The organism is Dactylosporangium sp. NPDC051087, assembly GCF_055586325.1.
On sequence record NZ_JBVJIJ010000013.1, the window covers coordinates 57,672 to 112,190 of the forward strand.

Sequence of the window (54,519 nt, forward strand, 5' to 3'; positions counted from 1 at the left end):
CACGGTGCGCCGCGGCGACCCGGAGCGGCTCGACCTCGCCGGGCGCATCGCCGCGACCCGCCCCAGCCGGTACTGCCCGTCCGACCGGCTCGCCGGCTTCGCCGCGCGGTTCGCGGGGGCCGAGCCGGCCGACGCCGTCGCGGAGATCGTCGGCCACGTGCGGCGGCACACGCGGTACGCGGCGGGCACGTCGACCGGCACCACCGACGCCGCCGACACGCTGCTGTCCGGCGCCGGTGTCTGCCGCGACTTCGCCCACCTGGTCACCGCCCTGGCCAGGGCGGTGGACATCCCGGCCCGCACCGCCGCCGTCTACGCGCCGGGCCTGTCCCCGATGGACTTCCACGCCGTCGCCGAGGTCGCCGTCGGCGACGAGTGGCGGGTCGTCGACGCGACCGGCCTCGCCCCGCGGCAGAGCCTGATCCGGATCGCCACCGGCGCCGACGCCGCGGAGACCGCCTTCGCCACCGTCCTGACCGGCGCCGCCGACCTCACGTCGATCGAGGTCCGCGCCGTCACCACCGGCGACCTGCCCACCGACGACGGCCACAGCACCGTGCACCTGCCCTGACGGCCGCCGGCACCCCCGGCGCCTGGTCGAACGGCGCCGGGGGTGCCGGGGGTGGGGTGTGTCAGAAGCCGAGCTTGCCCGCGCCCGCCTTCGCGGTGACGAGGGCGGGGACCGCCGTGGCCGGGTCGGGGGCGGCGGCGCGCAGGGTGGGCACCCACGTCGAGGCCGGCAGGTCCGGGTCGTGCGTGGCGTTGTACTCCGCGACCAGGCTCACCTGCGACACCGGGCCCGTGCCGACGCGGGTCGCCGTGCCGAGCTCGGTGATGGCGCCCGGGGCGGTGCCGCGCCAGTCGTAGACGACGGAGGACAGCGGGATGTCGGCGCTGCGCAGCAGGAAGTTGTTCTCCGCGTACAGCGACGCGTAGACGCCGACGCCCCACGAGTAGCTGTAGGAGTCCTCGTCGGTGGCGTAGAAGTAGTTGGAGTACACGTCGACCTGGCCGAAGCGGACCCGCGGCACCCGCTGGCCCACGTTGGCGAAGCGGTTGTGGTGGATGGTGACGCGCAGCTTGCCGACGTCGGCGCCGACGGTGTTCGACGAGCCGATGAGCATCGTCTTGTCGTGGTCGAGGAAGCTGTTCCAGGAGACGGTGACGAGGTCCGCGGCGCGGATCACGTCGAGGGCGCCGTCGTGCACCTGGTACGGGCGGCCGAAGTACAGCGGCTGCGTGTCGTCGGTGTTGTTGCCGTCGCTGAAGGTGTTGTGGTCCGCCCACACGTGGGTGGCGCCGGTGACGGTCACCGTGTCGTAGAGGGAGTTCCAGTTGCCGAGCGCGCCGTCGGTCGGGTCCCAGGCGGGGAAGCAGTCGTGGGCGTCCTCGAGGCGCAGGTTGCGCAGGATGACGTTGTCGACCTTGTCGATGAGCAGGTTGGCGCCGCTGATCTTCGAGCCGCCGAGGCCGATGATCGTGGTGTTGCCGCCGACCTTGATGTTGACCAGCGCGCCCTGGTTCTTCGCCGAGCGGACCCGGGCGTCCTCCAGGGGGCCGGACGGCTTGGTGGCGCGGCCCCAGGCCGCCGGGTCGTAGGCGGCCAGGAACGCGTCGAGGCTGTACGCGGGGTCGGCGTAGTCGGCGCAGGTGCGCCCGGCGTTCGCGTCGATCCCGCCGGACACGAAGACGATCTTCGGGGTGTCGCCGGCGACGGCCGCGGCGAGCTCGTCACGGGTCCGGACGGTGAGGACGTTGTCCGCGGTGGCGGCGGAGCCGCCGGTGGTGCCGGTCGTGTCCGAGGCCCAGCCGTCCCCGGCGGGCAGCGCCTGGCGGGCCAGGGCGAGAGCGGCCGGTGGCGTGCCGGCCGCGGACGCGTTGACGGCCGCGCCCGCGAGCAGGGCCGCGCCGGCGACAGCGGCGGCCACGACAGTGGTCTTGCGCATACGGACTCCAGGAAAAGAGACGAGGAAAGCGCATTCCTAAGGCGTCAACGTCCCACCCGGCGCGGAGCGGAGTCAATGCTCTGCGTTTGCAGGAATGTTGCAGAGATCAGGACGGCGGGATGACCCAGTCGGGATGCGTCTGCGCGAACGCGTCGAGCCGGTCGGCGCGCGCCGCCTCGAACAGCGTCAGCGACACGGGGTCGAGCTGTTCGTAGGCCGTGCCGTTGCGGTTCGCGGCGTTGAACCTCCCGCCGTTGGTCCGCAGCATCGTCACCGCGTCCGGCCGCAGCCCGCGCAGCTGCAGCAGCCAGTCGCCGACGGACCGGCCGTTGCCGTCGAACGTCAGCGACTCGCCGACCGCCGTCAGCGCCCGGTTCAGCGCCAGGGGGTTGGTCAGCACGCCGGCCGAGGTGACCCGGTGCGCCAGGGCGGTGATCAGCTGCTGCTGGTGCCGCTGCCGGCCGTAGTCGCCGTCGGGGAGGAGCTCGCGCTGCCGCACGTAGTCCAGGGCCTCCCACCCGGCGAAGTGCCGGCAGCCCACCTCGTACACCTGCGGCGTGACACCGGCGATGCGCTCCGGCCGGAACGTCGGGGGGATGAGCCGGTACGGCGCGGTCTGCCGGCCGCCGGTGTCCCACCCGATGTGCACGGACACGGTCCGGGCGTCGACGCACAGGTCGACGCCGCCGACCGCGTCGACGACCCGGCGCAGCCCGGCGAAGTCGATGATCGCGCCCGCGTCGAACGCGAGGCCGGTGAGGCGCCGCACGGTCGTGGCGAGCAGCGCGAACCCGCCGGCCCGCCCGCCGTCCCGCGAGCCCTCGGCGAACGCGGCGTTGAGCTTGCCGGTGCCGTGCCCGGGGATCTCCACCCGGGTGTCCCGCGGCAGCGACACCAGCCAGGCCCGGTCGCCGCCCGCCGACACGTGCACGACGATGATCGAGTCGGCCCGCGCGCCGGCCTGGTCCTCACCGGGCCGCGCGTCGATCCCGACCAGCAGGATGTTGCGCCCCGGCTGGTCGTGGGCGGGGAAGGGCGACGGGCGCGCGGAGCCGCCGATCCGGGGCGCAGACTCGATGGTGATCTCCCGCGGCGGCCGGTCCCGCGCCGCGTCGCCGAGCAGCTCCATCTGGTCGACGGTGCCCTCGTAGTGCCGCCACGCGGCGGTACCGCCGCCGCCGAGCACGACCAGGGTGGCGGCCGTGACCAGGAGCCCACGCCACGTCACACCGTCCCGATCGGCCGCGCGGCGGCGCAGATTAGGACTCCTCAGCCGTCCTCAGGAGTCGCGGTAGCCGTACCGGTGCCGCAGCGGCACCGTGACCGCCCCGGTGAGCCGCCGGTGGCGCGGCGCCATCCCGGTCGTCCACTCGTCGTCCAGGCGCAGCCGGACCGGCCCCGACCGGAACCGGACCGGGTTGCCGGACACCTGGTGGGTGCGCCGCACGAACAGCTCACCGCGGTCGCCGACGGGGACCGCGGCCGCCGGGACGCCGCTGAGCCGGGTCACGGCGCGCAGCGTCGCGTCCGGCGCGCCGATCAGGTCCTCGTAGCGGAACCGCAGGTACGGCAGGCCCGCCCGGCGGGCGATCCGCTCCGTCGCGAGGTTCCACGCCGACCAGTACACCGCCGTGCACGCCGGGTGCATCCGGGGCATCAGCTCGCCGTTCGGGGCGTCCGGGTCCTCCTTGTGCCGCTGCCACGAGTACGCCACGGCGCGCGGGTCCCGCACGATGTGCGCCACCCGCACGTCCAGGCCGGGCGCCTGCAGCAGCGCGGTCAGGTAGGACGGGAACTTCGAGGAGTCCACGACGACGTCGGCGCCGCCGACCTTCGCCACGGCCCGGTACAGGTCGGCCAGGACCGCGTAGTACCAGCGCAGCTTCCCGGCGTTCGGCGGGTTCGTGGGACGCAGCAGCAACCCCGGCAGGTGCCGGGTGCGGAAGCGGCGGGACGCCTCGTCCAGCTCGCGCAGCTCGTCGTCGTCGGGGATGCGGCCGAACGCCTCGCGCAGCACCTCGACCCAGAACTCGCAGGAGCGCAGCGGCGTACCGCAGCTGCACCGCCGGTTCTGCAGCAGACCGCGCTCCCACAGGAACTTGATCTCGCCGACGCCGACGAGGCCCGGCACCTGGTCGAGCATCCCCTCGGCGAGGGTGCTGCCGCTGCGCCCCCACCCGGCGAGGTACAGCACGCGGGTGGGCGGCGGTGAGTCGGTGTGCACCTTCGTCCAACGTTTCGCCGATCCAGCTGGTTACGACCAGGTTGGCCCGGTTTTGGCCGATGTGTTTGATCGGCGCGGCAGGAGGGGTACCACGGCGGCATGCGACGCGGCCTGGTCATCGTCGCCGTGGTCCTCGCGCTGGTCCTGGGCTACGGCTCGTACGCGTCCACCCAGCCGCCGGACCGGCACGACTACCGCACCACCGCCGTGGCGGCCGCGCAGTCCGCGCACGACGCCCTGCGCACCGCGTACCTCGCCGGCACCGCCCTGCGCGAGGGGAAGTCCACCACGCTCTACGTGGGTGTCCTGCTGGACAGCGGCATCGAGCGGACCGCGGCGCTCGTCGACGAGCTCGCCCGGCTGTCACCGCCCGACGCGGACATGCGCGAGCTGCGCGACGAGCTGACCCCGATGCTCACCGAGACCGTGCGGCGTCTCGGCGACACGGCCGCCGAACCCACCGACGTCGGCGCGCTGCCACCGCTCGCCGACCGCCTGGAGGACGTCCTGGACCGGTACGCGTGAAGAAGTTCTTCGCGATCACGCTGGGCATCCTCACCGCCATCGGCGGTTTCGTCGACATCGGCGACATGGTCGCGAACTCCCAGGCCGGGTCCCGCTTCGGGATGTCCCTCGCCTGGGTCGTGCTCGTCGGTGTCGTCGGCATCTGCGTGTACGCCGAGATGGCCGGCCGGGTCGCGGCGGTCAGCGGACGCCCCGTCTTCGACCTGGTCCGGGAGCGTCTCGGCCCGCGGGTCGGGCTGCTCAACCTCGCCGGCTCGTACCTCGTCACCGTCCTCACGCTCGGCGCGGAGATCGGCGGCGTCGCCCTGGCGGCCGAGCTCGCCACCAGCGTGCACTACCTGCTCATCGTGCCCGTCGCGGCGTTCGTGTGCTGGGTCGTGCTGTGGCGGGTCAAGTTCGAGACCATGGAACGGGTGTTCGGCCTGCTCGGTCTCACGCTCGTGGTGTTCGTCGTCGCGCTGCTGAAGCTGCCGACGGACTGGGCGCAGCTGTGGGAGCAGGCCCGCACCCCGGCACCGTCCGGCGAGGAGAACTGGGGCACCTACGCGTTCGCCGGGGTCGCCCTGTTCGCCGCCGCGATGACACCGTACGAGGTGTTCTTCTTCTCCTCCGGCGGCGTCGAGGAGCGCTGGAGCGTCAAGGACCTCAACGTCTCCCGCGCCAACGTGTTCGTCGGGTTCCCCCTCGGCGGGCTGCTGTCCCTCGCGCTGATGGCGACCGCGGCCGTCGTCTTCAACCCCCTCGGCGTGCGGATCGAGGATCTCGGGCAGACCGCGCTGCCCGTCGTCCTCGCCTTCGGCAAGCTCGGCCTCGCCGTGGTGATCCTCGGGTTCTTCGCCGCCACGTTCGGCGCGGCGCTGGAGACCGGGCTGTCCGCCGGGTACACCGTCGCGCAGTACTTCGGCTGGTCGTGGGGCAAGCGGCTCAAGCCCCGCGACGCGGCCCGCTTCCACGTCGTGGTCCTCGTCAGCGTCCTGCTCGGCACCGCCGCGCTGGCCACCACGATCGACCCGGTCCTGCTCACCGAGACGACGCTGGTGCTCAGCGCGATCGTCCTGCCGCTGACCTACCTGCCGATCCTCGTCGTCGCCAACGACCGGCAGTACATGGGCGGCCACGCCAACGGCAGGCTCGGCAACACCCTCGGGGTCCTCTATCTGCTGATCATCCTGGGGGTCGCCGCCGCCGCGGTCCCGCTCACGATCATGACCGGAATGGGAGGCTGACCGTGCTGCTGGTCGGGTTCGAGCTCCTCGACCGCCAGATCGTCGACCTGGCCGGGGAGCCCGTCGGGAAGGTCGACGACGTCGAGCTGTCGATGGTGGACGGTGTACCGCACGTCGCCGCGCTCCTGTCGGGGCCGCAGGCGCTGGGCCGGCGGCTGGGCGGCCGGCTCGGCCGGTGGATCAGCGGCGTCGCCGGCCGCGTGCACCCCTCGGAGAACCCCGACCCGCTGCGGATCCCGTGGGACCTCGTCGCCTCCCACGACAGTGCCGTCAAGCTCACCGTCCACCGCGAGCTGCTCGCCGAGCCGTTGCTGGAGCAGTGGCTGCGCGACCACGTGGTGGGACGCATCCCGGGGTCCTCCGATGCGGGCGAGTGACCTCATCGGCCGCCGGATCGCCGGCGTCCCCGGCCGGGTCGCCGACCTGGAGGTCGAGGGCACCGAGGTCGTCGCGGTGATCGTCGTGCGCGGCGCCTGGGGACGGCTGCTCGGGTACGAGCGCGACACCGTGCGCGGCCCCTGGATCCTGGAAACCATCGCCCGTGCCGTGCTGAGGCGCGACAGTCGGCGGGTAGCCTGGTCCGACGCGCGCTTCGAACCGTGATCACGGGGTAGTGACCACCGGTCGGCGCGAGATCGTCTTTGACTGGAGAGGTTCAGATGTCCGACCTTGCTCAGATCGGCGTGACCGGTCTCGCGGTGATGGGACGTAACCTGGCCCGGAACCTGGCCCGCAACGGATACGCCGTCGCCGTGCACAACCGTTCCTACGAGCGCACCCGCAAGCTCGTCGACGAGTTCGGGCACGAGGGCACGTTCGTGCCGAGCGAGTCGATGGCCGACTTCGTCGCGTCCCTGGCCCGTCCCCGCGCCGTCATCATCATGGTGAAGGCCGGCGGCCCCACCGACGCCGTCATCGACGAGCTGATCCCGCTCCTGGAGCCCGGCGACATGATCGTCGACGCGGGCAACGCCCACTTCGCCGACACCCGCCGCCGCGAGCAGGCGCTGCGCGCCCACGACCTGCACTTCGTCGGCACCGGCGTGTCCGGTGGTGAGGAGGGCGCCCTCCTCGGCCCGTCGATCATGCCGGGCGGCTCGCCCGAGTCGTACCAGACGCTCGGCCCGATGTTCGAGAAGATCGCCGCCGTCGTCGACGGGACGCCGTGCTGCGTGCACATCGGCCCCGACGGCGCCGGGCACTTCGTGAAGATGGTCCACAACGGCATCGAGTACGCCGACATGCAGCTCATCGCCGAGGCGTACGACCTGCTGCGGGCCGGCATCGGCGCCACCCCGGCGGAGATCGCCGACATCTTCCGCACCTGGAACACCGGCGACCTCGAGTCGTTCCTCATCGAGATCACCGCCGACGTCCTCGGCCACGTCGACGCCGACACCGGCAAGGCGTTCGTCGACATCGTCCTGGACCAGGCGGAGCAGAAGGGCACCGGCCGCTGGACCGTGCAGAGCGCGCTGGACCTGGGCGTGCCGATCACCGGTATCGCCGAGGCCACCTTCGCCCGCTCCCTGTCCGGCCACGCCGAGCAGCGCGCCGCGGCCCGTGAGGCGTTCCCCTCGGACTCGGGCGGCCTGACGGTGCAGGACCGGGACCAGTTCATCGAGGACGTGCGGCTCGCCCTCTACGCCTCGAAGATCGTCGCCTACGCGCAGGGCTTCGACCACATCGAGGCCGGCAGCGCCGAGTTCGGCTGGGACATCGACCGTGGCGCGGTCTCCACGATCTGGCGCGGCGGCTGCATCATCCGCGCCCGCTTCCTCAACCGCATCCGCGAGGCCTACGACGAGAACCCGTCGCTGAAGAGCCTCATGGTCGCCCCGTACTTCGCCGACGCCGTCAACTCCGGCGTCCCGTCCTGGCGCCGGGTCGTGGTCGCCGCCGCCCAGGCGGGCATCCCGACCCCGGCGTTCTCCTCGTCCCTGGCGTACTTCGACGGCCTGCGCGCCGAACGCCTGCCGGCCGCGCTCATCCAGGGCCTGCGGGACAACTTCGGCGCCCACACGTACCGCCGCACCGACCGCGACGGCTCGTTCCACACCCAGTGGGCCGGCGACAAGAAGGAGCACACCGCCTGACCCGATCTCCCGTGATCCGGAAGACCTATTGCCGCTGCAGCGACAAAAACTCTTCCGGATCATGGGAGCGGACGGCGGCCACCACGGCACCGGCCAGGGCGGCCGCCGCCGTCAGCGCGAACGCGGCCGCGAACGACCCGCCGCCGCCCAGGACCAGCGTCAGCACGGCGACGGTGACCGCCCCGGCGAGGTACTGCGACGTGGTCAGCACCGACCCGGCCGCCGACCGGTGCTCCGCCGGCACGTCCCGCCCGCCCAGGACGAACATCGCCGTGTAGATCATGCCGTGGGCGAAGCCGCTGAGCAGGAGCCCCGGCAGCAGCCCGGCGGCGTAGGAGCCCTCGGCGGCCAGGGCCAGCCAGCCCAGCCCGAGTGCCGCCAGGGCGAAGCCGGCGGACAGCACCGCGGGGGAGCCGAAGCGGCGCACCGCCCGGTCCGTGACCGCGCTGCCCACCGTGACCAGGCCCGCCAGGGGCAGGAACGCCAGTCCCGCGAGGAGCGGGGAGTAGCCGCGCGAGGACTGCAGCAGCAGGGTCACCACGTAGAACTCCGAGCCGACGCTGGCCATGTACAGCGCGGTCGCCGCCGCGCCCACCCGCAGGCTCCGGATGCCGCGCAGCGACGGCTCGACCAGCGGTGTCCGCGACAGCCGTTCGTGAGCGGCGAAACCGGCCGTGAGCAGGACCGCGGCGCCGAGGACCGCGAGGGTGACCGGCGCGGTCCAGCCGGCCGTGCCCGCGAGGGTGAGCGCCAGGACCGCCCCGAGAGCCGCGCCGGTGCCGAGCAGCGCGCCCGGCAGCGGGACCCGGGCGCCGCCCCGCGCCGCCGACCGCAGCCAGATCAGGCCGCCCACGGCGCACAGCAGCGTGACGGGCACGTTGACGTAGAACGTCCAGCGCCACGACGAGCGGGTCAGGACGCCGCCAAGGACGACTCCGGCGGCGAGCCCGGACGCGCCGACGGCGCCCCAGACGGCCACGGCCCGCGACCCGGCGGACAGGAGCAGGCCCAGGATCGCCGGCTGCAGCAGCGCCGCCGCCGCGCCCTGGGCGAAGCGGGACGCGAGCAGCACCTCGCCGGACGAGGCGAGCCCACCGGCGACCGACGCCACCCCGAACGCGACCGTCGCCGCCACGTAGAGCCGCCCGGCGCCGACCCGGTCGGCGAGCCGCCCGCCGAGGAGCAGGAACCCGGCGAACGGCACCGCGTAGGCGCTCACCACCCACTGCGCCGCGGCGAGGGACAGGCCCAGGTCGGCGGCGATCCCCGGCATCGCCACGTAGACGATCGAGTAGTCCAGCGCGAGGAGGAACTGGGCGAGCGACAGCAGGAGCAGTGGCATGACCGGATCCTCTGAGGTTCACACTGATGTGAAGGTCAAGGAGGAGTGAGCATGCGCATAGGTGAGTTGTCCCGCCGGACGGGTACCCCCGCCCGTCTGCTGCGCTACTACGAGGAGCAGGGCCTGCTCACGCCGGCGCGGCGGGACAACGGGTACCGCGACTACGCCGAGCACCTCGTCGACCGGGTGCAGCAGATCCGCGGGCTGCTCGACGCCGGACTGCCCACCCGGGTGATCCGGGAGGTGCTGCCGTGCACCGACAACCCGTGCACGATCACGGTCTCCGACGCCAGCGAGGAGCTCATCGCCCTGCTCGCGGCCGAGCGGGACCGGATGGACGCGCGGATCGCGTGCCTGGCGCGCAACCGCGACGCCATCGCCGCATACCTGCGGAAGGTGGAGGACAACCTTTCCGCCGACCGGCGTCGTTGACCGCCCGGGAGGGCACCTGGTGGAGGACTTCGAGACGTACGTGAGCGCGGCGTGGCCCCGGCTGCTGCGCTCGGCGTGGCTGCTGACCCACGACTGGCACCGCGCGGAGGACCTCGTGCAGACGGTCCTCGCCCGGGCGTACGGGCGCTGGCCGCGGATCAGGGACGGTGCGCCGGACGCGTACCTGCGCGCGATGCTGGCCACGACGTACCTGAGCTGGTGGCGCCGCAAGTGGCGGGGTGAGGTGCCGACGGAGTCGCTGCCGGAACGGCCGGCGGGCGGGGGTGAGCTCGAGGGGGTCGAGCTGCGCCACCTGCTCGCCGGTGCCCTCGCCCGGCTGCCGAGACAGCAGCGGGCGGTGCTGATGCTGCGCTTCCACGGCGACTTCACCGAGGCCGACACCGCGCGGGCCCTCGGCCTGAAGCTCGGCACCGTCAAGTCCCACACGTCGCGGGCCCTGGCCGCCCTGCGCACCGATCCGCAGCTGCTGGCGCTGCTGCGGGAAGGGGTGACCCGATGAGCGTCCAGCGGAGCGGCTCGGGCCGCTCATCATGTAGCGGTTCTGGCTCGGGCCGACGCCGGAGCGCAGCGGAGGTGGCGGCATGAGCGTCCAGCGGAGCGGCTCGGGCCGCTCATCATGTGACAGGTCGGGCTCAGGCCGACGCCGGAGCGCAGCGGAGGTGGCGGCATGAGCGACGAGCAGGTCGCCGACCTCCTGGAGCGGGCGGTCGCCGAGGTACCACCGGCGCTGCTGGCACCGCCGCACGCCGAGATCCGCCGCCGGGTCCGCCGCCGCCGCGCCACCGGCTGGGGGGTGACGGCCGCCGTGGTGCTGGTCGCCGGGCTGCTGGTCGCGCCGCAGGGAGGCGCACCGGCGGAGACGCCGGGCGCGCGGCCGACCCCGACGTGGGTGCCGCAGGTCCCCTGGGACGTCGCGCGGATCGACCGGACCGGCACCCGGATCACCGTGTACGCCTCGCCGCTGCGCGGCAAGTGCGTCGAGCGCGACCCCGCCGACGACCGCGTCGAATGGTCCGCCAACGTGCTCACGCTGCACCTCGCCGGGGTGTACACCGGCTGCGGCGACGACAGCGTGGCCACGGCCCGGACGTTCGTGCTGCCCCAGGCGCTCGGCGGCCGGGGGGTCGTGGACGGCCGTGAGCCGGGGGAGCGGCGGATGCTCGTCCGCGAGGCGGACCTGCCCGACCTGCAGGCCGGCGGCTGGAGCGAGCTCCCGGCGGTCCATCCCGGCGCCGGGGTGCTGGTCTGGCCGTTCACCCGGCCCGGCGGCCCGGACCTGAAGATCAGCGCCTACCGCCTCACGTCTGGCACCAACCTGGCGCAACCCGACCGCACGCTGGCCCTCGGCCGCCGGACCGCGGCCGTCTACGACCGGCCCGGCGAGCGCTCGGCCGGGTGGTGGTCCGACGACCACCAGACCTGGTTCGTCATCACCTTCGCCGATGCCTCGATCGGAAAATCGGAGTTCGACGCGGCACTGCGTGGTATGACCTGGGCGTGAGCACACCCCTGACCGAGCCCGTCATCGAAGTGGCGACCCCCGCGCACCGTGCCGCGGTGGTCGCCACCGTCGTCGCCGCGTTCGCCGCCGACCCCGCGTTCCGGTTCTTCTGCCCCGACGACGCCACGTTCCCCGCGGAGGCGGCGGCGATCGCCGGCGACCTCTTCGACCTGCGCGTCGGTCACGGCACCGTCTGGGTCGCCGACGGCGGCGCGGCCGTCGCCATGTGGGACGGGCCGGACGCGCCGCCGTCCGGGCACACGCCGACCGGGCGGTTCGCCGTGTACGAGCACGCCGTCGCCGCCCTCATGCCGAAGCATCCCCGCTGGTACCTCGGCGTCCTGGCCTCGCACCCGGCGCACCGCGGCCGGCGCCTCGGCCGGGCCGCGATGGCGCCCGCCCTGGCGATCGCCGCCTCCGCCGGGCTGCCCGCCGTGCTGGAGACCTCCAACCCCGGCAACGTCGAGGTGTACCGCGGCGCCGGGTTCGACGTCGTCGAGCACCTCGTCGTCGACGGCACCCTGCCGGTGTGGATCATGCGTCGCCCGTAACACTGCGCTGACCTGGGGAGAGCGCTCCCTGCGCGACGAATATCAGGCTTCGTCACTGCTCCACGGAGCGTCGAACGCCCGTGAGCTGCTGGTAGTCGATGTTTGGAGAGCGCTCTCCCATTCTGCCGGAAGCATTGACACGATTCGACCGAGGGTTCACAGTGACCGGATGAGAGAGCGCTCTCTCATCCCTCCGCAACACACTGGTCACCCGAGCGACATGAATGGAGCTCCTATGCCTTGGTCGGCACCCGCCCCCGGCCATCGACGTCTCTCACGATTTACGACCGGCCGGCGCACCCTGCGCGCCGGCGCCATCGCCACCGCGGTGGCCGCGATGCTGTGCACCTACATCGTCGTGGTCGTCACCCGGGCCGACGCCGCCGAGACCCTGCTGTCGCAGGGCAAGCCCACCACCGCGTCGTCCGTCGAGAACGCCGGCACCCCCGCCACCAGCGCCACCGACGGTAACGGTGGCACCCGCTGGTCCAGCGCCTACAGCGACCCGCAGTGGATCCAGGTCGACCTGGGCGCCACGCAGACCCTCACCCGCGTCGCCCTGAACTGGGAAGCGGCGTACGCGACGGCGTACCAGATCCAGACCTCCGCCAACGGGTCGACCTGGACGAACGTCTACAGCACCACCACCTCGACCGGCGGCAACCAGAGCCTGCCCGTCAGCGGCGTCGCCCGCTACGTGCGGGTCTACACCACCGCCCGCGCCACGCAGTACGGCGTGTCGCTGTGGGAGTTCCAGGTCTACGGCGGCTCCACCACGCCCGGCCAGTGCAGCACCGCCAATGCCGCCCTGGGCAAGCCCGCCACCGCGTCGTCGACGGAGAACGCCGGCACCCCCGCGTCGTCCGCCTTCGACGGCAACCTCGGCACCCGCTGGTCCAGCGCCGCCGGCGACCCGCAGTGGGTCCAGGTCGACCTCGGCTCCACGCAGGCGATCTGTGGCGTGACCCTGAACTGGGAGGCCGCGTACGCGACCGCGTACACGATCCAGGTCTCGACCAACGGCACCACGTGGACGACGATCCACACCGCGACCGGCTCGACCGGCGGCGTGCAGACGCTCGTGCTCAGCGGCTCCGGCCGCTACGTGCGGATGAACGGCACCGCCCGGGCCACCCAGTGGGGCTACTCGCTGTGGGAGTTCCAGGTCCGCGTCAACGGTGTGCCGTCGACGTCCAACGACGTGCCCGGCAGCCCGAGCAACAGCCCGAGCCAGCCGAGCAACAGCCCGAGCCAGCCGAGCAACAGCCCGAGCCAGCCCGGCAACAACGTGCTGCTGTCGTACAAGAAGCCGGCCGTCGCGTCGACCTCGCAGAACGACAGCAACTGCAACCCGTGCACGCCGGACAAGGCGTTCGACAACGACCCGGCGAGCCGCTGGGCGACCAGCCCGACGAACGGCTGGGTCGACCCGGGCTGGATCTACGTCGACCTCGGCGCGACCGCGCAGATCAAGCAGGTCGTGCTGCAGTGGGACCCGGCGTACGCCGTGTCGTACCAGATCCAGACCTCTGGTGACGCGGTCAACTGGACGCCGATCTACACCACCACGACCGGCAAGGGCTTCCGCGAGACGCTCACGGTCAACGGCTCCGGCCGCTACGTGCGGATGTACGGCACGCAGCGCTCCAACGGCTACGGCTACTCGCTGTGGGAGTTCAAGGTCTACGGCACCGGCGGCCAGCCGGTCCAGCCGCCGGCGAACCCGGCCGACCCGATCTTCCCGGCGACCAACCTGGTGTGGTCGGACGAGTTCAACACCGGCACCAACGTCGACACGTCCAAGTGGACGATCGACCCGGGCACCGGCCAGAACGGTGAGATCCAGTACTACACGAACCTGGAGAACACCTCCATCCAGGGCGGCTCGCTGGTCATCGAGGCCCGCAAGCAGACCCTCGGCGGCCGCGACTACACCTCGGGCCGCATCAACACCAGCAACAAGTTCTCCACCCAGTACGGCCGCGTCGAGGCCCGGATCAAGGTCCCGAAGGGCAACGGCCTCTGGCCCGCGTTCTGGATGATGGGCACCGACTTCCTGACCGGCCGCCCCTGGCCGTACAACGGCGAGATCGACATCATGGAGATCCTCGGCCGCAACACCAACGAGATCTACTCGACCCTGCACGCGCCGGCCTACAACGGCGGCGGCGGCTACGGCCAGAAGATCTCCACGGTCGACCTGTCGCTGGACTACCACGTCTACTCGACCGAGTGGGACAGCAAGAAGATGACGTTCCGCGTCGACAACCAGGTCATCCTGGTCGCCAACAAGGACACCGTCGAGACGACCCGCGGCCCGTGGGTCTACGACCACCAGTTCTACCTGATCCTCAACCTGGCGGTCGGCGGCGACTTCCCTGGTCCGATCGACGCGACCACGCCGTTCCCGTCCCGGATGTACGTCGACTACGTGCGGGTCTACAAGTGAGCGCCCGGGTCCTGGGGAGGCGCTCGATCCGTCGCCTGACGATCGGGCTGGCGCTCACCGCACTGGTCGGTACGTACGCCGCCACCCGCGGCATCGCTGATGCCGCCGAGACGCCGATCTCACAGGGGAAGCCGGTCACGGCCTCCTCGGCGGAGAACGGGGGGTCGGCCGCGGCCAACGCGGTCGACGGCAACGGGGGCACTCGGTGGTCGAGCGCGTTCAGTGACCCGCAGTGGCTGCAGGTCGACCTGGGCGCGCCGGCCACGATCACCAAGGTGGTGCTGAACTGGGAGGCCGCGTACGCCCGCGACTTCACCATCCAGACGTCGGCCAACGGCACCTCGTGGACGACGATCAACACCACGACCAACGGCACCGGTGGGGTGCAGACGCTCAACGTGTCCGGTTCCGGCCGGTACGTGAAGCTCAACACCACCCGCCGGGCCACGCAGTACGGCGTGTCGCTGTGGGAGTTCCAGGTGTTCGGGACCGGTGGGTCGACGCCCACCAACAACCCGACCACCATCCCGCCGGGCGCCGTCCGGGTGGCGGAGTTCCTCGCCGACTGCCCGTTCAGTCACCGGCTGCCGGACGACCCGATCGTCTTCCCCGGCCTGCCCGGCGCGTCGCACATGCACAGCTTCTTCGGCAGCACCGTCACCAACGGCAACTCGACGGTCAACGACCTCGCCAACGGCCCGAGCAACTGCAACCCGGCCGTCGACAAGTCCTCGTACTGGGTGCCCACCCTGTACCAGGACGGGGTCGCGAAGGAGCCGGTGATCACCACCTTCTACTACCTCGGTGAAGGCGTCAGCGACGCCGTGCGGGAGCAGACCCAGCCGCTGCCCTTCGGGCTGCGGATCGTCGCCGGCAACGCGAAGGCGACGGCACCCGACGCGACCACCATCTCCCGCTGGTCCTGCCTGCACCACAACGAGTCCGGCGCGGGGAAGGACTTCATCAACTGCCCGGCCGACTCGATGCTGGAGTCGTACCTCGACTTCCCGCAGTGCTGGAACGGGCGTGACCTGGACTCGGCCGACCACAAGAGCCACATGGCCTACCCCGTCAACGGCGGCTGCCCGTCCACCCACCCGGTGGCGGTGCCCAAGTTGCGGCAGGTCCTGCGGTACCCGGTGAACGGTGACCCGGCGCGCATCCGGCTCAGCTCGGGTGCCGGGTTCACCATGCACGGCGACTTCTTCAACGCCTGGCCGCAGGCCGAGATGGAGCGCCGGGTCGCGTACTGCATCCGCCTGAAAGTCAAGTGCGGCGCCGACGGGCGCGCGTAGTTAATCAGGAACCGGCCGTGGATGGACGTGCCTGTGCTGCCGTCCATCCACGGCTCCCTTTTCTCACCGCGCGGGGGCACGATCTACCGTGAGACTCATGACGGGCAGCGAGACGCGACCACCGACCCTCGAGCAGGTCGCCAACTACGCCGGGGTGTCCCGCGCCACGGTCTCCCGCGTGATCAACGGGGTGCAGACCGTCGACCCCGAGCTGCGGCGCACCGTCGAGCGGGCGATCGCCGCGACGGGCTACGTGCCGAACCTCGCGGCCCGCTCCCTCGTGACCCGGCGCACCGACTCGATCGCCCTCGTGGTGTCCGAGCCGGAGAACCGCGGCTACGAGACGCCGTTCCTCACCCGGACGTTCACCGACCCGTACCTGGGCCGGGTCACCGCGGGCGCGCAGGAGGTTCTCCGCCCGCTCGGCATCCACCTGGTCATCTTCCTGGCCGACCCGCCCGCGCGTGAGCACGTCATGCGCTACCTGCGCCAGGGCCACGTCGACGGCGCCCTGCTCATCTCCAGCCACGTCGACGACCCGTTACCCGGCCAGCTCGTCGACCTCGGCGTCCCCTGCGTCCTGTCCTGCCGCCCGGGCCAGCCCGTGCACACCAGCTACGTCGACGTCGACCAGCGCGCCGGCGTCCGCATGGCCGTCGACCGTCTCGCCGCCCTCGGCCGCCGCTGCATCGCCACCATCACCGGCCCCCTCGACATGCCCGCCGCCCAGGACCGCCTCGCCGGCTTCCGTGCGGCGGTCGCCGCCAACGGCCAGGCCGAGGCCCCCTACGTCGAGGGCGACTTCACCCGCGGCGGCGGCGAACGCGCGGCCCGTGCCCTGCTCGCCTCCCACCCGGAGGTCGACGGCATCTTCGTCGCCAACGACCTGATGGCCGACGGCGCGCTGCGCGTCATCCAGGAGGCGGGCCGCACCGTCCCGGGCGACGTGGCCGTGATCGGCTTCGACGACAGCACCGCCGCCCTGGAGTGCCACCCCCAGCTGAGCACCGTCCGCCAGCCGGTCGAGGAGATGGCCGGCGAGATGGCCCAGCTCCTGCTCACCCGCATCCGCGAACCCGGCCGCTCCCCACGCTCCGTCATCTTCAACCCGGAGCTCATCCTCCGCGCCTCCGCCTGACCGCCTTCGACAGGCTGCCCCGATGAGCTCCACTGTCCTGGGCCGGCCGACGTGCGGGTGCACCGGCGACGTCGTGCAGCGTCTGTGACGGGCCGGTCCGCGAGCTGCGTCAGGTCTGGATCACGCGGTACGTCGGCGCCGACGCGCTGCCGCTGCTGGTCAACGCGTGCTCCGCGGACGGCGTGGCGGCGCTGTCTCCGCCGGCCCCGCGGTACTACCCGGTCCCGCACCTGGGCGTCCCGGCCTCGTCCAGCCGTCGCCGTTGTGGTCGTGACGGCCGCGGGTCACTTCGGGGGCAGGGTGTGGGCGAAGGCGGTGGCCCGGTCGATCCAGTCGTCGAGGTCGGGGTCGTCGAGGACGTCGCCGGAGACGACGAGCCAGCCGCGCATCGGGCGGCCCGTGCCGTCGAAGGGGCGGACGCCGGGGCGGTCCAGTGCGGTTGCGGCGGCGTCGGGGTCCAGGCGGACGAGCAGGTCGTCGCCGGTGACGCCGACGGTCATGTTGCCCTCGGTGAGGAAGACGAGGCCGCCGAACATCCGGCGTTCCGCGACGCCCAGGCGGTGGCCGATGCGGTCGCGGACCCGGTCGGCGAGCGTCTCGTCGTAGGCCATGAGGCCGGATCGTAGCGTGGTCCGCGTTACATCGCGGGCGTCCGCACCATGCGATAGTTCACCGGCGGAATGTTTGACTCGGCAGCAATGTTCCAGTGCCTGTCAGACCGAGGAAGCTTGGAGCGTGTGACATGCAGTTCGGAGTGTTCACCGTCGGTGACGTCACTCAGGACCCGACGACCGGCCGGGTGCCGACCGACGCGGAGCGGGTCAAGGCGATGGTGACGATCGCGCTGAAGGCCGAGGAGGTCGGGCTGGACGTGTTCGCGCTGGGCGAGCACCACAACCCGCCGTTCGTGCCGTCGTCGCCGACCACCATGCTCGGCTGGATCGCGGCCAGGACCAGCCGGCTGCAGCTGTCGACCGCGACCACCCTCATCACGACCAACGACCCGGTGAAGATCGCCGAGGACTACGCGATGCTGCAGCACCTGGCCGACGGCCGGGTGGACCTCATGATGGGGCGCGGCAACACCGGTCCCGTGTACCCGTGGTTCGGCCAGGACATCCGCAACGGCATCGCCCTCGCGGTGGAGAACTACGCGCTGCTGCGCCGGCTGTGGCGGGAGGACGTGGTGGACTGGGAGGGCAACTTCCGCACCCCGCTGCAGGGCTTCACGGCCACCCCGCGCCCGCTCGACGGGGTCCCGCCGTTCGTCTGGCACGGGTCGATCCGCAGCCCCGAGATCGCCGAGCAGGCCGCCTACTACGGCGACGGCTTCTTCGCCAACCACATCTTCTGGCCGAAGGAGCACACCCAGCGCATGGTCGGGCTGTACCGGCAGCGCTTCGAGCACTACGGGCACGGCTCCGCCGACCAGGCGATCGTCGGGCTCGGCGGGCAGGTGTTCATGCGCAAGAACTCGCAGGACGCCAAGCGGGAGTTCCGGCCGTACTTCGACAACGCCCCCGTCTACGGGCACGGCCCGTCGATGGAGGACTTCACCGCGCAGACCCCGCTGACCGTCGGCAGCCCGCAGGAGGTCATCGACAGGACGCTGTCCTTCCGCGAGTACGCCGGCGACTACCAGCGGCAGCTGTTCCTCCTCGACCACGCGGGCCTGCCGCTGAAGACGGTCCTGGAGCAGCTCGACATCCTCGGCGAGGAGGTCGTGCCCGTGCTGCGCAAGGAGTTCGCCGTCGGCCGCCCCGCCCACGTGCCGGACGCCCCGACGCACGAGTCCCTGAAGGCCGCCCTCGTGGAGGTGGACGCATGAAGCAGCTCGTGGTGATCGCCGCCGGGCTCGGCCAGCCGTCGTCGACCCGGCTCCTCGCCGACCGGCTCGCCGCCGCGACCGTCCGGGAGCTCGGCGCCGACACCGGCGTGCGGGTGGTGGAGCTGCGCGACCACGCGCACGCGATCACCGACCACCTGCTGACCGGCTTCCCCGCGCCCGCGCTCAAGGACGTCCTCGACGCGGTCGCGGCCGCCGACGCGGTGATCGCCGTGTCGCCGATCTTCAACGCGTCGTACAGCGGGCTGTTCAAGTCCTTCTTCGACGTCCTCGGCGACGACGTGCTCGACGGCAAGCCGGTGCTGCTCGGCGCGACCGGCGGCACCGCCCGGCACTCCCTCGCGCTGGAGCACGCGCTGCGGCCGATGTTCACGTACCTGCACGCGGTGGTGGCCCCGACCGCGGTGTTCGCCGCGACGGAGGACTGGGCCGGCGGCGGCGACGCGACCCTGCACCGGCGCATCGACCGCGCCGGGCGGGAGCTCGCGGACCTCGCCGGCCGCCGGGAGTCGCCGGTGGTGGCGGACCCGTTCGCCCTGACCACCTCGTTCGACGCGCTCCTGTCCGGGCAGGGCCGCGCGGTCACCGGCGACCTGCGCCTCTGACGCTCCCCGAGCCGGATGCCGGGACGACGGTTGATCGTCCCGGCACGGGGCAGGTCGGGGCGCTGACGACCAGCGGACGGAGGCGGGCCCGTGGATGCCGACCGGCGGACCAGGATCGCGATCGAGGAGCACTGGCGCGCGTCGGAGGCGGGCGACCTCGACGCGGAGCACGCGATCTACGCCGACGACGCGATCCTCGACTACCCCCAGTCGGGTGAACGCTTCCGCGGTCGCGCCACGATCGCCGCCCAGCGCGGCGCCCACCCCGCCGACCGGCACTTCACCGTCCTGCGCGTCAGCGGCGGCGGGCCCCTCTGGGTGAGCGAGGTCGTCATCACCTACGACGGCGTCCCGGCCCACTCGGTGAGCGTCATGGAGCTCACCGGCGGCCGGGTCACCCACGAGACCCAGTACTTCGCGTCCCCGTTCCCCGCCCCGCCGTCCCGCGCGGCGCTCGCGGAACGGATCCCGGCCTGACCGTCTAGCGGCGGCGGGTCGCGCGGCGCCGGGCGGCGGACCTGGCCTTCGCCTTCGACGACTTGACCTTGCGGCGCGGGACGGTCGCCCGCCAGCGGCGCTGGCGGAGGATCTTCTCGTACCGTTCGACGAGCCGCTCCCGCTCCTTCTTCGTGCAGCCGAGGTCCTCCGGCTCCAGGTGGGCGATCCGGTCGGCGATGACGGCGGCGGTCGCGTACCGCGCCCAGGTCGGCTTCTGCCGGGCCAGGTGCCGCGCGTACGCGGCGAGGACGTAGCGGGCCGGCGGGTAGTCGGCGAGCGTCGTGCCCTGGCCGGAGCCGTCGGCCATGGCCCGCAGCAGCGCCCCGGTGTGGTCGACGAGCTCGTCGTCGGCCTCGTCGGCGATGATCGCGGCGTGCAGGTGCGCGGCGGTCGCGACCGCGCCCGCGGTGACCGCGTCGAGGTCGTCGCCGGCGCAGGCGTGCCGCAGCAGCCAGTCGCGGACCTCGGGCAGGACGGCGACGGTGCACAGCGCCTCGACGGCGTGCACGCGGCCCCAGCCGGTGGTGCGCGCGGCGAGCCACAGCAGCGCCTCGATGCCCGGGTCGCCGCGGTGGCGCAGCGACTCGACGGCCAGGGCGCCGAACTCCGCGGACAGCAGCCCGATCGTGCGGATCAGCTCGATGTCCTTGTCGGAGACGGTCGCCTCGGTGCCGAGCAGCGCCAGGCCGACCGCCACCTCGCGCCGGTCCACGCCGAAGCGCACCAGCCAGCGGCCGGTCCGGCGGACCCGTTTGCGCCCGGCGCGCAGCGCGGCGGCGGCCACGTGCTCGTTGTCGGTCGCCGGCACGTACACCTTGTCGAACGCCCCGATGAGCGCTCTGGGCGCCGCGACCGGTGAGGCGAAGTGCGCGTCGAGGATGGCGGCGACGTCCGCGCCGACGCGCCGGGCGTCGCGGCCGATCGGGGTGCGGGGGCGCTGATCGTCGGGGAACGGCTCGCCACCTGCGGGCAGCGGGTCGTCCTTGCCCTGGCGGTGCAGCAGCACCGCGTGGTCGTGCAGCCGTTCACGGATCATGTCCGCAGATGGTGTCACACCGCAGGTCACATGACGAGACGCAGTTTTCTGGCGGCGACGCCGATGGTGACCCGCTGCCCCCAGGACAGTTCGAGGCGGTCGGCCTCGAGGCCGTCGGCGAACACGACGAGGCCCTCGCCCTCGCTCGTCAGCTCCAGTGTGCCGGCGCCGTCGAGGCGGCCGGTGGTCAGCGTGACGCCGGTCGCCGGGGACGGCCACGCCTCGCGGACGAACCAGGTCAGCGCGGCCTCGCCGGGCGCCGGGGCGGGCGGCGCGTCCGCGCGTTGCCGGGCGATGGAGGAGCACCAGCCGGTGGCGCCGGTGCCCGTGCCGGCGACCACCCCGGACGAGGAGTGACGCTCCCTCGAACCGTCCGATGTGGACAGTACGTAGCGCGCCGACTGGTGCGTGACGTGCCCGAAGTAGACCTCGTTGAGGCCGAGGAGCTCCTGGCCGTCGTCGAGCGCCGCGGACACCATCGTCCTGTCCTGGACCGGGAGGCCGGGCAGGTCGCGCAGCAGTCCCCGCAGCGCTTGCGGCGGGTGGCGTACGAGCACGCCCGGGTTCCTGTCGGGTGCGGGGTCGACCCCGATCACGGGCTGCCCGTCCAGGTATTTCGCCACGTTGGCGACGAGGCCGTCCTGGCCGACGGCGACGATGACGTCCTCCGGCGCGAACAGGAACCGCGACAGGTCGGCGCGGTCGAGGTGCCCGCGGCGCCAGTCGGCGGGCACGGCCGCCCCGGCGGCGGTGAGCGCCGCCTGCTGCGCGGCGTGCCGGGCGGCGACGTCGTCGAGGTCGCGGCCGCGCTGGCGCAGGAAATACGCGGCGGCGGCGCGGGTGCCGTGCCGGGCGAGGAGCTCGTCGAGCTCGCTGCGCCGCGACACCAGCACCACGCGAGGAGCGAGGGTGCTCACGACGGCCCTGCCCATGCGCTCATGACGGGTGTCCTCTCCGATGTCTGCCCCGGTGATCCGGAAGAGTCCGTGCGGTTGCGGGTGCGGCATCCGGAAGACCCTGTGCGGCTACGGGTGCGGCATCCCCGTGATCCGGAAGACCTTGTGCGGCCGTCGCGGATCACGGGGCAGGTCTGGTCAGGCCGGGCGGCGCCGGACGGTGCGGCGGTGGCGGGCGCCCAGGGAGCGGTGCAGCGCGGACCAGCGGCGGGCCATCACGGTCCGGCTCGAGACGGCGATCATGCCGCGCCGCCGATCGAGCGGCCGCCGCCGAGCCGGTCGACGAGGCCGGTCAGCACGTCCGGGGTGACCGTGAGCTGGCCGATCTCGGGCAGGTTCCCGGCGAGCTCGCGCAGCGCGAGGGCCTGCAGGACGGCGGGCGCCAGGTCCCGGTAGGCCGCGAGCCGCGCGGCCTCCGCCTCGGCCTCGGCGAGCCCGACGGCCCGGACCCCCTCGGCCCGCGCCTCGGTGCGGGCCCGGTCGGCGTCCGCCTCGGCGGCGGCGGTGAGCCGGGCACGCTCGGCGTCGGCGAGCGCCGTGACCTTCGAGCGCTCGGCGGCGGCGGTCGCCGCGACCTGCTCCCGCTCCGCCACGGCCTGCGCCGCCACCAGGGCCGCCGCGGCGTCGACCTCGGCCTTGCGGCGGGCGTTGGCGCCGTGCTGCTCGACCAGCTGCTGCTCGCGCCGGGCCAGCTCGATCTTGCTCTGCAGCTCGTTCTCCGCGATCGCGCGCTCCTGCTCGACGGCGCGGGCCCGGCGGGCGTAGGTGGCCCGGTCCGCGTCCTGCTGCACCGCCTCCCGGGTCGGGGTCTGCAGGGCCCGCTCCAGGTCGGGCTCGGGGCGGATCGCGACGACGCGGGCGCTGACGACGCTGACGCCGGTGTCGGTGAGGCGCGGGTCGCCGCTCAGCGCCTCCGCGACCGCCTCGCGGACCGGGGCGATCCCGGCGGTCAGCGCGTCGGTGAGCGACAGCCGCGCCAGCAGGTCGAGGGCGGGCTGCTGGGCCAGCTCGGCGAGGAGGGTGGCGACCTGGTCGAGCGGCTGCGCGCGCCACGTGCCGGCCCTCGGGTCGACGGAGAAGTCGAGCCGGGACGCCGCCACGTCGGGGGCGCTGATCCGGTAGGTCACCGTCGCCTGCACCGTGACGTCGGCGAAGTCGGCGGTCCGCGCGTGGAACAGCAGCGGCAGCTCGCGGTCGTCGACGGGCACCTCGGACAGCACGGCGGTCAGCGGCCGGTAGTAGAACGACTGGCCAATGCCCTCGTGCCGCACCTTGCCCTTGACGTGGTGGCGGACCCACGAGGTCGGCGCGCCGCGCAGGTGGCGCAGGAAGAAGCGGGTGGTCACGTCAGCCATGTCGGCGCCTCCCCGGATGAGTTATCGTCGACTTGACGATATACGTCGTCACACTTTCTCGTCAATGTGGTGATAAATACATGACGTTCGCCGTGACCGTCGACCTGGTGATGCTGACGATCCGCGACGGCGCGCTCAGCGTGCTGCTGATCCGCCGGGCGATCCCGCCGTACGAGGGTGGCCACGCGCTGCCCGGCGGCTTCGTGCTGCCCGAGGAGGACCTCGGCGACGCCGCCGAACGCGAGCTCGTCGAGGAGACCGGGGTGCCCAGAGCGGCGGCGGCCGCCGGCCATCTGGAGCAGCTCGGCAGCTACGGCACGCCCGGCCGGGACCCGCGCGGGCGGGTGGTCACCGTCGCCTACCTCGCCCTGGTGCCCGACGCGCCGTCACCGCGGGCGGGCAGCGACGCGGCCGCCGCGGACTGGGTGCCGGTCGAGGGGCTGCCGCCGCTCGCGTTCGACCACGAGCGCATCCTCGCCGACGGGGTCGAGCGGGCCAGGTCGAAGCTCGAGTACACGCCCCTCGCGGCGGCGTTCTGCCCGCCGGAGTTCACGATCGCCGAGCTGCGGCAGGTGTACGAGGCCGTGTGGGCCACGAAGCTCGACCCCCGCAACTTCCACCGGAAGGTGACGTCCACCGACGGGTTCGTCGAGGCGACGGGCCGGTCCACCGCCGGCGAGCGGGGCCGCCCCGCGCAGCTGTTCACGCGTGGGGCGGCCCCCGTGCTGTACCCGCCGCTGCTGCGACGGGACCAGGGCCGCTAAGGCGTGTCTGGTCAGTGGATGCCGGGCTGCGGCGGGTCCGACCCCACTGACCAAACGCGCCTTAGTTGCCGGCGCTCTCGTAGCGGCGCAGTCCCCGTGAGAAGACGAACCAGGCGACGGCGGCGCAGTAGACGGCGACGAGCGGGGTCAGCAGCCCCACCCACGCCGAGCCGCCGCCGACCAGCAGCGAGACGGGGAAGAAGCTGACGAACGCGAACGGCAGCGCGAAGCCCAGCGCCGCCTTCAGCGCCAGCGGGTAGATCGACAGGGGGAAGCGGGCGAGGTCGCCGACCTGGTGCACCGCGAACGCGAACATCGGGCTCGGGCTCTGCATCCAGAAGGACACCGAGTTGGTCGCGAGGTTGATGGCGACCTTGACGACGATCGCGGACAGCAGGACGAGCACCGCGAGCGCGACCCGCCCCGCGGACCAGTCGACGCCCAGGTGCGCGAGGGAGAAGCCGAGCATCAGCCCGCCGGTGACGATGTTGGACAGCCCGTTGACCCCGATCTGCATGCTGCTGACCTGCAGCACGATCGGGTAGGGGCGGACCATCATGTAGTCGAGGTCGCCCTGGTTGATCTGCCAGGCCAGGTTCCACATGCCCTCGAAGAACAGCGAGCCGACCCCCTCGGCGATCGCCACCATCGCGAACATCGCCACGACCGCCCAGAACGACCAGCCGTTGATGTGCGGGACCTTCGCGAAGATCGCCGCGAGGAACGCGACGTTGACGACCTGCATGACGACCGTGCCGGCCATCATGATCCAGAAGTCGCTCTCGTACTCCAGCAGCGAGCGCATGTGCGCGCCGAGCAGCCGGACGTAGAGCCGGACGGTGCGCATGCTCAGCCCCCGTTCACGGTCAGCCGGCGCAGCCCCCGCCGGAACAGCAGCCGGGCGCCGAACCACATCGCCAGCACCCACCCGAGCTGGGTGGCCACCAGCAGGACCGCGTGGGTGCCGCTGGCCTGCCCGATGAAGATCAGCGCGGGCGTGGAGGTCAGTCCCGCGAACGGTGACCACTGCGCCGCCGTGGCCAGCCAGCCCGGGAAGTAAACCAGCGGCACCAGCGCCCCGGACAGCAGGCCGGTGATCGCCTGCCGGGCCCACAGCACGCCGACGAAGTTCTCCGTCCAGAAGCACGCGAGGGTGCTCAGGTAGGACACCGCGAACTTCAGCGGCACGATCAGGACCATGCTGCCGGCGAACAGCGCCAGCATCGGCCCCGGCGGCATGTCGAGGGCGCCGCCGACGGCGACGGTCACACTGACGACGAACGTGACGGCGACCAGCTCGATCCACACGCCGCCGGCCGTCTCGGCGAACCTGGCCCGCTGATAGTCGACGGGCTTGACCAGGTCCAGCGCGACGAGCCCGGTCTTGATCCGGTGCGACATGCGGAAGTCGACGAAGGTGCCGACGAGAGCGCCGGAGGCGAACGCGACCACCAGGTAGGCCCGCATCTGCGGCCAGGTGAAGCCACCGATCGGCCCGTCGGCGAGCAGCACCCGCCACACGGCGAGCAGCGCGATGAGCTGGAACGCGACGCCGCCGAGGGACATCAGGAAGTTGCCGCGGTACGCCAGGGCGCTCAGCGCCGCGGCCCTGGCGTGGGCGAGGTAGGGCTTCACGGCTGCAGCACCAGCTCGCCCGAGTACACCCGCCGGATGACGTCCTCGATGGACGGCTCGTCGACGCCGAAGTCGACGAGGTTGGCCAGCGGCGCGAGCGCGGCGACGACGTGCCCGGCGGTCATCGTGAAGCGGTCGAAGCGCACCGCGAGCTGCAGCGGCGTGTCCCCGGCCTCGATCGTGGCGCCGGGCAGCGCGGCGCGGACGGCCTCCAGCGGCACGGCGGTCTCGGTCTGCACGTTGAGGATCCGCTCGCGGGCGAACGCGTCCTTCACGGCCTCCAGGTCGCCGTCGAAGATGATCCGGCCCTCGTCGATGATGACCAGCCGCCGGCAGAAGCCCTCGATGTCGCCGAGGTCGTGGCTGGTCAGCATGACGGTGGTGCCCTCGTCGCGCACGGCGCGGAAGAACTCCCGCACCCGGTCCTTCACGGCGAGGTCGAGCCCGATCGTCGGCTCGTCGAGGTAGACGACCGGCGGGTCGTGCAGCAGCGCCGCGGCGAGGTCGGCCCGCATCCGCTGCCCGAGCGACAGCTTCCGGCCGAGGACCGGCAGCACCTCCCCGAGCTCCAGGACGTCCTCGAACCTGGCCATGCGTTTGCGGTACGTGCCGTGGTCGATGCCGTAGACGTCGCGCAGTACCGCCAGGGACTCCGACACCGGAAGGTCCCACCACAGCTGGGTCCGCTGCCCGAACAGCACCCCGATCCTGTGTGACATCGCGATGCGGTCCTTCTGCGGCGACAGCCCGTCGATGCGCACCTCACCGGAGGTGGGCACCAGGATGCCGCTGAGCAGTTTCACGGTCGTCGACTTGCCGGCGCCGTTCGGCCCCACGTAGGCGACGGCCTCACCCGCCTCGATCGTCAGGTCCACGTGGTCGACGGCCGTCTTGTCGACGAACCGCCGCACGAAGAGATGTTTGACGGCTCCCCGCAGCCCAGAATCCTTGTCCGGCCTGCGGAAGACCTTGGTCAGTTGCCGTGCCTCCACAAGTGCCACATCGGCGAGCCTAGTATTTCTTCGCGACCCGCATTAACCCGTTTTCCGGCCGTGACGATCTTGCCGCGATCTTTGTGGCGGTCCTGCCCGTGCCGGTCAGGCCTGCTTGGCCAGGTCGGCGAGCGGGGCGCCGGTGAGCCGGTAGACGGCGATGTCCTCGCCGAGCACGGAGGGGATCTCGGCGCCGATCGAGCGGTAGTACGCGGCGGTGGGTTCGTTGGTCGGCCGCCCCCACCACTGCATGTGGCGGTAGCCGCGCTCGGCGCAGACCGAGGCCACGGCGCTCAGCAGGGCGGTGTCGACGCCGGTGCCGGCGGCGTCCTCGCGGATGTAGATGTCGTCGATGTGGATCGCGGTGCCGCGCCAGGTGCTGTAGACCAGCGCCCACAGGGTGTAGCCGACGACGTCGCCGGTCTCGTCGTCGACCGCGAGGTGCGCCCAGGCGACGGGTGCCGGCCCGAACAGCGCCCGGCCGAGCTCGTCCTCGTCGGTGCTGATCTGGTCGGTGGCCCCTTCACTTTCGGCCATGCCGTGCACGAGCGAGTGCAGCAGGCCGAGGTCGCCGGCGGTGGCTTCACGAATCATGGCGGTCACGGTGGCATGTGACCGTCCGGGTGGGCACTGGGGCTTCCCCTAAACATTGGCCGCAATCCCTACCTCGGCGATGGGTCCGGTGCTGACCATGATGCGGTCGGCGGCGACTTCGGGGCGTGGCCACCGCGACTCGTAGCCCGATGCCTAGAGAGGCGGCCTCGATGGAGGCGGTACGTTTCGAGCTCAGCCCGTCGGAGATACCCGAGACCTGGTACAACATGGCCGCCGACCTCGACTACGTGGCGCCGGCGTTGAGCCCGGCCACGGGCGAGCCGGTGACCCGCGACGACATGTTGCGCACGATGCCGGAGGCGCTGGTCGACCAGGAGCTCAGCCGGGAGCCCGAGTTCGAGATCCCGGGCGAGGTGCGGCAGTTCTACGCGCAGTGGCGGCCCACCCCGCTGATCCGGGCCCGCAACCTGGAGAAGGAGCTGGACACCCCGGCGCGGATCTACTTCAAGTACGAGGGGGTCGGCCCGACCGGCAGCTTCAAGCCCAACTCGGCGATCCCGCAGGCGTACTACAACCAGCGCGCCGGCAAGACGGGCCTGATCGCCGAGACCGGCGCCGGGCAGTGGGGCAGCGCGATCTCGTTCGCCGCGTCGCTGTTCGGCATGCGGGCCAAGGTCTTCATGGTGCGGGTGAGCTTCCAGCAGAAGCCGCACCACCGGTCGCTGATGCAGATGTTCGGGGCGAGCTGCACGCCGAGCCCGAGCCCGGAGACCGCCGCCGGGCGCGCGGTGCTCGAGGAGAACCCGGACTTCCCGGGCAGCCTGAGCGTCGCCAAGTCGGAGGCGCTGCAGGTCGCGTTCTCCGACCCCCGCTGGGGCTACACGCGCGGCAGCGCGCTGAACCACGTGTGCGCGCACCAGACGGTCATCGGTCAGGAGGCCATCGCGCAGATGGAGCGGGCCGGGCACTACCCGGACGTCGTGGTGGCGTGCGCGGGCGGCGGCAGCAACCTCGCCGGGCTGGCGTTCCCGTTCCTGCGCGCGCAGTTGCGGGGTGGTCCGCGGGTACGGCTGGTCGCCGCGGAACCGGCCGCGTGCCCGTCGCTGACGCAGGGGCGGATCGCGTACGACTTCTCCGACACCGCCGGGCTCACCTCGCTGACCCGGACGCACACGCTGGGCCACAAGTTCGTGCCGCCGCCCGTGCACGCCGGTGGCCTGCGGGCGCACAACATCGCCCCGCTGGTCAGCCGGGTCGTCGAGGAGGGTCTGATGGAGGCGGTCGCGTTGCGGCAGCGGGACTGTTTCGAGGCGGGGGTGCTGTTCACCCGGACCGAGGGCATCGTGCCGGCGCCCGAGTCGACGCACGCGATCCGCGCCGCGGTCGACGAGGCGCTGCGCGCCCGTGAGGAGGGCGTGACCAGGACGATCCTGTTCGGGCTCTCGGGGCACGGCAACTTCGACCTCAGCGCCTACGAGCGGTACCTCGGCGGTGCCCTCGCCGACGACAGCATCGACCCGCAGGCCCTGGAGATCGGGCGCAACAGTATCCCGGTGCTGGCCGGAGCGGCGTCGTGAAGGGGCTCAGCGCGCTGCAGTTCCTCGCCCTGGGGGTCATCTGGGGCTCCAGCTACCCGCTGATCAAGCTGGCCGGTGAGGAGCTGAGCCCGGGCCAGCAGGTGCTGGGCCGGCTGGTCCTCGGCTCGGTGGTCCTGGTGCTCATCGCCGCGGTCACCCGGTCCCGGCTGCCGCGGTTCGGGTTCGTGTGGGTGCACATCACCGTGACCACCGTGCTCGGCATGGTCGCCCCGTTCCTGCTGCTGGCCTGGGGCGAGCAGCGCACCAGCGCCTCGATGGCCGGGGTGCTCACCGCGGCCACCCCGCTGCTGACCCTCGCGCTGGCCACCGTGCAGCTGCGCAGCGAGCGGGCGACGGCGCGGCGCACGGCCGGGGTGGTCCTCGGGTTCGCCGGGATCGTGCTGGTGATGGCGCCGTGGTCCGAGCTGGGCGGCACGATCGGCGGCCAGCTGGCCTGCCTGGCCGTCGCCGGGATCTACGCCGCGCACGCCGTGTTCGTCCGCAAGTTCCTGTCCGACCGGGGCATCCCGCCGATCTCGTCGGCGACGGCCCAGACCCTCGTCGCGACGGTGCTGCTCGCCGTGCTGCAGCCGTTCCTCGGCTGGCACACCCCGTCGTCGGTCGGCTGGCACGTGGTGCTGAGCATCGTGTCGCTCGGCGTGTTCGGCACCGGCCTGGCGTACGTCCTCTACAACCGGCTGATCGCCGACATCGGCGCGACCGGCGCCTCCGCGGTGAACTACCTGGTCCCGTTCATCAGCCTGATCCTCAGCGCGGCGTTCCTCGGCGAGGCGATCACCTGGAACGTGCTGGTCGGCGGCGTGGTGATCGTGGCGAGCATCCTGCTCGGCGAGGACCAGCTGCGGCCCGGCGCGTGGCGGCGACCGTCCGGCGACGCGGCCGGTGAGACGGCCGGTGAGACGGCTGGTGAGGCGGCCGGTGAGACGGCGCCGTCCGGCGACGCGGCCGGTGCTGCGGAACCACCCGGCGGCGGGGCGCGGCGGCACACCTCGCAGCCGCCGGTCGCGGCAGCCGCACCCGCCACCCGGGAGAAGTTATGACGGGCCAGCCACTGGCCGGCACCGTGGACACCGGTGAGTCCGGACCCGGCACCGCGCACACCGGCCGGTCCGTGGCCGACGCCGTGCACGCCGCGGCCCGGCGGGCGCCCGAGCGCGCCGCCGTGCTGCACGACGGCGGCGCGACCAGCTACGCCGGGCTCGTCGCGGCGAGCCGGACCGCCGGCACCGCCCTCGACGGGCTCGGCCTGCCGGCCGGGCAGCCGATCGCAGTCCGCGCGGCGAAGTCGCCGCAGACGATCGCCCTGATCCTGGCCTGCTTCGCCGCCGCCCGGCCCGTGCTGCTGCTCTCCGTCGACCTCGGCGCCCAGGTGGCCGGCAGCCTGGTCGAGCGGGCCGGCTGCGCCGGCGTCGCCACCGCGACCGGCGAAGGCGCCTTCGACTGGGCCCCGGCACCCGCCAGTGCCGGCACCGGTGCCGGCGCGGACGGTCCTTCCCCGGGTCCACCGCTTCTGTTTGCCCCACTCCGATCTAACCGCATCCCACAAACCCCCCCCCCCCCCCCCCCCACCCCCCCCCCCCCCCCCCCCCCCCCCCGCGCCCGGCCTGCCGCCGGGCACGTGCCTGCTGCTGACCACGTCCGGCTCGACCGGCGTACCGAAGATCGTGCCGCTGCCCGGCGCGGCCGTCGCCCGCTTCACCGCCTGGGCCGCCGGCGTGTTCGAGCTGGGCGACGGCACCCGGGTGCTCAGCCACGCACCGCTGAACTTCGACCTCAGCCTGCTCGACGTGTGGGCCACCCTGAGCCACGGCGGCACCGTCGTGCTCGTCGACCCCGACCGGGCCGTGCACCCCGCGTACCTGATGGACCTCGTGAGCGGCGCCCGGCCGCACGTGGTGCAGGCCGTGCCGATGTTCTACCGGCTGCTGGTGTCCGCGGCGGGCGGCGGGCGGGCCGTGCCGGACGTGCGGCACGTGGTGCTGACCGGTGACCACACGCCGCCCACGCTGCGCGCCGCCCTGCCGGAGCTGTTCCCCGGGGCGATCCTGCACAACGTGTACGGCTGCACCGAGACCAACGACAGCTTCATCCACTCGTTCGGCGCGGACGAGGCCCGCGACGGTGCGCTGCTCCCGCTCGGGGCGCCGCTGCCCGGGGTCCTGGCCCACCTGGCCGGCGACGACGGGGAGCCGTTCGACGGGCCCGGCACCGGTGAGCTGGTGGTGTCGACGCCGTTCCAGGCCGTCGGGTACCTGGCCGGCGACCGGTTCCCGGTCCGCGGCGGCCGCGGCTGGTACCGCACCGGTGACCTGGTCACCCGCGACGACCGCGGCCGGCTCGTGCTGGTCGGGCGCACCGACTTCCAGGTCAAGGTCCGCGGCGTGCGGGTCAGCCTCGAGGAGGTCGAGCAGGTCCTGCTCGCCCACCCCGGGGTCGCCGAGGCCGCCGTCGTCGCGCTGCCCGACGCCGCGGCCGGGGCCAGGATCTCCGCGGTCCTGCGGCCCCGCGACGCCGGGCTGACCGGCCTGCAGGTGCGCACCTGGTGCGCGCAGCGCCTCACCCGGGCCGCCATCCCCGCGGTCTTCGACCTGCGCAGCGACCCGCTGCCGGTCGGGGTCACCGGCAAGGTCGACCGCGCCCGCCTCAAGACGGAACTGCAGAAGGAGCCGACATGACCACCCAGGAACGCGAGATCAGCGAGTACCTCGTCACGCAGTACCTGCCCGGGACCCCCGCCGGGGAGCTGCCGGCCGACTACGACCTGCTGGACAACGGCGTCATCGACAGCCTCAGCCTGCTGCAGCTGGTCGGCTGGGTCAGCGAGCGGTACGCGATCGCCCTCGACCAGATCGACCTGAACCCGGACGACTTCCGCTCGGTGGCGGCGGTCGACAGCTTCATCACCCGTAACACCCAGGTCAGCGACGCCGTCGCGGCAGTGAAGGAGTGAGACCATGATCGTCCGGGACCAGAGTCAGGCCAAGACGGTCGACTGGGGCAACGGCCTGAGCCGCCGTTACCTGCTCGAGGCCGACAAGATGGGCTTCACCGTCTGCCACACCACGGTGCGCCCGGGCACCAAGTCGCGGCTGCAGTACCGCCGGCACCTGGAGGCCTGCCTGTGCATCCGCGGCACGGGACGGGTGATCACCGCGGACGGCCAGGAGTACGAGCTCACCCCCGGCGTCATCTACGCCCTGGACGTGCACGACGCGCACTTCCTCATCGCCGACCCGGACAGCGAGCTCGAGCTGATCAGCGTCTTCAACCCGCCGCTGACCGGCGACGAGACGCACTCGCTGGACTCCGACGAGTTCTCCCAGTACTGACATGGCCTGGTCCCGGGAACAACAGGAACTGCACGACGCCGTGCTCGCGGTCGCCGCGACCCTGGGCACGGACCACGCCGAACGCGACGCGGCGGGCATCTTCGACGCCGAGGGCTGGAAGCGGCTCGCCGAGCTCGGACTGTTCGGGCTGCCGTTCGCCGAGCGGTACGGCGGGCTGGCCCAGGACCTGCCGACCACGATGTACGCCCTGGAGGCCCTCGGCACGGCGTGCCGCGACGGGGGCCTGAGCTTCTCGGTGGTCACCCACCTGGTCAGCACCGGGGTGGCCCTGCACCGGTTCGGGTCGGCGGAGCTCAAGCAGCGGTACCTGCCGGACGTCTGCGCCGGCAGCGTCATCGGGGCGCACGCCGTCACCGAGCCGGCGGGCGGCTCGGACATCACCCCGATGCGGACCACGGCGGTGCCCGACGGCGACGACTTCGTCCTCAACGGCAGCAAGGCGTTCGTCAGCAACGGGCCGATCGCCGACGTCGTGCTCGTCTACGCACGTACCGGCAAGCTCGGCAACCCGGCGGCGATCAGCACCTTCCTGGTGCCGCGCGGCACGCCCGGGCTCAGCGTCGGGCAGCCGGTCGGCAAGCTGGGGCTGCGCACGTCGCCGCTGGCCGAGCTGTTCCTCGACGACGTGCGGGTGCCCCGCGCGAACATGGTCGGCTCGCAGGGCGCCGGCCTGCTCATCCTCGACGCGGTGATGCAGTGGGAGATCCTCTGCGGCTTCGTCGTCAACCTCGGCGAGATGCAGCACCGGCTCGACCGCTGCGTCGCCTACGCCCGCACCCGGCGGCAGTTCGGCCAGCACATCGGCCGCTACCAGTCGATCTCGCACCGGATCGTCGACATGGGCACCGATGTGGAGACCGCGCGGATGTGGCTCTACGCGACGGCCCGGAAGCTGGCCGCCAACCGCAGCGTGACCGCCGACGTCGCCCGCACCAAGCTGGTCGTCAGCGAGGCCAACGTGCGGTCCGCCCTCGCCGCCGTGCAGATCTTCGGCGGCTACGGCTACACCACGGAGTACGGGCTGGAGCAGGAGCTGCGCAACTCGGTGTCCGGCACGATCTACTCCGGTACGTCGGAGATCCAGCGGGAGCGGCTCGCCGCCCTGATGGGCCTGAACCGCCCCCTGGAGGTGTCATGACGGCGGACCTGGCGGCACTCACCGGGCCCACGGCCTTCCTGGACCACGATCACCCGGCGGTCGCCGGCTTCGTCGCCAGGGCCCTGGCCGGCCTGGACGAGGGCGCCACCGACGTCGACCGGGCGGTCCGGCTGTACTACGCCGTCCGCGACGGCATCCTGTACGACGTCTACCACGCCGACCTGAGCCGGGAAGGCCTGACCGCGAGCGCCGTCATCGGCCGCGGCCGCGGCTTCTGCATGCACAAGGCCGTCGTGTACGCGGCCGTGGCGCGCGCGGCCGGCATCCCCAGCCGCGTCACGTACGCCGACGTGCGCAACCATCTCGCCTCGCCCCGGCTGCGCGACCTTGTCGGCGGTGACGTGTTCTTCCACAGCCTGACCACCGTGTACCTGGACGGGCGGTGGGTCAGGGCCACGCCGGTGTTCAACAAGCTGCTGTGCAAGCTGTACGGCATGGCACCGCTGGAGTTCGACGGCCGCGCCGACAGCCTCCACCACCCGTTCGACGGCGACGGCAACCGGCACATGGAGTTCCTCGAGTTCCACGGCGACTTCGACGACGTGCCGTACGACCTGGTCATCTCGACCATGCGCGGCAAGCATCCGAAGTTCCTGTCCGCCGCCGCCACGACCCCGTCCGGTTCGCTGGCCGCCGAGGCGCCTTAGCCGACGGCGTACCGGACGACCTGGATGCCGCTCGGGAACGTGGTCGTGGACAGGTGCGCCAGCGACAGCGGCACGGTGAACAGGTCCGGCCCCGACGCGAGGACGACCGGGTGGACGGCGAGGAGCACCTCGTCGACGACCGGCCACAGCGGCGCCAGGGTGGCCGGCCCGGCGGAGAGGATGACGTCGCCCTCCAGCGCCGCCAGCTGGGGTGCGAGGTCGCCGCGCAGCACCGGCGCGGCGCCGAACGCGGGGTCGCCGGTGAAGACCACTTTGCGCATCGCCCGCAGCAGCGTGGCGAACTCGTGGTCGGCGGGGGTCAGGGCGCCCGCGCCGGCCGGGACGCGGCCGTCGGCGACCTCCTCCCACCAGGGGACGATCGCGTCGTACATGACGCGGCTCATCGCCCACGTCCCGGCACCGCGGTACCAGTCGTTGATGTGCGCCTGCTCCTGCTCGCCCCAGCCGAACGGCTCCCAGAACGTGCCGTCCTCGGTGGCGATCCTGTTGTCGAGCGTGGTCTGCATGTGCACGACGATTTTGCTCATGACGCGTCCTTCGAGGGCTTGATGTTCTGGTTCAGGTGGAAGACGTTGTCCGGGTCGTAGCGGTCCTTGAGCGCGGTCAGCCGGGCCAGCTTCGCCGGAGGGTACGCCCGGCGCACCCCCGCCGCGCCCTCGTCGCCCAGCGAGTTGACGTAGACGCCGCCGGAGAACGGCTCGAGCAGCGCCGCCGCGGCCCGCGCCGCCGCCCGGCGGGCGTCGTCCTGCGCGGGGTCGGTCCAGGAGGTGCCGGCGCCGAACTCGAACATGGTGTCGCGGTGGCCGAACGCGGTCGCGTCCTGCGGCACGTCGGCGATCGCGCCGCCGTACCCCTGCAGGCCCGCGCCGCAGTGCTCGCCGGCGGCGATGAAGGCGTCGACGGCCGCGTCGGGCATCGACTTGAGGTAGTGCGAGCGGCCGTACCGGCGCAGCGCGTGCCGGCCCGAGGTGTCGTCGCGGCGCTGCAGCCGCAGGTACGACATGGGCTGCCGGGTCACGGTGCCGCCCTGGAGGAACGCCGGCGAGTAGGAACCGGGACCGACCCAGACGTAGCCGAGGGTGAGGGTGCCGGGGCCGCTGGACGCGGTGAACGTCGCCTGCCGCGGCGCGGTGAGGTGCTCGTCGCGCCACCGGCGCATCGCCGCGTGCCGGGCGTCGCCGGTGAACACGGCCTCCACGACGAGCGCCGACGTGCCGGTGTCGTGCAGCGCGAACTCGAACCCGGTGACGATCCCGAAGTTGCCGCCGCCGCCCTTCAGCCCCCAGAACAGCTCGCCGTCGCGCACCCGCAGCACCTCACCGGCGGCGGTGACGAGGTCGTAGGACAGCACGTTGTCGCAGGCGAGGCCGTACCGCCGGGCGAGCCAGCCCATCCCGCCGCCGAGGGTGAGGCCGCCGACCCCGGTGTGCGACACGTTGCCCGCCGTGGTCGCCAGGCCGTGCCGCTGCGAGGCGTCGTCGAGCGCGCCGAGCAGCGCGCCGCCCTGCACGGACGCGCGCCGCCGCACCGGGTCGACGCTCACCCGCCCCATCGGCGTCAGGTCGATCATCATGCCGCCGTCGGTGACCCCGAAGCCTGCCGCGCTGTGCCCGCCGCACCGCACCGACACCTCCAGGCCGCGCTCCCGGGCGGAGCGGACGGCGGCGGCCACGTCCTGGACCGACCGGCACCGCACGATCATCGCCGGCCGGCGGTCGAACATCGCGTTCCACACCTGCCGGGCCTCGTCGTAGCCGCGGTCCCCGGGGCGGAGCACCTCTGCTGTTCCTGTCGTCGTCATGCACTCAGCTTCACGCGGATTGGACCCTGCGGTAAGGTCCGTTTACGTGGCCCGTGAGAGGACCAATCCGGAGCTGCTCGTCACGCTCGACCCGGCCGGCGGGCCGCTGCACCGCCAGCTGGAGGCGGCGATCAGGGCGGGCATCCGCGGCGGCCGGCTCGTCGTGGGCAGCGCGCTGCCGTCCAGCCGGGCGCTCGCCGCGTCGCTGGGCGTCTCCCGTGGCGTGGTCGTCACGGCGTACGAGCAGCTGACCGCCGAGGGCTACCTGACCGGCCGCTCCGGCGGGTACACCACGATCGCCACCGGACCGGCGCCCACGGCCGCACCACCGCCCGACGTCGCGCCGCAGGCCCGGATCAGCTTCGGCTACGGCCGCACCGACGTGTCCCGCTTCCCCCGCGCCGCGTGGCTGCGCTCCGTCCGGCGGGTGCTGACGACCGCGCCCTTCGACCGGTTCGGCTACACCAGCGGCCAGGGCACCCCCGAGCTGCGCGCCGCCCTCGCCGAATACCTCAACCGGGTCCGCGGCACCGACGCCCGCCCCGAGACGATCGTCGTCTGCGCCGGCTACGCCCAGGCCGCGAACCTGCTGATCCAGGTGCTCCGCGCGGCCGGCGCCACCCGCCTCGCCGTCGAGGACCCCTCCGGCGACGACGACGCCCGCCCCCTGGCCCTCGCCGCCGGCATGACCGTGACCGGCGTCCCCGCCGGCCCCGACGGCATCGACGTCACGGCCCTCACCGCGGTGGCCGCCGACGCGCTCGTGCTCACCCCGTCGCACCAGTGGCCGACCGGCGGCGTCCTGCCCGCACCCGCCCGCACCGCCGTGATCCGCTGGGCCGCCGACCACGACGCGCTGATCGTCGAGGACGACTACGACGCCGAGTACCGCTACGACCGGGCCGCCGTCGGCGCCATGCAGGGCCTCGCCCCGGACCGGGTCGTCTACGTCGGCTCCGCCAGCAAGACCCTCGCGCCCGGCCTGCGGCTCGGCTGGATGGTCCTGCCGCCCCGGCTCGTCGCCCCGGTCATCGAGGCGAAGATCCTCGCCGACCGCGGCTCCCCGGCCCTCGACCAGCTCACCTTCGCCGACTTCCTCACCCACGGCGAGCTCGACCGCCACCTGCGCCGGATGCGCCCGCTGTACCGCCGCCGCCGCGACACCCTCCTGGCCGCCCTCGCCCGGCACCTCCCGCAGCTACGCCCGGTCGGCATCGCGGCCGGCCAGCACCTCGTCGCCTGGCTCCCACCCGACCTGCCCGAGCCCGCGGTGGAGGCGGCCGCGCTGGCGAGGGGACTCGCGGTGTTCGGGGTCGGCCGGTACCGCCTCGCCCCCGGCCCGCCGGGCCTGCTCTTCGGCTACGGCCACCTGTCCGAACCCGCCATCGAGGAGGCCGTCACCATCCTCGCCGCCGCGCTGACCGACCTGGCCCGCTGACGTCTGCCTCAGGCGCGGTGAAGGTCTGCACAACGAATGGCAGCCGTGCTGCCCAAGTCCCTCGCACAGGCGAACCGGCAGGCCGCGACCACCAGCCTGTCTCGGGTCCCGGCGGCCGTCGTGGCCGCGATGTGAGCGGACCGGGCCGGCGCTGCCGCACGCTCAGCCGAGCAGGCGGGCGGCGTCGTGGCGTGAGGTGATCCTGATGAAGGTGAGGTCCTCGCGCTCGGCCGAGGCGGTCGTGTAGCGCTCCTGGTAGACGCTGTGACGGGTCCAGGCCCAGCGCAGCAGGGACTTCTGCGGGTCGAGGCGGAACAGGCCGCCGAGCGTCTCGCGGTTGCCGTTCCACAGCGGCTCGCGGGTGACGCCGCGGCGGATCGTGCGCCACAGCAGCTGGCGGATGACGGTGCGGCGGGGCAGGTCGAACCAGACGACGGTGTCCGCCCGCGCCCAGACCAGGTCGCGGACGGCGCTGTAGTTGCCGTCGATCACCCAGCCGTCGCCGCCGGCCAGCCCGGCGACGGTCCTGCGGAACACGGTGACGTCGATGGGCTCCCAGTCCGCGAGGTGGTGGATCGCGTCGAGCTCCACGAACGGCACGCCGAGGCGCGCCGCGAGGGCGCGGCCGAGGGTCGACTTGCCGGAACCCGAGTTGCCAACCACCGACACCCGACGCATCGATCGAACGTACGCCGAGTGCCCCGGCCCGCACACCTTCCTTGAGGCGCATCTCATGGAGTGCCCCGCCGGTCCGCTCGGACGGTGGGCGGGCCGGATGAACGGCTGAGGAGCCGTTCACCCCCGGCGCGGTACGTTGATCGCTCACGACGGGTGCGAGCTGTGGAGGGCCGGTGCAGGTCACGCCGCTCTCCGGCAGGCTGCGGGTCAGTGTGCTCGGGGACATGACCGCGACGGTCGACGGGCAGCTCGCCGACCTCGGCGGGCGGCGCCAGCGGGCGGTGCTCGCGGTGCTGGTGGTCAACCGGGGCGACATCGTGCCCACCGACCGGCTCATCGACCACATCTGGGGCGACCGGTCGCCCGTCAACGCCGCCGGGGCGCTGCAGGCGTACGTCTCGCACCTGCGCCGCCGCCTGGAGCCCGGCGCGACGGCCCGGGCGCGCGGCAACGTGATCGTGTCCCGGCCGCCCGGCTACGCGCTCAACCTGGACGCCGGGGCCGTCGACGCGTGGCGCTTCGACCGGGGGGTCACCGCGGCGCTCGGCACCGCCGACCCCGCCGCGCAGCGGGACCTGCTCGAGGCGGCGCTGCGGCTGTGGCACGGGCCCGCGTACGCCGAGTACGCGGACGAACCCTGGGCGCAGGCGGAGGCGGCGCGCCTCGGCGAGCTGCGCGAGGTCGCCCGGGAGCAGCTCCTGGCGGCGCGGCTGGCGCTCGGCGACAGCGCGCTGCTGGTCCCGGAGCTCGAGGCGCTCGTCGCGGAGGAGCCGTTGCGGGAGCGGCGCTGGCGGCTGCTGGTGCTGGCGTTGTACCGCGCGCACCGGCAGGGCGACGCGCTGGGTGCGCTGCGCAGGGCCCGGCAGACGCTGTCGGAGCAGCTCGGCGTCGACCCGGGGCCGGCCCTGCGTGCCCTGGAGGCGGAGGTCCTCGCCCAGTCGGCGTCCCTGGACGTACCGCCACCGCCCAGGCCGGCCGAGCCGGGCCCGGCGGCCGAGCCGGGCGCAACAGCCGGCATGGACAGTGTGGTCGCGCCGGGCGATGGAGCCGTGCCGGGCGGGCGCGGCGTGCGGGACGGGAACGACCCGGAGTCAGCGCAACAGGTGTCCGGGACGGGCGCTTCGCCGGTGGCGGCGGCAGGTCCGGCCACAGCGGCGCCGCAGGCGCCCGGGGAGTGGACGACGGTACATCCGCGGAAACCGGCGGAAGAGCACCTCGTCGACCGCGACGGGGAAGTGGATGAGCTGCGGCAGGCGGCCGCCGACGCGTTCGGCGGGCTGGCGGGGCTGGCGATGATCGAGGGGGCCGCCGGGATCGGCAAGAGCAGGCTGCTGACGGAGGCGCGCAGGATCGCCGACGGTCACGGGGCGCTCACGCTGACCGCGCGCGGGAGCCAGCTGGAGAAGGAGTTCGGCTTCGGCGTCGTGCGGCAGCTGTTCGAGGCGCTGCTCACCGACCCGGCCGCCCGCGCCCGTCTCCTCGCCGGCGCCGCCGCGTCCGCCGCGTCCGTCTTCGACCTCGACGTCACAGCGGGCGGCGAGCGCGGCGACCACACGTTCGCGACCCTGCACGGGCTCTACTGGCTGACCGCCAACGTCGCCGCGACCAGGCCCGTCACGATCGTCGTCGACGACCTGCAGTGGTGCGACACCGGTTCGCTGCGGTTCCTGGCGTACCTGGTGCGCCGGCTCGACGGCCTGCCGGTGCTGCTCGTGGCCACGCTGCGGACGGGGGAGCAGTACGAGGACGAGGCGCTGCTCGCGGAGCTGCAGCTCGACCCCGCGACCACGCCGGTGCGGCCCGGGCCGCTGAGCGCCGCCGGGGTCGCCGACCTCGTCCGGCAGCGGCTCGGCGACGGCGCCGAGCCCCGGTTCGTCGCCGCCTGCCACCGCACCACGTCCGGCAACCCGCTGCTGCTGCGGCAGCTGCTGCGGGCCCTGGAGAGCAACGGCGTGCGGCCCACCGACGCGCACGCCGGCACCGTCACCGCCATCGGCTCCCGGGCCGTGTCCAGCATGGTCCTCATCCGGCTGCGGCGGATGCCGGCGGCCAGCACCGCCGTCGCGCGGGCGATCGCGGTCCTCGGCGACGGCGCCGGGCTGCCGACCATCGCGGCCCTCGCCGGCGTCGACGAGCCCGCCGCGGCGGCCGCCGTCGCCGCGCTCGCCCGGGCCGAGGTGGTCCGGCACGAGTACCCGGTCGGGTTCGTGCACCCGCTGGTGCGCGACGCCGTCTACCAGGACCTGCCGCCCGGCGAGCGGCAGCTGCACCACGAGCGGGCCGCCCGGGTCCTCAGCGGGCTGTCGGCGGCGCCGGAGCAGGTCGCCGCGCACCTGCTGCAGATCCCCGAACGCGCCGACCAGTGGGTCGTCGACGTGCTGCGGGCCGCGGCCGGCACCGCCCTGCACCGCGGCGCACCCGAGGGCGCCGCCGCGTACCTGCGCCGGGCCCTCGCCGAGCCGCCCGCGCCGGCCCAGCGGCCCGCGGTGCTGCTGCAGCTCGGGCAGGTCGAGACGCTCAACGACGGGCCCGCCGCGATCGCGCACCTGCGGGCCGCGTACGACGACCCGATCACCGACCCGGCGACGTTCGCCGCGGTGTCCCGGATGCTCATCCACACGCTGATCTTCACCGGGCCGGAGGGCAACGCGCCGGAGTTCGCCCGGCGGGCGTCGGCGCGCCTCGCGGCGGAGTTCGTCGACGAACGGCAGGGGCTGCAGGCCCTCGAACGCATCGCCGGCTACATGTACAGCGGCGAACCCGGCTCGTTCCCCGCCGAGCGGCCGGTGATCACCGGCGACGGGCTCGGTGCGCGGATGCTGGCCGCCTGCCACGGCTGGGAGCTGCTCGCCAAGGGGATCCGCCGCGCCGAGTCGGCGGAGCTGGCCCGCTTCGCGCTCGCCGACGGGGTCCTCATGCGCGGCGACCCCGGGCTCTTCTGGGTCATCGCCGGGGTCGTCCTGGAGGCCGCGGACGAGGACGCCGGGACGCTGTGGGCCGACGGGCTGAAGCTCGGGCACACCCGCGGCTCGCTGTTCACCGTCCTCGCCGCGCAGCTGTGGGGCGGCTGGCGGGAGTGGCAGCGCGGCGACCTGCCCGAGGCGTGCACGTCCCTCGTCGCGGCCAACGAGCAGAGCCTGCGCTGGGGCGGCGTCCCCGCGATCGGCATCTCCTACGGCGAGGCGTACCTGGTGCGGGCCCTCATCGACCGCGGCGAGCCGGGGGAGGCGCGGGCGTTCGTCGACGAGCACCGCGCCCGGCCGCGGGTCGGCGACGGGATCCGGCTGTTCACCCAGGCGGAGGCGGCGCTGCTGATGGCGGAGGGCCGCCACGCGGAGGCGCTGGCGATGCTGCGCACCTGGCACGAGGGCAACCCGATGTGGTTCGAGGAGCGGTCCCTACGCGCCACGGCCCTGGCCGCGCTCGGCCGGACCGGCGAAGCGCTCGCCCTCGCCCTGGAGGACCTGGCGGACATACGGCGCTGGGGTGCGCCGCGGGCCGTCGGGCGGAGCTTGCGGATCGTGGGGGAGCTGCGCCGGGACCGGGCCGACCTGGCGGCCGCCGTCGAGCTGCTCGCCGGCACCCGCGCCCGGCTGGAGCACGCGCGGGCGCTGTTCGCCCTCGCGGCCCTCGACGGCGACCCGGCGATGCTGCGCGACGCGCTGCGCCTCGCCGAGGAGTGCGGCGCCGGGCCGTTGCGGGCCGCGGTCGCCGCCGCGCTCACCGGCCTCGGCGAGACCGTGCCGGCGGAGCCGTCGGTGTCGCTGACCACCGGCGAACGCCGCATCGCGTCCCTCGCCGTCGGCGGCGCCGACGACCGCGACATCGCCCAGGCGCTGTTCCTCACCCCGCACACCGTCAGCGACACCCTCGCCGCGATCCACCGCAAACTGGGCGTCACCACCCTCGCGGAGCTGCGCGCGCACGTCTGACTCAGGTGCGTCGCAAGTTCGCTCCAAGGCCGCCGCCGCAGCTTGGACGGCATGAGCACTGTTGCGAACCCACTGCGCGGCCTCTGCGGCGGCGCGCTGCACCTTCCCGGCGACCCCGGCTACGACACCGCGCGCACGCCGTGGAACGTCGCGGTCGACCAGCGGCCCGCCGCCGTCGCGTACCCGGCCGACGCCGCCGAGGTCGCCACGGTCGTCCGTGCCGCCGCCGGTGCCGGGCTGCGGGTCGCGGCGCAGGGCACCGGCCACAGCGCCGCCCCGCTCGGCCCCCTCGACGACGTCGTGCTGCTGCGCACGTCCGCGATGACCGGTGTCACCGTCACCGGCCGGACCGCCCGCGCCGAGGCCGGCGCGCTGTGGATCGACGTCGTCGAGCAGGCCGCGCCGCACGGGCTCGCCGCGCTGCACGGCTCCTCACCCGACGTCGGGGTCGCCGGCTACTCGCTGGGCGGCGGCATCGGCTGGTACGCCCGCGCCCACGGCCTGCAGTGCAACGCCGTCACGGCCGCCGAGCTGGTCACCGCCGACGGCACCCTCCTGCGCGTCGACGCCGCGTCCGAGCCCGACCTGTTCTGGGCGCTGCGCGGCGGCGGTGGCAACTTCGGCGTGGTCACCGCCGTCGAGTTCGACCTGATCCCGGTTTCGCGGGTGTACGCCGGGATGCTCGCCTGGGACTGGCGGGAGGCGGAGCGGGTGCTGCCCGCGTGGCTCGACTGGGCCGCGACCGCGCCCGGCGACGTGACCACGGCGCTGCGGCTGCTGCAGGTGCCGGCGCTGCCGCAGCTGCCCGCGGTCCTGCACGACCGGCAGCTCGTCGCGATCGACGGCGCCGTCCTCGGGGCGGCCGGGCCGCGGCTGCTCGCGCCGCTGCGGGCCCTGAAGCCGTTCCTGGACACGTTCGACGACGTGCCCGCCGCGTCGCTGATCAGGCTGCACCTCGACCCGGAGGGCCCGACCCCGGCGGTGTCGCGGTCGGCGCTGCTCGGCGACCTGCCGGCGGCCGCCGCCGGCGCGCTCCTCGCCGCCGCCGGACCGGGCTCCGGGTCGTCGCTGCTCGTCCCGGCGGAGCTGCGCCAGCTCGGCGGCGCCCTCGGCCGTCCCGCGCCCGGCGGCGGGGCGCTGCCCGCGCTCGACGGGTCGTTCGCGCTGTTCTCCACCGGGATCGCGGCCACCCCCGGGATGGGGCAGGCGGCGGCCGCCGACACCGCCCGGGTCGCGGCGGCGATGGCGCCGTGGACGACCGGCGCCTACCTGAACTTCGCCGAGGAACGCGTCCCGGCGTCCGCCGCGTTCGGGGCGTCCGCGTTGCGGCGGCTGCGGTCGATCCGCGCCGCCGTGGACCCGTCCGGGCTGTTCGTCGCCAACCATTCCATCTGAATGTCGCCGACCGGCATCCTCCTCGCGGGATGCCGGTCATCGCGGCGCCCTACCGTCCGGGGCGTGGCACTCCCGATGCTCGCCGCGCCGCGGCCCCTGCCCGCCCAGGTGGCGGTGTACGCGTTCGTGATCGTGCCGTTCCTGGCGCTCGTCACCGCCGTCCCCTTCGCCTGGGGCTGGGGCCTCACCTGGCTCGACGTCGCCCTCGCGGCGGTCCTCTACACCGTGACGTGCCTCGGCGCGACCGTCGGGTTCCACCGGTACTTCACCCACGGCGCGTTCAAGGCCCGCCGCTGGCTGCGGATCGCCCTCGCCGTCACCGGCAGCATGGCCGTGCAGGGACCGATCCTGCACTGGGTCGCCGACCACCGCCGGCACCACGCGTTCGCCGACAAGGAAGGCGACCCGCACTCGCCGTGGCTGGGCGGCACCGGCCCGGCGGCGCTCGTGCGCGGCTTCTGGCACGCGCACCTCGGCTGGGTCCTCGACCGTGACCTCACCAACCAGCAGCGCTTCGTCCCCGACCTGCTGGCCGACCGCGACATCCGGCTCGTGCACCGGCTCTTCGGCCCGCTGACCGTCGTCACCCTGGCGCTGCCGGCCGTCATCGGCGGGCTCGTCACCTGGAGCCTGTGGGGCGCGGTGACCGCGTTCTTCTGGGCGGGCCTGGTGCGGGTCACCGCCCTGCACCACGTCACCTGGTCGGTGAACAGCGTCTGCCACATGATCGGTGAGCGGCCGTTCGCGGCGCGGGACCGCTCGGCGAACTTCTGGCCCCTCGCGATCCTCAGCATGGGCGAGTCGTGGCACAACCTGCACCACGCCGACCCGACCAGCGCCCGGCACGGCGTCCTGCGCGGGCAGATCGACATCTCGGCCGCGCTGATCCGGTGCTTCGAGCGGGCCGGCTGGGCCTGGGACGTCCGCTGGCCCACGCCGGAGCGCCTGGCGCGCCTCAGCGTCGCGCAGAAGGCCGATCAGAAAGCTGCGGCGGGTCAGAGGTAGACGTCGACCCGGCCGCTGAACATGCCGTTGGTCGGGGACATCCGCTGCGCCGCCAGGGCGTCGTTGGTCCGGTCGAGCTGCAGGCGGGCCTCGTCCGCGCGTTGCCGCAGCTGGTCCTCCAGCCGCAGCTGGTCCTGGATCCGCGCCTGGTCGTCCATGCGCCGCTGCTCCTGGACCCGCTGCTGCTCGACGCGGTACTGGTCGTCGCGGAACTGCTGCAGGTCGTCGGAGCGGCGCTGGTCCTGCCGGGCCAGGTCCTGGCGGACCGACTGCTGGTCGTCGACCCTGCGCTGGTCCTCCAGCCGCTGGTCCTGCAGCCGCTGCTGGTCCAGGCGGTCCTGCTGGGACCGCTGGTCGTCGAGGCGCTGCTGGTCCACCAGCTCCGTCGCGCGCTGCTGCGACACCTGTGTGGCGGTGAGGCCGGTGGTGGTCGCTGCTACCGGTGTGATCGACATCGCGCATCCCCGTCCTGCGACGTGACTACTCTATGAGTGCTCCCGATGACTCAACGTTACCCGCTGTGGCCGGCCGCAACCGTCCGACCGCTTACCTGGTGCCTGGTGTTACCCGTGTGTTCGATGATCCCCGGGAATCCCGCGAGCTGGGATACCGGGCTCGCTGCAACCGCTTTCCGGACCGTAGGGTGGGACGCGCGAGACGCCGGTCACGTTCTGGAATCGTTGCTGTGCGCGGCGGTTGACTCGTAGTGTCACGGCGGCAGTCCGAGGAGAGGCGCGCATCCATGCCCAGCGACAACGGCACGTTCGGCGAGCACGTCACGATTCCGCAGGAGTCCGACGACCGGCACGCCCCACCGGCGACCGTCGTCATCTTCGGCGCCTCGGGCGACCTGACCCGGCGCAAGCTGATCCCCGCGATCGAGAGCCTCGCCCGGCACAACCGGCTCACCGAGCAGTTCGCCGTCGTCGGCGTCGCCCGGACCCCGATGGACGACGACCAGTTCGTCCACGCCGTCCTCGGCGACCGCGGGCTGTCCGGCATGCCGCAGCTGGCCGGCGCCGTGCGGTACATCTCCGGTGGCTACGACGACCCGGAGACCTACAAGCGTCTCGCCGGGGTCCTCGACGAGCTCGACCGCGACCGCGGCACCGCCGGCAACCGCATCTTCTACCTCTCCACCCCCGCCGAGGCGTTCCCGCTCGTCATCAACGGCCTCGCCGGCGCCGGCCTGCACCAGTCCCGCGAGGGCTCCTTCGCCCGTCTGGTGATCGAGAAGCCGTATGGGCACGACGAGGGCAGCGCCAAGCAGCTCGACGCGACCGTGCACGCCGCGTTCGACGAGTCGCAGGTCTTCCGCATCGACCACTACCTGGGCAAGGACACCGTCCAGAACGTGCTCGCGCTGCGCTTCGCCAACGCCATCTTCCAGCCCATCTGGGACCGCACCTGGGTCGACCACGTGCAGATCACCGTCGCGGAGACCCTCGGCGTCGGCACCCGCGGCAGCTTCTACGAGCACGCCGGCGCGATGCGCGACATCGTGCAGAACCATGTGCTGCAGGTCCTCGCCCTCGCCCTCATGGAGCCGCCGGCGTCCTTCAGCGCCGAGGCCGTGCGCAACGAGAAAGTCAAGCTCCTGCAGGCCATCCGCCTGCCGAGCGGCCGGGCCATCGACGACATCGCGGTGCGGGGGCAGTACACCCGCGGCGGCTCCCGGTCCGAGCTGATGGCCGGCTACCGCGAGGAGCCCGGCGTCGACCCCCTGTCCCGCACGGAGACCTACGCGGCGCTGCGCCTCGACGTCGACAACTGGCGCTGGGCGGGCGTGCCCTTCTACGTGCGCACCGGCAAGCGGCTGCCGAGCCGGGTGACCGAGGTCGCGCTGCAGTTCCAGCGCCCGCCGCACCTGCCGATCCCCAAGGGCCAGCTCACCGAGCTCCAGCCCGACGCCCTCATCCTGCGCATCCAGCCCGACGAGGGCATCGCCCTGCGCTTCGGCGCGAAGGTCCCCGGCCACTCTTTCCGGGTCCGCTCCGCCAGCATGGACTTCTCCTACGACAAGACCTTCCGCGAGGAGTCCCCGGAAGCCTACGAGCGCCTCCTGCTGGACGCCCTGATCGGCGACACGACCCTGTTCATCCGCTCCGACGAGGTCGAGCAGTGCTGGCGGATCGTCGACCCGATCCTGGAGCGCTGGGCCGAGGACACCGGCCCGATCCCCACCTACGAGGCCGCGTCCTGGGGCCCGACCGAGGCCAACCGCCTCATCGAGCGCAGCGGCCGCGCCTGGCGCAACACGGTCGCCTGACACCACCGCCCGAGCGGCTCGTGCGGTCCCCTCACATGGGCTCGAGGTCGAACGCGGCCATGATCGCCCTGGTGAGCGCTCGCTCCTGCTCCGGCAGGAGGTAGCCGATCAGGCGACCGAGGTCGCCCCGGTCGACGGTGTCGATGTTGTCGCAGGACACGACCGACGGCTTGTCGAGCCCGTTCTGCGGGCCGACCGCGACCTCGGTGCTCAGGCCGCGGATCGTGGTTGTGATCGGCACGACGGTCACCCACCGCAGATGCGGCCGTATCCGTGCGCGTGTGAGGACCAGGACCGGGCGAGGCTTGTCCAGCTGTGCCAGGTGGATCGGCCGCATCAGTCGATGTCCATCGGTCGCCGGGCGCCGTGCAGGTGGAGGCCGTCGAACTCGTTCGACGGGTCCGACGCGTAGATTCGCGCGTCGTGCTCCGCCTCCTGCCGTCTGCGGTCGCGTTCCAGAGCGCGCAGGACGACCGCCGCGCGGCTCGGCGCTGTGCCGGCAGCGATCTCCCGATCGATGTACTGCACGACGTCGTCCGGAAGGCGTACCGCGATTTGCGTCGTCATACCAGAATGATACCGATCTGGGATGCACGCGGGTGTTGTCGATGACATCACCGAACTGTAGCCGTATGGCCATTGAGTGGCAAACAGTGCGTGAGCGCGGCTACGGGTGCCTGGTGTCGTTCGGGGAGTAGGGGCGCTCGGGTGGGAGGAGGGCCCTGGCCTCGTCGAGGGAGCCGGAGCGCACCAGGGCGTGGATCTCGTGCGCCAGCGGGGTGACGTCGGTGATGCCGGCCGTCCAGGTGTCGACGTAGTCGTGGACGGCGGGGCCGCTCAGGCCGAGCTGCAGGGAGCGGTGGTCCAGGGGGCGCAGGTGCAGGTCGCGTTCCGGGTCCCACTGGACGCGGACCGGGCTGGTGCGCAGCTGGGCGGACCAGGCGGCCCGGTCGGTGTGGACGGCGGGGGAGTAGTGGCTCAGGCAGGCGCCGGCGAGTGCGGCGTCGAAGCCGGCCCGGTGCAGGCGGACGGCGAGGACGTGTTCCTGGCCCTCCTTGGTGGCCCAGCCGCTGCGGTACATCATCCAGAGGAACGACGGCTTGACCCAGGTCATCCGCTCCCGCTTGAACGGGGGCACGAAGCGCCCGGCCCGCAGGGCGGGCAGGGCGATGGCGGGGCTGTAGGCCTGGTAGACGGTGATGGTGGCGTCGTCGTGGAGGGCGCGGATCTCGTGCACGTGCCGACCGTAGAAGGTTAGGGTGCGGTGTGTCATTCGCTTTGAACGATCTGCCGGCCGTGGCCGAGGACGTCGCCGGGCAGCTGGACAAGGCCGGGTTCGAGGGGCCGGCACAGTTGCGGCAGACCCTGGCGCTGGCCGAGGAGGTCGGGGAGTTCGTCGCGGCGGTGCGGCGGCACTCGGGGATGGCGCGGCGACCGGGGCCGCTCAGCGACGTGGAGGCCGAGCTCGCCGACGTGGTGCTGACGGCGTTCGTCACGGCCCACACGATGGGCATCGACCTGCGGCAGGCCCTGGAGGACAAGCTCGCGGTCGTCTACTCGCGGGGCTGGAAGGCCTGGGAGGCGTAGAGCGGGCCGGGCCGTGCGGCGGGACGGCTCGGAAATATCATTAGCCGGGCTAACGAGCTATATTTGCCGGGTGGAAGCAGCAGCCGTGCGCATCGACGGGTTGCGGCACCGTTTCAAGGACACCCTCGCGGTCGACGGCCTGGACCTGGTCGTCGCCGAGGCCGAGATCTTCGGCCTGCTGGGGCCCAACGGTGCCGGCAAGACCACCACCATCCGGGTGCTCACCACGCTGCTGCCCCCGCAGGACGGCTCGGTCGAGGTGTTCGGCCTCGACGTCCGCCGGCGCAGGATGGCCGTGCGCCGCCTGATCGGCTACGTGCCGCAGGCGCTGTCCGCGGACGCCGCGCTCAGCGGCCGGGAGAACGTGGCGCTGTTCGCCCGCCTGTTCGACGTGCCGCGGGCGCAGCGCCGCGACCGCACCGCCGAGGTCATCGACGCGATGGGGCTCACCGACGCCGCCGACCGTCCCGCCGGCACCTACTCCGGCGGCATGATCCGTCGCCTCGAGCTCGCGCAGGCCCTGGTCAGCGCGCCGCGGCTGCTGGTGCTCGACGAGCCGACGATCGGCCTCGACCCGGTCGCCCGGGCCGGCGTCTGGGAGCGCATCCACGAGACCCGCGCCCGCACCGGCATGACCGTCCTGGTCACCACCCACTACATGGAGGAGGCCGCCGCGCACTGCGACCGGGTCGCCCTCATGCACCGCGGCCGGATCCGCGCCCTCGACACGCCGGAGGCGCTCGTGCGGTCCCTCGACGAGAAGGACGCCAACCTCGACGACGTCTTCCGGGAGTACACCGGCGGCGATCTCGAAGGAGGAGGGTTCAAGGATGTCCGTGTCGCTCGCCGCGCCCGTTGAGCCGGTCCGCCTCCTGGTGTCCCGCACCGCCGCGCTGTGCCTGGTGGAGCTGCAGAAACTGCGGCGGGACCGGACCGAGGCGGTCACCAGGGCCGTCCAGCCGGCGCTGTGGCTCATCATCTTCGGCCAGACCTTCACCCGGCTGCGGGTGGTGCCCACCGGTGACGTGCCCTACCTGGACTTCCTGGCCCCGGGCATCCTGGCGCAGTCCGCGCTGTTCGTGTCGATCTTCTACGGCATCCACATCATCTGGGAGCGCGACGCCGGGGTGCTCGCGAAGCTCATGGTGACGCCGACCCCGCGTGCCGCGCTGGTGACCGGTAAGGCGTTCGCGGCGGGGGTGCGGGCCCTGTTCCAGGCGATCGTCGTCGTGGCCCTGTCGCTGCTGCTCGGCGTGCACCTGCGGCTCGGCCCGCTGCACCAGCTGGGGGTCGCCGCGGTCGTCGTGCTCGGCTCCGCGTTCTTCTGCTGCCTGTCTATCACGCTCGCCGGTCTGGTGCTGAAGCGGGACCGGATGATGGGCATCGGGCAGGCGATCATCATGCCGCTGTTCTTCGCCTCCAACGCGCTCTACCCGGTGTCCGTCATGCCCGGCTGGCTGCAGGTGCTCAACCACGTCAACCCGCTCAGCTACGAGGTCGAGGCGCTGCGGGGGCTGCTCGTCGGCACCCACGCCAGGCTGCTGCTCGACTTCGGCGTCCTCGTCGGCTCGGCCGCGGTCGCGATCACCGTCGCGTCGATGATCCTCGGCAGGCTCACCCGGTGACCCTGGGACCGGTCGATCCGCGCACCGTCAGGTGCACGGGCAGCATCACCGACTGCCGCATCGCCGGAGCGGCCGGGTCGAGCCGGGACAGCAGCATCGACACCGCCACCCGGCCCGCCTGCTCGATCGGGGCGGTGAGCGTGGTCAGCGGCGGGTGGCAGAAGTCGGCGCCGAAGATGTCGTCGCAGCCGACGACGCTGAGGTCCTCCGGCACCCGCACCTCCCGCTCCCGCAGCCGTTGCAGGATGCCGATGGCCAGCAGGTCGTTGAAGACGATGCAGGCGGTCGCGCCGGTGTTGAGGACCGCGTCGGCGGCGGCCGAGCCGGAGCGGCGCCCGGACGGGAACGGCCCGACCCGGGTGAACGTGAGCCGGTGCCGGGCGGCGACGGCCCTGATCGCGTGCCAGCGGGCCTCGTTCGGCCAGGACCGCTCGGGCCCGGAGACGTAGGCGATGTCCCGGTGGCCGAGGGAGATCAGGTGCTCGGCCGCCTGGCCCATCCCGGCAGGCGTGTCGATGATCGCGCTGGGCACGCCGCGGACGTTGCGGTTGATCGTGACGAGCGGGATGTCCTCGGCGAGCTTCGCCAGCGACCGGTCCGGCAGCCGGGACGCGGCGAGGATCGCGCCGTCCAGGGAGCGGCGCATCTTGTGCAGCAGCTCCACCTCCAGGTCGCCGGAGTCCTCGGTGTCGATGAGCAGCTGTGCGTACCCGGCGGCCTTGAGCTGCATCTGGGTGCCGCGCAGCACGCCGAAGTAGAACGGGTTCGTCACGTCGGAGACGAGCACCGCGATCGCCCCGGTGCGTCCGGAGCTCAGCGCCCGGGCCTGTGAGTTGGGCACGTAGCGCAGCTCGCGGGCGGCCGCCTCGATCCGCTCCCGGGTCGCGGCGTTGACCCTGCCGGGGTTGTTCAGGGCGCGCGACACCGTCGACGCGGCGACCCCCGTGGCCGCGGCGATGTCGTTGATGGTGACCGGCCGGTCGCCGGATCCGAACTGGTGTGCACGGGGCATGCGGATGAGAAAAGCAGATGATGGCAAACGATGGCAAGCGGTTGCCGTCGTGAATGTGCCGCTGATAGCGTCCCGCTCAATCCGCCCGCCAAGCAGCACTGATGCGCTCCGTCACACCCCCAGTGAACAAGGAGTGGACACCCCTATGAAACGCGTTTCCCTCATCGCCGCCGCCGCACTGCTGTTAGCCGCCTGCGGCAACGGCGACGGCGGCGACAAGACCGGCGACACCGGCCTCAACGGTGCCGGCAAGACCCTCAACGTCCTGGTCCAGGCCAACACGATCTACCCCGATCAGCAGCGTGCCTGGTTCACCGAGATCAACGACAAGTTCAAGGCTGCTACCGGCGCCGAGGTGAAGTTCGAGACCTTCGCCTCGCCCAACGACGAGCTGACGAAGATCCAGACGTCGGTGCTGTCCGGTCAGGGCCCCGACATCTACTCCCTCGGCACCACGTTCACCCCGACCGCGTATTCGACCGGCGCGTTCCTTGAGCTCAAGGACGACGACTGGAAGAAGCTCGGCGGCAAGGACGCGTTCCTGCCCTCGACGCTGGGCATCTCCGGCCCCGACGCGGAGCACCAGGTCGGCATCCCCTTCACCAGCCGGCCGTTCGTCATGGCCTACAACACCGACCTGCTCAAGGCCGCGGGCTTCGACAAGCCGGCGACGAGCTGGGACGAGCTGCTGGTGCAGGCGAAGAAGATGACCAGCGGCGACACCTACGGGCTCGCGGTCGCCTACGCCGACGGCTTCGACCCGTGGAAGTTCATCTGGGCGATGAGCGTGCAGGCCGGCAACCCCCTGGTCAAGGACAAGAAGGCGCAGCTGTCCGACCCGAGCACGCTGAAGGCCTACCAGACCTACCTCGGCTGGCTCGCCACCGACAAGGTGGTCAACCCGGCCGCCGTCGGCTGGAAGAACGCCCAGGCCATCGCCGACTTCGGCGCCGGCAAGGCGGCGTTCCTGCCGATGGTGTCCGCGACGTCGAAGGTCACCCTCGACAAGTCCGCGGTCGCCGGCAAGTACGCCTACGCGATCATGCCGACCGTCCCGCCGGGGCAGACCAGTACCCCTGGCGTCGGCGCGAGCAGCATCCTCTCCGGCGACAACCTCGTCGTGGCGAAGTACACCAAGAACAAGGACCTCGCCCTCGCGCTGGTGAAGCTGCTGACCAGCCCCGAGCAGCAGGAGTCGTACTACAAGACGTTCGGCGAGCTGCCGACGAACGCGACCGCGGCGAAGAAGCTGCAGGCCGACCCGGCACTCGCGCCGATCGTCGAGTCGGCGTCGAAGGCCAGCGGCACCCCGTTCAACGGCGCCTGGAGCCAGGTCCAGCTGGCCCTCGTCAACGTCGTCGTCCAGTCGATCCCGGCGCTCAAGGACGGCAAGCTCGACGAGGCAAAGCTCAAGGCGCTCATCGCCGACGGCCAGAAAGCCGCGCAGGACGCCCTGGACAAGAGTAAATAGATTCATGGCGATCGAAACTGTCGCACCGCCGGCGGCCCGGGACGCCAAGCCCGGGCCGCCGGCCCGCCGCCGGAGCCGGCACCGCCCGCTGTGGATGCTGGCGCCGGGCGGGATCCTGCTCGTCCTGGTCATCCTGGTGCCGCTCGGCGTCGCCCTCACCGTCTCGCTGCTCGACCTCGACCAGTACACGCTGCGCGAATGGACCGGCGCGCCGTTCATCGCGATCGACAACTACGTCGAGGCGGTCACCGACACGCCGCTGCCGCACGCCATCTGGGTGTCCGTCGGCTACTCGGCGCTGGTCACCCTGGCGACCCTGCCGGTCGGTCTCGCCGCGGCGCTCGCCACGCAGCAGCGGTTCAAGGGCCGGGCCCTCGTGCGCTCGGCGTTCCTGATCCCGTACGTGCTGCCGGCCTTCGTCGTCGGCACCGTGTGGCGCACCATCCTCATGCCGTCCGGGCCCGCCAACTCCGTCCTCGGCGAGCAGCACCTGTGGCTCAACGGCCCCGACAGCTACTGGACGCTCGTCGTCGTGCAGCTGTGGACGTCGTGGCCGCTGCTGTACCTCCTGGCCGCGTCGGGCCTGCAGAGCATCAGCGAGGAGGTGCACGAGGCGGCCGCGCTCGACGGCGCCGGCTGGTGGGCGAAGCTGCGCTACGTGGTGTTCCCGCACCTGCGCGGCGTCCTGGCCCTGGCGCTGATCATCGCGTTCCTGCACAACCTCAACAGCTTCACGCTGCCGTACGTGCTGTTCGGCGTGCCCGCCCCGCACGACGTCGAGGTGCTGCCGGTGCTGACCTACGTGGAGAGCTTCCAGAACTTCCGCTTCGGGCTGAGCGCCGCCATGGCCGTGCTGTCGCTGGTCCTGGTCGCGATCCCGCTGTCGGTGTACCTGCGCGCGGTGAGGCTGAACCAAAATGAGTGAGCTTGCGAACGAATCATGTTGCAGTGCAAAAGCGTGCCTCATGGCGCCGGGGAGCGAAGCGAGGCGGCGGCATGAGAACTGACGTTCAAAGGCTGCTGCCGCGCTGGGTGCAGGCCTCGGTGATCACCGTCTTGCTGGTCTTCGTGCTCACGCCCGTGCTGTACATGCTGTTCGCGTCCGTCAACGACGACCTCGCGGTCGCCCGCGGCGCGTTCTGGCCCACGAGCCTGCACCTGGACAACTACGCGAAGATCTGGACCACGGTCGACCTCGGCGCCGGCCTGATGAACAGCGTCGTCGTCGCCGGCACCGTCGCCGTCGTGTCCGCGGTCGTCGCCGTCGCCACCGCCTACGTCCTGGTCCGCTTCCAGTTCCTCGGCCGCGGCCTCATCCTGCGCGGCCTCCTGGCGCTGCAGTCGATCCCCGGCACGCTCATGCTGCTGCCGGTGTTCGTGCTCTTCGCGAACCTGTCGGCGGTGCTCGGCGTGCAGGTCATCGGCACCCGGTGGGCCCTGTTCGTCACCTACCTCACGTTCGCGCTGCCGTTCTCGACGTGGGTGATGGTGACGTACCTGCGCGGCCTGCCCGCCGAGCTCGACGAGGCCGCCCGGCTCGACGGGGCCTCCTCGTGGCGGATCCTGCGCTCGATCATCATCCCGCTGAGCTGGCCCGGCCTCGTCGTGGCCAGCATCTTCGCGTTCCTGCTGGGCTGGAACGACGTGCTGTTCGCCTCCGTGATGACCAGCCCGGACAGCCGCACCGTCGCGGTGGCCCTGCAGGTCTTCGGCGCCACCCAGGAGGGCGGCGCCATCCCCATCTACGGGCAGCTGATGGCGTCCGCGCTGATCTGCGCGCTGCCGGTGGTGGTGTTGTACCTCGTGTTCCAGCGGTTCCTGGTCGGCGGCCTGACGGCCGGGGGAGTGAAATGACAGACCTGATCAACGTGGCGATCGTCGGCAGCGGCATCATCGGCGGCAACCACGCCGACGCGATCCTGCGCCATCCCCGCCTGCGGATCGTGGCGCTCGTGGACGCGGTCGAGGCCGCGAACACCGCCCTCGCCGCCCGGATCGACCCCGCGCCCTCGTGCCACCGCACCCTGGTCGACGCCCTCGCGTCGGTACAGGTGGACCTCGTGGCGATCTGCACCCCCAGCGGGCTGCACGTCGAGGCCGCCGAGCAGACCCTGCGGGCCGGCGCGCACCTCCTCGTGGAGAAGCCCCTCGACGTGTCGCTGCCGAAGGCCCGGGCGTTCGCGAAGGTCGCCCTCGAGGCCGAGTCGCGAGGCCTCGTCTGCGCCGTCGTCAGCCAGCACCGCTTCGACCCGGCCATGGTCGCCGTGCAGCAGGCCGTACGGGAAGGCCGGCTCGGGCGGCTCACCTCCGCGGTCGTGTCCATGCCGTGGTGGCGCGACCAGGCCTACTACGACTCCGCCGACTGGCGCGGCACGTGGGAGTTCGACGGCGGCGGCGCCGTCGCCAACCAGGGCATCCACCTCATCGACCAGATGCTCGCCCTGCTCGGCCCGCCCGTGGAGATCACCGCGCGGGCCACGCGCATCGCGCACGACCGGATCGAGGTCGAGGACCTCGCGGTCGCCACGCTGCGCTTCGCCGGC

At 72.8% G+C, this 54,519-nt stretch carries 56 protein-coding genes and 1 pseudogene (2 of these 57 running past the window's edge); 37 read left to right on the plus strand and 20 right to left on the minus strand.

The window, feature by feature from the left end:
• Nucleotides 1–571, plus strand: the 3' portion of a protein-coding gene (locus tag ACZ6TV_RS24805; RefSeq protein WP_465299628.1) for a transglutaminase-like domain-containing protein. The gene continues 218 nt to the left of window position 1, outside the view; 571 of the gene's 789 nt are visible here — the last part of the coding sequence; the start codon falls outside the window, past its left edge; it ends in the stop codon at nt 569–571.
• 61 nt (nt 572–632) lie between these two features.
• On the opposite strand, the gene ACZ6TV_RS24810 is transcribed toward ACZ6TV_RS24805, so the two are convergent.
• From ACZ6TV_RS24810 to ACZ6TV_RS24820, 3 genes are all read right to left on the minus strand, one after another.
• Complete coding sequence (locus ACZ6TV_RS24810) at nt 633–1,946, minus strand: pectate lyase family protein (protein ID WP_465299629.1); 1,314 nt, start codon at nt 1,944–1,946, stop codon at nt 633–635.
• A gap of 106 nt (nt 1,947–2,052) precedes the next feature.
• Nucleotides 2,053–3,174 carry an LCP family protein gene (locus ACZ6TV_RS24815; RefSeq protein WP_465299630.1) on the minus strand — a complete coding sequence of 374 codons (1,122 nt, stop codon included), beginning with the start codon at nt 3,172–3,174 and terminating at the stop codon, nt 2,053–2,055.
• Nucleotides 3,175–3,225: 51 nt separating this feature from the next.
• Nucleotides 3,226–4,170, minus strand: coding sequence for a sulfotransferase (locus ACZ6TV_RS24820; protein WP_465299631.1), 945 nt, complete (start codon nt 4,168–4,170; stop codon nt 3,226–3,228).
• Between the two features lie 99 nt (nt 4,171–4,269).
• Between ACZ6TV_RS24820 and ACZ6TV_RS24825 the strand changes: the two genes are divergently transcribed.
• From ACZ6TV_RS24825 to gndA, 5 genes are read left to right on the plus strand one after another with little or no spacing between them, the layout of a single operon-like run.
• Nucleotides 4,270–4,695, plus strand: a complete 426-nt coding sequence (locus ACZ6TV_RS24825) for a hypothetical protein (protein WP_465299632.1) — start codon at nt 4,270–4,272, stop codon at nt 4,693–4,695.
• Nucleotides 4,692–5,921, plus strand: a complete 1,230-nt coding sequence (locus ACZ6TV_RS24830) for an NRAMP family divalent metal transporter (protein ID WP_465299633.1) — start codon at nt 4,692–4,694, stop codon at nt 5,919–5,921. Before ACZ6TV_RS24825 ends, ACZ6TV_RS24830 begins: the two co-directional genes overlap by 4 nt.
• A gap of 2 nt (nt 5,922–5,923) precedes the next feature.
• Nucleotides 5,924–6,298 (plus strand): hypothetical protein, encoded by a 375-nt coding sequence (locus tag ACZ6TV_RS24835; protein WP_465299634.1) that lies wholly within the window; start codon nt 5,924–5,926, stop codon nt 6,296–6,298.
• The gene (locus ACZ6TV_RS24840) at nt 6,285–6,524 is read left to right on the plus strand and encodes a hypothetical protein (RefSeq protein WP_465299635.1); all 240 of its coding nucleotides are present in this window, start codon (nt 6,285–6,287) and stop codon (nt 6,522–6,524) included. The genes ACZ6TV_RS24835 and ACZ6TV_RS24840 overlap by 14 nt, the downstream gene beginning before the upstream one ends.
• A 56-nt stretch (nt 6,525–6,580) precedes the next feature.
• Nucleotides 6,581–8,017 carry an NADP-dependent phosphogluconate dehydrogenase gene (gene gndA, locus ACZ6TV_RS24845; protein WP_465299636.1) on the plus strand — a complete coding sequence of 479 codons (1,437 nt, stop codon included), beginning with the start codon at nt 6,581–6,583 and terminating at the stop codon, nt 8,015–8,017.
• 25 nt (nt 8,018–8,042) lie between these two features.
• Here the strand turns inward: gndA and ACZ6TV_RS24850 are convergent, their stop codons facing one another.
• Nucleotides 8,043–9,359 carry an MFS transporter gene (locus ACZ6TV_RS24850; protein ID WP_465299637.1) on the minus strand — a complete coding sequence of 439 codons (1,317 nt, stop codon included), beginning with the start codon at nt 9,357–9,359 and terminating at the stop codon, nt 8,043–8,045.
• A gap of 51 nt (nt 9,360–9,410) precedes the next feature.
• Here ACZ6TV_RS24850 and ACZ6TV_RS24855 point away from each other — a divergent pair, with 51 nt between their 5' ends.
• The 7 genes from ACZ6TV_RS24855 to ACZ6TV_RS24885 all read left to right on the plus strand — a co-directional run bounded on the left by ACZ6TV_RS24855 (nt 9,411) and on the right by ACZ6TV_RS24885 (nt 16,746).
• A complete protein-coding gene (locus ACZ6TV_RS24855; RefSeq protein ID WP_465299638.1) occupies nt 9,411–9,791 on the plus strand; it encodes a MerR family transcriptional regulator in 381 nt (126 codons plus the stop codon).
• Between the two features lie 19 nt (nt 9,792–9,810).
• Nucleotides 9,811–10,311 (plus strand): SigE family RNA polymerase sigma factor, encoded by a 501-nt coding sequence (locus ACZ6TV_RS24860; protein ID WP_465299639.1) that lies wholly within the window; start codon nt 9,811–9,813, stop codon nt 10,309–10,311.
• Between the two features lie 168 nt (nt 10,312–10,479).
• The gene (locus ACZ6TV_RS24865; protein WP_465299640.1) at nt 10,480–11,313 is read left to right on the plus strand and encodes a hypothetical protein; all 834 of its coding nucleotides are present in this window, start codon (nt 10,480–10,482) and stop codon (nt 11,311–11,313) included.
• Nucleotides 11,310–11,864: a GNAT family N-acetyltransferase gene (locus ACZ6TV_RS24870; protein ID WP_465299641.1), complete on the plus strand. Its 555-nt coding sequence runs from the start codon at nt 11,310–11,312 to the stop codon at nt 11,862–11,864. Before ACZ6TV_RS24865 ends, ACZ6TV_RS24870 begins: the two co-directional genes overlap by 4 nt.
• 235 nt (nt 11,865–12,099) lie before the next feature.
• Nucleotides 12,100–14,313 (plus strand): discoidin domain-containing protein, encoded by a 2,214-nt coding sequence (locus ACZ6TV_RS24875; protein ID WP_465299642.1) that lies wholly within the window; start codon nt 12,100–12,102, stop codon nt 14,311–14,313.
• Entirely contained in the window at nt 14,310–15,608 is a 1,299-nt protein-coding gene (locus ACZ6TV_RS24880; RefSeq protein WP_465299643.1) for a DUF1996 domain-containing protein, read from the plus strand. The genes ACZ6TV_RS24875 and ACZ6TV_RS24880 overlap by 4 nt, the downstream gene beginning before the upstream one ends.
• A 97-nt stretch (nt 15,609–15,705) precedes the next feature.
• The gene (locus ACZ6TV_RS24885) at nt 15,706–16,746 is read left to right on the plus strand and encodes a LacI family DNA-binding transcriptional regulator (RefSeq protein WP_465299644.1); all 1,041 of its coding nucleotides are present in this window, start codon (nt 15,706–15,708) and stop codon (nt 16,744–16,746) included.
• 284 nt (nt 16,747–17,030) lie between these two features.
• Here the strand turns inward: ACZ6TV_RS24885 and ACZ6TV_RS24890 are convergent, their stop codons facing one another.
• Nucleotides 17,031–17,357: a TfoX/Sxy family protein gene (locus ACZ6TV_RS24890; RefSeq protein WP_465299645.1), complete on the minus strand. Its 327-nt coding sequence runs from the start codon at nt 17,355–17,357 to the stop codon at nt 17,031–17,033.
• Nucleotides 17,358–17,488: 131 nt separating this feature from the next.
• Here ACZ6TV_RS24890 and ACZ6TV_RS24895 point away from each other — a divergent pair, with 131 nt between their 5' ends.
• The 3 genes from ACZ6TV_RS24895 to ACZ6TV_RS24905 all read left to right on the plus strand — a co-directional run bounded on the left by ACZ6TV_RS24895 (nt 17,489) and on the right by ACZ6TV_RS24905 (nt 19,674).
• On the plus strand, nt 17,489–18,574 hold the full coding sequence (locus ACZ6TV_RS24895; RefSeq protein WP_465299646.1) for an LLM class flavin-dependent oxidoreductase: 1,086 nt from the start codon (nt 17,489–17,491) through the stop codon (nt 18,572–18,574).
• On the plus strand, nt 18,571–19,197 hold the full coding sequence (locus ACZ6TV_RS24900; RefSeq protein WP_465299647.1) for an FMN reductase: 627 nt from the start codon (nt 18,571–18,573) through the stop codon (nt 19,195–19,197). Before ACZ6TV_RS24895 ends, ACZ6TV_RS24900 begins: the two co-directional genes overlap by 4 nt.
• Nucleotides 19,198–19,287: 90 nt before the next feature.
• A complete protein-coding gene (locus ACZ6TV_RS24905; RefSeq protein WP_465299648.1) occupies nt 19,288–19,674 on the plus strand; it encodes a nuclear transport factor 2 family protein in 387 nt (128 codons plus the stop codon).
• A 4-nt stretch (nt 19,675–19,678) separates the two neighbouring features.
• On the opposite strand, the gene ACZ6TV_RS24910 is transcribed toward ACZ6TV_RS24905, so the two are convergent.
• From ACZ6TV_RS24910 to ACZ6TV_RS24920, 3 genes are all read right to left on the minus strand, one after another.
• Complete coding sequence (locus tag ACZ6TV_RS24910; RefSeq protein ID WP_465299649.1) at nt 19,679–20,731, minus strand: hypothetical protein; 1,053 nt, start codon at nt 20,729–20,731, stop codon at nt 19,679–19,681.
• A 26-nt stretch (nt 20,732–20,757) separates the two neighbouring features.
• Nucleotides 20,758–21,663 carry a hypothetical protein gene (locus tag ACZ6TV_RS24915; protein ID WP_465299650.1) on the minus strand — a complete coding sequence of 302 codons (906 nt, stop codon included), beginning with the start codon at nt 21,661–21,663 and terminating at the stop codon, nt 20,758–20,760.
• A gap of 263 nt (nt 21,664–21,926) precedes the next feature.
• Nucleotides 21,927–23,042, minus strand: a complete 1,116-nt coding sequence (locus ACZ6TV_RS24920) for an SPFH domain-containing protein (protein ID WP_465299651.1) — start codon at nt 23,040–23,042, stop codon at nt 21,927–21,929.
• 80 nt (nt 23,043–23,122) lie between these two features.
• Here ACZ6TV_RS24920 and ACZ6TV_RS24925 point away from each other — a divergent pair, with 80 nt between their 5' ends.
• A complete protein-coding gene (locus ACZ6TV_RS24925; RefSeq protein ID WP_465299652.1) occupies nt 23,123–23,806 on the plus strand; it encodes an NUDIX hydrolase in 684 nt (227 codons plus the stop codon).
• A gap of 61 nt (nt 23,807–23,867) precedes the next feature.
• Here ACZ6TV_RS24925 and ACZ6TV_RS24930 read toward each other — a convergent pair whose 3' ends face one another.
• From ACZ6TV_RS24930 to ACZ6TV_RS24945, 4 genes are all read right to left on the minus strand, one after another.
• On the minus strand, nt 23,868–24,653 hold the full coding sequence (locus ACZ6TV_RS24930) for an ABC transporter permease (protein ID WP_465299653.1): 786 nt from the start codon (nt 24,651–24,653) through the stop codon (nt 23,868–23,870).
• A gap of 2 nt (nt 24,654–24,655) precedes the next feature.
• Nucleotides 24,656–25,441, minus strand: coding sequence for an ABC transporter permease (locus ACZ6TV_RS24935; RefSeq protein WP_465299654.1), 786 nt, complete (start codon nt 25,439–25,441; stop codon nt 24,656–24,658).
• Entirely contained in the window at nt 25,438–26,442 is a 1,005-nt protein-coding gene (locus ACZ6TV_RS24940; RefSeq protein WP_465299655.1) for an ABC transporter ATP-binding protein, read from the minus strand. Before ACZ6TV_RS24940 ends, ACZ6TV_RS24935 begins: the two co-directional genes overlap by 4 nt.
• Before the next feature lie 96 nt (nt 26,443–26,538).
• Nucleotides 26,539–27,027: a GNAT family N-acetyltransferase gene (locus ACZ6TV_RS24945; protein ID WP_465299656.1), complete on the minus strand. Its 489-nt coding sequence runs from the start codon at nt 27,025–27,027 to the stop codon at nt 26,539–26,541.
• A gap of 170 nt (nt 27,028–27,197) precedes the next feature.
• On the opposite strand from ACZ6TV_RS24945, the gene ACZ6TV_RS24950 reads away from it, so the two are divergent.
• The 8 genes and pseudogenes from ACZ6TV_RS24950 to ACZ6TV_RS24985 all read left to right on the plus strand — a co-directional run bounded on the left by ACZ6TV_RS24950 (nt 27,198) and on the right by ACZ6TV_RS24985 (nt 33,742).
• A complete protein-coding gene (locus ACZ6TV_RS24950) occupies nt 27,198–28,565 on the plus strand; it encodes a TrpB-like pyridoxal phosphate-dependent enzyme (RefSeq protein ID WP_465299657.1) in 1,368 nt (455 codons plus the stop codon).
• The gene (locus tag ACZ6TV_RS24955; protein WP_465299658.1) at nt 28,562–29,626 is read left to right on the plus strand and encodes a DMT family transporter; all 1,065 of its coding nucleotides are present in this window, start codon (nt 28,562–28,564) and stop codon (nt 29,624–29,626) included. The genes ACZ6TV_RS24950 and ACZ6TV_RS24955 overlap by 4 nt, the downstream gene beginning before the upstream one ends.
• Nucleotides 29,623–29,946 (plus strand): annotated as a pseudogene (locus tag ACZ6TV_RS24960) (AMP-binding protein); the annotation flags it as partial. The gene ACZ6TV_RS24955 and the pseudogene ACZ6TV_RS24960, both read left to right, overlap by 4 nt.
• A 112-nt stretch (nt 29,947–30,058) precedes the next feature.
• Nucleotides 30,059–31,261, plus strand: a complete 1,203-nt coding sequence (locus tag ACZ6TV_RS24965) for an AMP-binding protein (RefSeq protein ID WP_465299844.1) — start codon at nt 30,059–30,061, stop codon at nt 31,259–31,261.
• On the plus strand, nt 31,258–31,536 hold the full coding sequence (locus ACZ6TV_RS24970; RefSeq protein ID WP_465299659.1) for a hypothetical protein: 279 nt from the start codon (nt 31,258–31,260) through the stop codon (nt 31,534–31,536). Before ACZ6TV_RS24965 ends, ACZ6TV_RS24970 begins: the two co-directional genes overlap by 4 nt.
• Before the next feature lie 4 nt (nt 31,537–31,540).
• Entirely contained in the window at nt 31,541–31,915 is a 375-nt protein-coding gene (locus ACZ6TV_RS24975; RefSeq protein WP_465299660.1) for an ectoine synthase, read from the plus strand.
• 1 nt (nt 31,916) lies between these two features.
• Entirely contained in the window at nt 31,917–33,074 is a 1,158-nt protein-coding gene (locus ACZ6TV_RS24980) for an acyl-CoA dehydrogenase family protein (RefSeq protein WP_465299661.1), read from the plus strand.
• Complete coding sequence (locus tag ACZ6TV_RS24985) at nt 33,071–33,742, plus strand: transglutaminase-like domain-containing protein (RefSeq protein ID WP_465299662.1); 672 nt, start codon at nt 33,071–33,073, stop codon at nt 33,740–33,742. Before ACZ6TV_RS24980 ends, ACZ6TV_RS24985 begins: the two co-directional genes overlap by 4 nt.
• Here ACZ6TV_RS24985 and ACZ6TV_RS24990 read toward each other — a convergent pair.
• Both ACZ6TV_RS24990 and ACZ6TV_RS24995 read right to left on the minus strand, forming a co-directional pair.
• Nucleotides 33,739–34,290: a dihydrofolate reductase family protein gene (locus tag ACZ6TV_RS24990; protein ID WP_465299663.1), complete on the minus strand. Its 552-nt coding sequence runs from the start codon at nt 34,288–34,290 to the stop codon at nt 33,739–33,741. The two genes, ACZ6TV_RS24985 and ACZ6TV_RS24990, sit on opposite strands and share 4 nt — an antisense overlap.
• A complete protein-coding gene (locus tag ACZ6TV_RS24995) occupies nt 34,287–35,564 on the minus strand; it encodes an FAD-binding oxidoreductase (RefSeq protein ID WP_465299664.1) in 1,278 nt (425 codons plus the stop codon). Before ACZ6TV_RS24995 ends, ACZ6TV_RS24990 begins: the two co-directional genes overlap by 4 nt.
• A 46-nt stretch (nt 35,565–35,610) precedes the next feature.
• On the opposite strand from ACZ6TV_RS24995, the gene pdxR reads away from it, so the two are divergent.
• Nucleotides 35,611–37,002: a MocR-like pyridoxine biosynthesis transcription factor PdxR gene (gene pdxR, locus ACZ6TV_RS25000; RefSeq protein WP_465299665.1), complete on the plus strand. Its 1,392-nt coding sequence runs from the start codon at nt 35,611–35,613 to the stop codon at nt 37,000–37,002.
• A 162-nt stretch (nt 37,003–37,164) separates the two neighbouring features.
• Here pdxR and ACZ6TV_RS25005 read toward each other — a convergent pair whose 3' ends face one another.
• Nucleotides 37,165–37,680, minus strand: a complete 516-nt coding sequence (locus ACZ6TV_RS25005; protein WP_465299666.1) for a shikimate kinase — start codon at nt 37,678–37,680, stop codon at nt 37,165–37,167.
• 173 nt (nt 37,681–37,853) lie between these two features.
• Between ACZ6TV_RS25005 and ACZ6TV_RS25010 the strand changes: the two genes are divergently transcribed.
• From ACZ6TV_RS25010 to ACZ6TV_RS25020, 3 genes are all read left to right on the plus strand, one after another.
• Nucleotides 37,854–41,612: a BTAD domain-containing putative transcriptional regulator gene (locus ACZ6TV_RS25010; protein ID WP_465299667.1), complete on the plus strand. Its 3,759-nt coding sequence runs from the start codon at nt 37,854–37,856 to the stop codon at nt 41,610–41,612.
• Nucleotides 41,613–41,663: 51 nt separating this feature from the next.
• Nucleotides 41,664–43,007, plus strand: coding sequence for an FAD-binding oxidoreductase (locus ACZ6TV_RS25015; protein WP_465299668.1), 1,344 nt, complete (start codon nt 41,664–41,666; stop codon nt 43,005–43,007).
• 75 nt (nt 43,008–43,082) lie between these two features.
• Nucleotides 43,083–44,012 (plus strand): acyl-CoA desaturase, encoded by a 930-nt coding sequence (locus ACZ6TV_RS25020; protein ID WP_465299845.1) that lies wholly within the window; start codon nt 43,083–43,085, stop codon nt 44,010–44,012.
• Here the strand turns inward: ACZ6TV_RS25020 and ACZ6TV_RS25025 are convergent.
• On the minus strand, nt 44,003–44,467 hold the full coding sequence (locus ACZ6TV_RS25025; RefSeq protein ID WP_465299669.1) for a hypothetical protein: 465 nt from the start codon (nt 44,465–44,467) through the stop codon (nt 44,003–44,005). The two genes, ACZ6TV_RS25020 and ACZ6TV_RS25025, sit on opposite strands and share 10 nt — an antisense overlap.
• A gap of 287 nt (nt 44,468–44,754) precedes the next feature.
• Here ACZ6TV_RS25025 and zwf point away from each other — a divergent pair, with 287 nt between their 5' ends.
• Nucleotides 44,755–46,281: a glucose-6-phosphate dehydrogenase gene (zwf, locus tag ACZ6TV_RS25030; RefSeq protein ID WP_465299670.1), complete on the plus strand. Its 1,527-nt coding sequence runs from the start codon at nt 44,755–44,757 to the stop codon at nt 46,279–46,281.
• A gap of 31 nt (nt 46,282–46,312) precedes the next feature.
• Here zwf and ACZ6TV_RS25035 read toward each other — a convergent pair whose 3' ends face one another.
• The 3 genes from ACZ6TV_RS25035 to ACZ6TV_RS25045 form a co-directional block, all read right to left on the minus strand.
• Nucleotides 46,313–46,618: a type II toxin-antitoxin system PemK/MazF family toxin gene (locus ACZ6TV_RS25035; RefSeq protein ID WP_465299671.1), complete on the minus strand. Its 306-nt coding sequence runs from the start codon at nt 46,616–46,618 to the stop codon at nt 46,313–46,315.
• Nucleotides 46,618–46,848 carry a hypothetical protein gene (locus ACZ6TV_RS25040; RefSeq protein ID WP_465299672.1) on the minus strand — a complete coding sequence of 77 codons (231 nt, stop codon included), beginning with the start codon at nt 46,846–46,848 and terminating at the stop codon, nt 46,618–46,620. Before ACZ6TV_RS25040 ends, ACZ6TV_RS25035 begins: the two co-directional genes overlap by 1 nt.
• A 100-nt stretch (nt 46,849–46,948) precedes the next feature.
• Complete coding sequence (locus tag ACZ6TV_RS25045) at nt 46,949–47,554, minus strand: DUF4291 domain-containing protein (protein WP_465299673.1); 606 nt, start codon at nt 47,552–47,554, stop codon at nt 46,949–46,951.
• Here ACZ6TV_RS25045 and ACZ6TV_RS25050 point away from each other — a divergent pair.
• The 3 genes from ACZ6TV_RS25050 to ACZ6TV_RS25060 all read left to right on the plus strand — a co-directional run bounded on the left by ACZ6TV_RS25050 (nt 47,548) and on the right by ACZ6TV_RS25060 (nt 49,493).
• Complete coding sequence (locus tag ACZ6TV_RS25050) at nt 47,548–47,868, plus strand: MazG nucleotide pyrophosphohydrolase domain-containing protein (protein WP_465299674.1); 321 nt, start codon at nt 47,548–47,550, stop codon at nt 47,866–47,868. The two genes, ACZ6TV_RS25045 and ACZ6TV_RS25050, sit on opposite strands and share 7 nt — an antisense overlap.
• A gap of 70 nt (nt 47,869–47,938) precedes the next feature.
• Complete coding sequence (locus tag ACZ6TV_RS25055) at nt 47,939–48,727, plus strand: ABC transporter ATP-binding protein (protein WP_465299675.1); 789 nt, start codon at nt 47,939–47,941, stop codon at nt 48,725–48,727.
• A complete protein-coding gene (locus ACZ6TV_RS25060) occupies nt 48,699–49,493 on the plus strand; it encodes an ABC transporter permease (RefSeq protein ID WP_465299676.1) in 795 nt (264 codons plus the stop codon). Before ACZ6TV_RS25055 ends, ACZ6TV_RS25060 begins: the two co-directional genes overlap by 29 nt.
• Here the strand turns inward: ACZ6TV_RS25060 and ACZ6TV_RS25065 are convergent.
• Complete coding sequence (locus tag ACZ6TV_RS25065) at nt 49,483–50,505, minus strand: LacI family DNA-binding transcriptional regulator (protein WP_465299677.1); 1,023 nt, start codon at nt 50,503–50,505, stop codon at nt 49,483–49,485. The two genes, ACZ6TV_RS25060 and ACZ6TV_RS25065, sit on opposite strands and share 11 nt — an antisense overlap.
• Before the next feature lie 145 nt (nt 50,506–50,650).
• On the opposite strand from ACZ6TV_RS25065, the gene ACZ6TV_RS25070 reads away from it, so the two are divergent.
• From ACZ6TV_RS25070 to ACZ6TV_RS25085, 4 genes are all read left to right on the plus strand, one after another.
• On the plus strand, nt 50,651–51,976 hold the full coding sequence (locus ACZ6TV_RS25070; protein WP_465299678.1) for an ABC transporter substrate-binding protein: 1,326 nt from the start codon (nt 50,651–50,653) through the stop codon (nt 51,974–51,976).
• Between the two features lie 4 nt (nt 51,977–51,980).
• On the plus strand, nt 51,981–52,901 hold the full coding sequence (locus ACZ6TV_RS25075; RefSeq protein WP_465299679.1) for a carbohydrate ABC transporter permease: 921 nt from the start codon (nt 51,981–51,983) through the stop codon (nt 52,899–52,901).
• Between the two features lie 71 nt (nt 52,902–52,972).
• Nucleotides 52,973–53,830: a carbohydrate ABC transporter permease gene (locus ACZ6TV_RS25080; RefSeq protein WP_465299680.1), complete on the plus strand. Its 858-nt coding sequence runs from the start codon at nt 52,973–52,975 to the stop codon at nt 53,828–53,830.
• A protein-coding gene (locus ACZ6TV_RS25085) for a Gfo/Idh/MocA family protein (protein ID WP_465299681.1) crosses the window boundary here: on the plus strand, nt 53,827–54,519 show its 5' portion. The gene runs 423 nt beyond the window's last position; only the first 693 of its 1,116 coding nucleotides appear in the window; the start codon lies at nt 53,827–53,829; its stop codon lies off the right edge, out of view. Before ACZ6TV_RS25080 ends, ACZ6TV_RS25085 begins: the two co-directional genes overlap by 4 nt.

Excerpts from the sequence above, each read along its gene's own strand:
- ACZ6TV_RS25005 (WP_465299666.1), bottom strand. The coding sequence starts at position 37,680 with ATGCGTCGGGTGTCGGTGGTTGGCAACTCGGGTTCCGGCAAGTCGACC.
- ACZ6TV_RS24990 (WP_465299663.1), bottom strand. The coding sequence starts at position 34,290 with ATGAGCAAAATCGTCGTGCACATGCAGACCACGCTCGACAACAGGATC.
- ACZ6TV_RS24925 (WP_465299652.1), top strand. The coding sequence starts at position 23,123 with ATGACGTTCGCCGTGACCGTCGACCTGGTGATGCTGACGATCCGCGAC.
- ACZ6TV_RS24950 (WP_465299657.1), top strand. The coding sequence starts at position 27,198 with ATGGAGGCGGTACGTTTCGAGCTCAGCCCGTCGGAGATACCCGAGACC.
- ACZ6TV_RS25035 (WP_465299671.1), bottom strand. The coding sequence starts at position 46,618 with ATGCGGCCGATCCACCTGGCACAGCTGGACAAGCCTCGCCCGGTCCTG.
- ACZ6TV_RS24985 (WP_465299662.1), top strand. The coding sequence starts at position 33,071 with ATGACGGCGGACCTGGCGGCACTCACCGGGCCCACGGCCTTCCTGGAC.
- ACZ6TV_RS25025 (WP_465299669.1), bottom strand. The coding sequence starts at position 44,467 with ATGTCGATCACACCGGTAGCAGCGACCACCACCGGCCTCACCGCCACA.
- ACZ6TV_RS25080 (WP_465299680.1), top strand. The coding sequence starts at position 52,973 with ATGAGAACTGACGTTCAAAGGCTGCTGCCGCGCTGGGTGCAGGCCTCG.
- ACZ6TV_RS24900 (WP_465299647.1), top strand. The coding sequence starts at position 18,571 with ATGAAGCAGCTCGTGGTGATCGCCGCCGGGCTCGGCCAGCCGTCGTCG.
- ACZ6TV_RS24910 (WP_465299649.1), bottom strand. The coding sequence starts at position 20,731 with ATGATCCGTGAACGGCTGCACGACCACGCGGTGCTGCTGCACCGCCAG.
- ACZ6TV_RS24865 (WP_465299640.1), top strand. The coding sequence starts at position 10,480 with ATGAGCGACGAGCAGGTCGCCGACCTCCTGGAGCGGGCGGTCGCCGAG.
- ACZ6TV_RS24995 (WP_465299664.1), bottom strand. The coding sequence starts at position 35,564 with ATGACGACGACAGGAACAGCAGAGGTGCTCCGCCCCGGGGACCGCGGC.
- ACZ6TV_RS25020 (WP_465299845.1), top strand. The coding sequence starts at position 43,083 with ATGCTCGCCGCGCCGCGGCCCCTGCCCGCCCAGGTGGCGGTGTACGCG.
- ACZ6TV_RS25045 (WP_465299673.1), bottom strand. The coding sequence starts at position 47,554 with ATGACACACCGCACCCTAACCTTCTACGGTCGGCACGTGCACGAGATC.
- ACZ6TV_RS24915 (WP_465299650.1), bottom strand. The coding sequence starts at position 21,663 with ATGGGCAGGGCCGTCGTGAGCACCCTCGCTCCTCGCGTGGTGCTGGTG.
- ACZ6TV_RS25065 (WP_465299677.1), bottom strand. The coding sequence starts at position 50,505 with ATGCCCCGTGCACACCAGTTCGGATCCGGCGACCGGCCGGTCACCATC.
- ACZ6TV_RS24930 (WP_465299653.1), bottom strand. The coding sequence starts at position 24,653 with ATGCGCACCGTCCGGCTCTACGTCCGGCTGCTCGGCGCGCACATGCGC.
- ACZ6TV_RS24825 (WP_465299632.1), top strand. The coding sequence starts at position 4,270 with ATGCGACGCGGCCTGGTCATCGTCGCCGTGGTCCTCGCGCTGGTCCTG.
- ACZ6TV_RS25075 (WP_465299679.1), top strand. The coding sequence starts at position 51,981 with ATGGCGATCGAAACTGTCGCACCGCCGGCGGCCCGGGACGCCAAGCCC.
- ACZ6TV_RS24850 (WP_465299637.1), bottom strand. The coding sequence starts at position 9,359 with ATGCCACTGCTCCTGCTGTCGCTCGCCCAGTTCCTCCTCGCGCTGGAC.
- ACZ6TV_RS24855 (WP_465299638.1), top strand. The coding sequence starts at position 9,411 with ATGCGCATAGGTGAGTTGTCCCGCCGGACGGGTACCCCCGCCCGTCTG.
- ACZ6TV_RS24895 (WP_465299646.1), top strand. The coding sequence starts at position 17,489 with ATGCAGTTCGGAGTGTTCACCGTCGGTGACGTCACTCAGGACCCGACG.
- ACZ6TV_RS25040 (WP_465299672.1), bottom strand. The coding sequence starts at position 46,848 with ATGACGACGCAAATCGCGGTACGCCTTCCGGACGACGTCGTGCAGTAC.
- ACZ6TV_RS24810 (WP_465299629.1), bottom strand. The coding sequence starts at position 1,946 with ATGCGCAAGACCACTGTCGTGGCCGCCGCTGTCGCCGGCGCGGCCCTG.
- ACZ6TV_RS24980 (WP_465299661.1), top strand. The coding sequence starts at position 31,917 with ATGGCCTGGTCCCGGGAACAACAGGAACTGCACGACGCCGTGCTCGCG.
- ACZ6TV_RS24975 (WP_465299660.1), top strand. The coding sequence starts at position 31,541 with ATGATCGTCCGGGACCAGAGTCAGGCCAAGACGGTCGACTGGGGCAAC.
- ACZ6TV_RS24875 (WP_465299642.1), top strand. The coding sequence starts at position 12,100 with ATGCCTTGGTCGGCACCCGCCCCCGGCCATCGACGTCTCTCACGATTT.
- zwf (WP_465299670.1), top strand. The coding sequence starts at position 44,755 with ATGCCCAGCGACAACGGCACGTTCGGCGAGCACGTCACGATTCCGCAG.
- ACZ6TV_RS24920 (WP_465299651.1), bottom strand. The coding sequence starts at position 23,042 with ATGGCTGACGTGACCACCCGCTTCTTCCTGCGCCACCTGCGCGGCGCG.
- ACZ6TV_RS24890 (WP_465299645.1), bottom strand. The coding sequence starts at position 17,357 with ATGGCCTACGACGAGACGCTCGCCGACCGGGTCCGCGACCGCATCGGC.
- ACZ6TV_RS24970 (WP_465299659.1), top strand. The coding sequence starts at position 31,258 with ATGACCACCCAGGAACGCGAGATCAGCGAGTACCTCGTCACGCAGTAC.
- gndA (WP_465299636.1), top strand. The coding sequence starts at position 6,581 with ATGTCCGACCTTGCTCAGATCGGCGTGACCGGTCTCGCGGTGATGGGA.
- ACZ6TV_RS25060 (WP_465299676.1), top strand. The coding sequence starts at position 48,699 with ATGTCCGTGTCGCTCGCCGCGCCCGTTGAGCCGGTCCGCCTCCTGGTG.
- ACZ6TV_RS25015 (WP_465299668.1), top strand. The coding sequence starts at position 41,664 with ATGAGCACTGTTGCGAACCCACTGCGCGGCCTCTGCGGCGGCGCGCTG.
- ACZ6TV_RS24840 (WP_465299635.1), top strand. The coding sequence starts at position 6,285 with ATGCGGGCGAGTGACCTCATCGGCCGCCGGATCGCCGGCGTCCCCGGC.
- ACZ6TV_RS24945 (WP_465299656.1), bottom strand. The coding sequence starts at position 27,027 with ATGATTCGTGAAGCCACCGCCGGCGACCTCGGCCTGCTGCACTCGCTC.
- ACZ6TV_RS24885 (WP_465299644.1), top strand. The coding sequence starts at position 15,706 with ATGACGGGCAGCGAGACGCGACCACCGACCCTCGAGCAGGTCGCCAAC.
- ACZ6TV_RS25070 (WP_465299678.1), top strand. The coding sequence starts at position 50,651 with ATGAAACGCGTTTCCCTCATCGCCGCCGCCGCACTGCTGTTAGCCGCC.